This window comes from Trichocoleus sp. AS-A1 (genome assembly GCF_039962015.1).
Taxonomy (GTDB): Bacteria; Cyanobacteriota; Cyanobacteriia; order Cyanobacteriales; family FACHB-T130; genus FACHB-T130.
In genome coordinates this window covers 1-57,671 of sequence record NZ_JAMPKG010000022.1, presented here as the reverse complement: position 1 = coordinate 57,671, position 57,671 = coordinate 1, and the positions used below count along the sequence as shown (strand labels likewise).

At 46.1% G+C, this 57,671-nt stretch carries 41 protein-coding genes, 1 tRNA gene and 2 pseudogenes; 25 read left to right on the top strand and 19 right to left on the bottom strand.

The genetic code is table 11. The annotated features are described in order from the left end of the window. Positions 1 to 129 precede the first annotated feature (129 nt). Both NC994_RS17435 and NC994_RS17430 read left to right on the top strand, forming a co-directional pair. Complete coding sequence (locus NC994_RS17435; RefSeq protein ID WP_242030295.1) at positions 130 to 2,613, top strand: ATP-binding protein; 2,484 nt, start codon at positions 130 to 132, stop codon at positions 2,611 to 2,613. 146 nt (positions 2,614 to 2,759) lie between these two features. Then, on the top strand, positions 2,760 to 3,203 hold the full coding sequence (locus tag NC994_RS17430) for a response regulator (RefSeq protein WP_190430075.1): 444 nt from the start codon (positions 2,760 to 2,762) through the stop codon (positions 3,201 to 3,203). A 96-nt stretch (positions 3,204 to 3,299) separates the two neighbouring features. On the opposite strand, the gene NC994_RS17425 is transcribed toward NC994_RS17430, so the two are convergent. Beyond that, positions 3,300 to 6,653, bottom strand: coding sequence for an EAL domain-containing protein (locus NC994_RS17425; protein WP_190438799.1), 3,354 nt, complete (start codon positions 6,651 to 6,653; stop codon positions 3,300 to 3,302). Between the two features lie 452 nt (positions 6,654 to 7,105). On the opposite strand from NC994_RS17425, the gene NC994_RS17420 reads away from it, so the two are divergent. Next, positions 7,106 to 7,738: a DedA family protein gene (locus tag NC994_RS17420; protein WP_190412055.1), complete on the top strand. Its 633-nt coding sequence runs from the start codon at positions 7,106 to 7,108 to the stop codon at positions 7,736 to 7,738. Between the two features lie 92 nt (positions 7,739 to 7,830). Here the strand turns inward: NC994_RS17420 and NC994_RS17415 are convergent, their stop codons facing one another. Beyond that, on the bottom strand, positions 7,831 to 9,033 hold the full coding sequence (locus NC994_RS17415; RefSeq protein WP_190412056.1) for an argininosuccinate synthase: 1,203 nt from the start codon (positions 9,031 to 9,033) through the stop codon (positions 7,831 to 7,833). Between the two features lie 191 nt (positions 9,034 to 9,224). Between NC994_RS17415 and NC994_RS17410 the strand changes: the two genes are divergently transcribed. The 6 genes from NC994_RS17410 (at position 9,225) to NC994_RS17385 (ending at position 16,396) form a co-directional block, all read left to right on the top strand. Beyond that, positions 9,225 to 10,166 (top strand): glycosyltransferase, encoded by a 942-nt coding sequence (locus tag NC994_RS17410; protein WP_190438796.1) that lies wholly within the window; start codon positions 9,225 to 9,227, stop codon positions 10,164 to 10,166. 277 nt (positions 10,167 to 10,443) lie between these two features. Continuing rightward, positions 10,444 to 11,241, top strand: coding sequence for a 30S ribosomal protein S2 (gene rpsB / locus NC994_RS17405; protein ID WP_190412058.1), 798 nt, complete (start codon positions 10,444 to 10,446; stop codon positions 11,239 to 11,241). A gap of 42 nt (positions 11,242 to 11,283) precedes the next feature. Then, positions 11,284 to 11,943 (top strand): translation elongation factor Ts, encoded by a 660-nt coding sequence (tsf, locus tag NC994_RS17400; RefSeq protein WP_190412059.1) that lies wholly within the window; start codon positions 11,284 to 11,286, stop codon positions 11,941 to 11,943. A 501-nt stretch (positions 11,944 to 12,444) separates the two neighbouring features. Beyond that, a complete protein-coding gene (locus NC994_RS17395; protein WP_190430438.1) occupies positions 12,445 to 14,751 on the top strand; it encodes an ATP-binding protein in 2,307 nt (768 codons plus the stop codon). Then, entirely contained in the window at positions 14,696 to 15,142 is a 447-nt protein-coding gene (locus NC994_RS17390) for a response regulator (protein WP_190412061.1), read from the top strand. Before NC994_RS17395 ends, NC994_RS17390 begins: the two co-directional genes overlap by 56 nt. A gap of 81 nt (positions 15,143 to 15,223) precedes the next feature. Further along, complete coding sequence (locus NC994_RS17385) at positions 15,224 to 16,396, top strand: hybrid sensor histidine kinase/response regulator (protein WP_190438794.1); 1,173 nt, start codon at positions 15,224 to 15,226, stop codon at positions 16,394 to 16,396. Positions 16,397 to 16,684: 288 nt separating this feature from the next. Here the strand turns inward: NC994_RS17385 and NC994_RS17380 are convergent, their stop codons facing one another. Further along, positions 16,685 to 16,819, bottom strand: a complete 135-nt coding sequence (locus tag NC994_RS17380; protein WP_277878866.1) for a hypothetical protein — start codon at positions 16,817 to 16,819, stop codon at positions 16,685 to 16,687. Here NC994_RS17380 and NC994_RS17375 point away from each other — a divergent pair. The 5 genes from NC994_RS17375 (at position 16,819) to NC994_RS17355 (ending at position 22,809) form a co-directional block, all read left to right on the top strand. Further along, complete coding sequence (locus tag NC994_RS17375; RefSeq protein WP_190438791.1) at positions 16,819 to 17,748, top strand: hypothetical protein; 930 nt, start codon at positions 16,819 to 16,821, stop codon at positions 17,746 to 17,748. The genes NC994_RS17380 and NC994_RS17375 overlap by 1 nt on opposite strands. Positions 17,749 to 17,847: 99 nt before the next feature. Next, positions 17,848 to 20,358 (top strand): ATP-dependent DNA helicase RecG, encoded by a 2,511-nt coding sequence (gene recG / locus NC994_RS17370; protein WP_190438788.1) that lies wholly within the window; start codon positions 17,848 to 17,850, stop codon positions 20,356 to 20,358. Between the two features lie 88 nt (positions 20,359 to 20,446). Beyond that, a tRNA-Val gene (locus NC994_RS17365) sits at positions 20,447 to 20,518 on the top strand. A 462-nt stretch (positions 20,519 to 20,980) separates the two neighbouring features. Then, on the top strand, positions 20,981 to 21,754 hold the full coding sequence (locus tag NC994_RS17360) for an ABC transporter permease (protein WP_190438785.1): 774 nt from the start codon (positions 20,981 to 20,983) through the stop codon (positions 21,752 to 21,754). 164 nt (positions 21,755 to 21,918) lie between these two features. Next, entirely contained in the window at positions 21,919 to 22,809 is an 891-nt protein-coding gene (locus NC994_RS17355; RefSeq protein ID WP_190438871.1) for an ATP-binding cassette domain-containing protein, read from the top strand. Here the strand turns inward: NC994_RS17355 and NC994_RS17350 are convergent. Continuing rightward, entirely contained in the window at positions 22,806 to 23,411 is a 606-nt protein-coding gene (locus tag NC994_RS17350) for a hypothetical protein (protein ID WP_190438781.1), read from the bottom strand. The two genes, NC994_RS17355 and NC994_RS17350, sit on opposite strands and share 4 nt — an antisense overlap. Positions 23,412 to 23,652: 241 nt before the next feature. After that, positions 23,653 to 24,612 carry an aldo/keto reductase gene (locus tag NC994_RS17345; RefSeq protein ID WP_190438778.1) on the bottom strand — a complete coding sequence of 320 codons (960 nt, stop codon included), beginning with the start codon at positions 24,610 to 24,612 and terminating at the stop codon, positions 23,653 to 23,655. A 166-nt stretch (positions 24,613 to 24,778) separates the two neighbouring features. Between NC994_RS17345 and NC994_RS17340 the strand changes: the two genes are divergently transcribed. Next, the gene (locus NC994_RS17340) at positions 24,779 to 25,363 is read left to right on the top strand and encodes a DUF1802 family protein (RefSeq protein WP_190438775.1); all 585 of its coding nucleotides are present in this window, start codon (positions 24,779 to 24,781) and stop codon (positions 25,361 to 25,363) included. Positions 25,364 to 25,501: 138 nt separating this feature from the next. On the opposite strand, the gene NC994_RS17335 is transcribed toward NC994_RS17340, so the two are convergent. Next, on the bottom strand, positions 25,502 to 29,101 hold the full coding sequence (locus NC994_RS17335) for a PAS domain S-box protein (RefSeq protein ID WP_199299735.1): 3,600 nt from the start codon (positions 29,099 to 29,101) through the stop codon (positions 25,502 to 25,504). 1,216 nt (positions 29,102 to 30,317) lie between these two features. Between NC994_RS17335 and NC994_RS17330 the strand changes: the two genes are divergently transcribed. Continuing rightward, a complete protein-coding gene (locus NC994_RS17330) occupies positions 30,318 to 30,566 on the top strand; it encodes a hypothetical protein (RefSeq protein ID WP_190438769.1) in 249 nt (82 codons plus the stop codon). A gap of 170 nt (positions 30,567 to 30,736) precedes the next feature. Here NC994_RS17330 and NC994_RS17325 read toward each other — a convergent pair whose 3' ends face one another. Further along, a complete protein-coding gene (locus NC994_RS17325; protein WP_190438768.1) occupies positions 30,737 to 31,699 on the bottom strand; it encodes a PrsW family intramembrane metalloprotease in 963 nt (320 codons plus the stop codon). 41 nt (positions 31,700 to 31,740) lie between these two features. Next, positions 31,741 to 32,625: a ChaN family lipoprotein gene (locus tag NC994_RS17320; RefSeq protein WP_190438766.1), complete on the bottom strand. Its 885-nt coding sequence runs from the start codon at positions 32,623 to 32,625 to the stop codon at positions 31,741 to 31,743. Between the two features lie 150 nt (positions 32,626 to 32,775). Between NC994_RS17320 and NC994_RS17315 the strand changes: the two genes are divergently transcribed. Then, positions 32,776 to 33,156 (top strand): hypothetical protein, encoded by a 381-nt coding sequence (locus NC994_RS17315; RefSeq protein WP_190438764.1) that lies wholly within the window; start codon positions 32,776 to 32,778, stop codon positions 33,154 to 33,156. Here the strand turns inward: NC994_RS17315 and NC994_RS17310 are convergent. The 5 genes from NC994_RS17310 to NC994_RS17290 form a co-directional block, all read right to left on the bottom strand. Then, positions 33,153 to 37,166 (bottom strand): CHAT domain-containing tetratricopeptide repeat protein, encoded by a 4,014-nt coding sequence (locus tag NC994_RS17310; RefSeq protein WP_190438763.1) that lies wholly within the window; start codon positions 37,164 to 37,166, stop codon positions 33,153 to 33,155. The two genes, NC994_RS17315 and NC994_RS17310, sit on opposite strands and share 4 nt — an antisense overlap. A gap of 96 nt (positions 37,167 to 37,262) precedes the next feature. Beyond that, positions 37,263 to 39,707 carry a phosphoenolpyruvate synthase gene (gene ppsA / locus NC994_RS17305; protein WP_190438761.1) on the bottom strand — a complete coding sequence of 815 codons (2,445 nt, stop codon included), beginning with the start codon at positions 39,705 to 39,707 and terminating at the stop codon, positions 37,263 to 37,265. Positions 39,708 to 40,478: 771 nt separating this feature from the next. After that, entirely contained in the window at positions 40,479 to 41,462 is a 984-nt protein-coding gene (locus tag NC994_RS17300) for a DUF2382 domain-containing protein (RefSeq protein ID WP_190438759.1), read from the bottom strand. 341 nt (positions 41,463 to 41,803) lie between these two features. Beyond that, positions 41,804 to 42,013, bottom strand: coding sequence for an acetyltransferase (locus NC994_RS17295; RefSeq protein ID WP_190412075.1), 210 nt, complete (start codon positions 42,011 to 42,013; stop codon positions 41,804 to 41,806). A gap of 148 nt (positions 42,014 to 42,161) precedes the next feature. Then, the gene (locus tag NC994_RS17290; RefSeq protein ID WP_190430210.1) at positions 42,162 to 43,085 is read right to left on the bottom strand and encodes a DUF2382 domain-containing protein; all 924 of its coding nucleotides are present in this window, start codon (positions 43,083 to 43,085) and stop codon (positions 42,162 to 42,164) included. A gap of 350 nt (positions 43,086 to 43,435) precedes the next feature. On the opposite strand from NC994_RS17290, the gene NC994_RS17285 reads away from it, so the two are divergent. The 3 genes and pseudogenes from NC994_RS17285 to NC994_RS17275 all read left to right on the top strand — a co-directional run. Continuing rightward, a complete protein-coding gene (locus NC994_RS17285; protein ID WP_190438757.1) occupies positions 43,436 to 44,089 on the top strand; it encodes a bifunctional 4-hydroxy-2-oxoglutarate aldolase/2-dehydro-3-deoxy-phosphogluconate aldolase in 654 nt (217 codons plus the stop codon). A 104-nt stretch (positions 44,090 to 44,193) separates the two neighbouring features. Continuing rightward, a complete protein-coding gene (locus NC994_RS17280; protein WP_190430208.1) occupies positions 44,194 to 44,706 on the top strand; it encodes a L,D-transpeptidase in 513 nt (170 codons plus the stop codon). 498 nt (positions 44,707 to 45,204) lie between these two features. Next, positions 45,205 to 45,567, top strand: a pseudogene (locus NC994_RS17275) (L,D-transpeptidase); the annotation flags it as partial. 192 nt (positions 45,568 to 45,759) lie between these two features. On the opposite strand, the gene NC994_RS17270 reads toward NC994_RS17275, so the two are convergent. Then, entirely contained in the window at positions 45,760 to 47,355 is a 1,596-nt protein-coding gene (locus tag NC994_RS17270; protein ID WP_190438755.1) for an Hsp70 family protein, read from the bottom strand. 343 nt (positions 47,356 to 47,698) lie between these two features. On the opposite strand from NC994_RS17270, the gene NC994_RS17265 reads away from it, so the two are divergent. Together NC994_RS17265 and NC994_RS17260 are read left to right on the top strand one after the other, a co-directional pair. Then, positions 47,699 to 47,926, top strand: coding sequence for a hypothetical protein (locus tag NC994_RS17265; protein ID WP_190412080.1), 228 nt, complete (start codon positions 47,699 to 47,701; stop codon positions 47,924 to 47,926). A gap of 166 nt (positions 47,927 to 48,092) precedes the next feature. Continuing rightward, on the top strand, positions 48,093 to 49,088 hold the full coding sequence (locus tag NC994_RS17260; RefSeq protein WP_190438753.1) for a hypothetical protein: 996 nt from the start codon (positions 48,093 to 48,095) through the stop codon (positions 49,086 to 49,088). Positions 49,089 to 49,337: 249 nt separating this feature from the next. On the opposite strand, the gene glsA is transcribed toward NC994_RS17260, so the two are convergent. The 3 genes from glsA to NC994_RS17245 all read right to left on the bottom strand — a co-directional run bounded on the left by glsA (position 49,338) and on the right by NC994_RS17245 (position 52,058). Then, on the bottom strand, positions 49,338 to 50,327 hold the full coding sequence (gene glsA, locus NC994_RS17255) for a glutaminase A (RefSeq protein ID WP_190412082.1): 990 nt from the start codon (positions 50,325 to 50,327) through the stop codon (positions 49,338 to 49,340). Between the two features lie 63 nt (positions 50,328 to 50,390). Continuing rightward, the gene (locus NC994_RS17250; protein ID WP_190438750.1) at positions 50,391 to 51,218 is read right to left on the bottom strand and encodes a PHP domain-containing protein; all 828 of its coding nucleotides are present in this window, start codon (positions 51,216 to 51,218) and stop codon (positions 50,391 to 50,393) included. A gap of 3 nt (positions 51,219 to 51,221) precedes the next feature. Then, the gene (locus tag NC994_RS17245; RefSeq protein ID WP_190438747.1) at positions 51,222 to 52,058 is read right to left on the bottom strand and encodes a cobalt-precorrin-6A reductase; all 837 of its coding nucleotides are present in this window, start codon (positions 52,056 to 52,058) and stop codon (positions 51,222 to 51,224) included. A 708-nt stretch (positions 52,059 to 52,766) separates the two neighbouring features. Between NC994_RS17245 and NC994_RS17240 the strand changes: the two genes are divergently transcribed. Beyond that, on the top strand, positions 52,767 to 55,304 hold the full coding sequence (locus tag NC994_RS17240) for a mannose-1-phosphate guanyltransferase (protein ID WP_190412085.1): 2,538 nt from the start codon (positions 52,767 to 52,769) through the stop codon (positions 55,302 to 55,304). Between the two features lie 183 nt (positions 55,305 to 55,487). After that, positions 55,488 to 56,009 carry a single-stranded DNA-binding protein gene (locus tag NC994_RS17235; RefSeq protein WP_190438744.1) on the top strand — a complete coding sequence of 174 codons (522 nt, stop codon included), beginning with the start codon at positions 55,488 to 55,490 and terminating at the stop codon, positions 56,007 to 56,009. Positions 56,010 to 56,082: 73 nt separating this feature from the next. Here the strand turns inward: NC994_RS17235 and NC994_RS17230 are convergent, their stop codons facing one another. Further along, the gene (locus tag NC994_RS17230) at positions 56,083 to 56,502 is read right to left on the bottom strand and encodes a hypothetical protein (protein ID WP_190438889.1); all 420 of its coding nucleotides are present in this window, start codon (positions 56,500 to 56,502) and stop codon (positions 56,083 to 56,085) included. A gap of 545 nt (positions 56,503 to 57,047) precedes the next feature. On the opposite strand from NC994_RS17230, the gene NC994_RS17225 reads away from it, so the two are divergent. Beyond that, a complete protein-coding gene (locus NC994_RS17225; protein ID WP_339380631.1) occupies positions 57,048 to 57,206 on the top strand; it encodes a hypothetical protein in 159 nt (52 codons plus the stop codon). Positions 57,207 to 57,239: 33 nt separating this feature from the next. Here NC994_RS17225 and NC994_RS17220 read toward each other — a convergent pair. Then, positions 57,240 to 57,482: pseudogene (locus NC994_RS17220) on the bottom strand (zinc ribbon domain-containing protein); the annotation flags it as partial. Between the last annotated feature and the right edge of the window lie 189 nt (positions 57,483 to 57,671).

Here is a 57,671-nt window from a genome sequence, read left to right as displayed (position 1 = left end):
CTCCCCGCCCTCACTCACCACTACACTCAAAAAAGGGGAGGTAATAAGAAGTCCAGTTTGTGAGTAAAGCGACTGGCTCTAACAGAATTTATCTGGCTCAACATCAATCAAGAAAAACAAGCCGTAGTTATGAATTTAAGTCCTTATCTCCCAAAAATAACACCGTTTTACGCCCGAAACAAAGCCGCTTTTGGACTAAGTATTTTAATCGTCGCCGGATATTTAGGTAATTATTTCCGTTGGTCATTATTTTTCGATATAGATTTCCTATTTGGCAGTATTGCCGTTTGGATTATAGTATTTTTGTACGGTACAGGTTGGGGTACTTTTGCAGGCTTCATTTCTGGCCTTTGTACCTATTTTATTTGGCATCATCCCTACACGGTAATGACCTTTACCGCTGAAGCATTCTTTGTTAGTTTATTGTTTCATCGTCTACGTCAGAATATCGTGCTGCTAGACGGAATTTTCTGGCTGTTCATCGGGATGCCTCTCATTTGGCTATTTTATGCCATTATCTTGCACGTAGATACTACACAAGCGTTGATTATCTTGTTAAAGCAGCCTGTAAACGGGATTTTCAATGCTTTAATTGCTAGCTTGATGCTGACTCATTTACCGATTCATAAATGGCTAGGTCGTCCTCAAGCAGTTAGCACGCTTTCTTTGCAACAAACTGTTTTTAATTTGTTAGTAGCTTTTGTCTTCTTTCCTACTCTAATTCTTATGGTTTTAGACAGCCGCCGCGTAATTGATAACATCAAGACAACAGCTAATGTAGAACTCAAGGCGGCTTCTATAGATTTAGTTGTTGAAATGCGTTCTTGGCATCAGCAACATCTAAAGGCAGTTCAAGAATTTGCTCAGATTGCTGCTGATGAGCCTACCAAATTGGATGCATTGCAGTCAAGTATAGAATTTGCTAGACGGACATTTCCAGATTTCCATGAGATTTATGTAGTCAATGCCGAAGGTAAAGCAATTACATCTTCACCACGACAGAATGAAGCGGGAGAGTCCACTATTGGATTGAATCTTGCTGTTAAACCCTACTTTAAGGAAATAAATAATACTCTGCAACCTACTCTATCGGATGTAGTGAACGGACAAAAGGTAATTCTCAGCGTACCCGTGCTAAGAGATAATCGCTTCCGTGGTTTAGTCATTGCAGAACTCGATTTGAACGGTATTGACGAACTCCTAAAATCAAATCTTGACGAGCGGGGACTGCAAATTACTCTCGTCGATCGCAGAAAATCTGTAATTGCTAGTACTCTGTCTGAGCGAGTAGCAATGCAAACATTTGATCGTCGTAAGGATGGCGAAATTCGTCCAATTGCACCGATGACTTATCAGTGGCTACCGATAAGTGGCAGTCGGCTTGTCATGGTGCGTTGGAACAATTCGTTCTTTGTGCAAGAGACTCCGATTGATAGCCAACTTCCTTGGACTCTCATTGCAGAATTGTCTGCGACACCAGATGTCCGCCATATAGAGCGCGTTCATACCAATAGTTTAGCGATTTTGATGCTAATTTCAGCGATCGCGCTTATTTTTGCAACCCTTCTAAGCCGCAGCTTAGTTAGCCCCCTCTCAAAACTAGCGCAAGTAACGACAAATCTGCCTCATAAACTTTCAGAGCAAGAATTAATCGATTGGCCTAATAGTCCGGTGACAGAACTGGACGCTCTAGTTCGCAACTTCAAGTCGATGGCGGCGACACTTAATCAAAAATTTTCAGAAATCAAAAGCGTCAACGAAATGCTCGAAGAACGGGTGCAAGAACGTACCCAAAAATTATTAATTATTAATACAGAACTCGAAGCTGAAATTGCCGAACGACAGCGAACAGAGGAAAAATTAAAAGCTTATACCTTCAAATTGGAACAAAGCAACCGGGAATTGCAAGACTTTGCCTTCGTCGCTTCCCACGACTTGCAGGAACCATTGCGGAAAATTCAAGCCTTTGGCGATCGCCTCAAACTCAAATACGGAGAATCCCTAACTAATGAGGGGAAGGACTACCTGGAGCGGATGCAAAAAGCGGCGCAACGGATGCAAACTCTTATTAATGACCTCCTAGCCTTCTCGCGGGTGACAAGCAAAGCTCAGCCTTTTACTCGTGTCAATATCACCAACGTGCTACAAGAGGTCTTGTCTGATTTGGAGGTGCATATCCAGAAGGTAGGTGCACAAGTAGAAATTGGCGAGCTGCTAACGATTGATGCTGATCCGTCGCAGATGCGGCAATTATTACAGAATTTGATTAGCAATGCGCTGAAGTTTCGGCGTCAGGAAGAAGCACCCGTCGTCAAGATTTGGAGTCAATTACTAGAGAGGGACGAGCAGCTTTGGACACAAGACTTATCAGCTCGTCCCATGTGTCAAATTATGGTCGAAGATAATGGCATTGGTTTTGACGAAAAGTATCTGGATCGGATCTTCACAGTTTTCCAACGCCTACACGGTCGTAACGAGTATGAAGGAACGGGAGTTGGTTTAGCGATCTGCCGTAAAATAGTCGAGCGTCATGGTGGTACTATCACAGCAAAAAGCATATTAGGGGACGGGGCGACATTCATTGTCACGCTACCTGTTAAGCAATCTAGGTGATAGATTTTGGAATTTTAAATTTTAGATTTTTGCTGATCAATCTCAGAAAGCAAGCCTTTTTTCGCGACGGCAAGTTATGCGAAAGTACTGCAATTTGGTGTGAGTAAAACGCTGTGAATAAAGCTGGAAAATTAATTACCATCTTGATGGCTGACGATGATGAAGACGATCGGCTGCTAGCAAAGGATGCATTAGAAGAATGCCGACTCGCTAACGATCTACACTTTGTTGTAGATGGTGAGGATCTGATGGATTATCTTTACCATCGGGGTAAGTATACTCAGTTAAGAAAATCGCCCCGTCCAGGTTTAATTCTGCTGGATCTGAATATGCCTAAAAAGGATGGGCGGGAGGCTCTCCAGGAGATTAAAGCCGATCCCGAACTGCGACCTATTCCAGTCGTCGTGCTGACTACATCAAAGGCTGAGGAAGACATCTATCGTTCTTACGGTTTAGGCGCAAACTCGTACATTGCTAAGCCAGTCACATTTGAATCTCTAGTTTCTGTGATGAAAGCTTTGGGAAAATACTGGTTTGAGATTGTTGAATTGCCACTAAAGGAAAATGAAGCGGAAAACTCAACACTATAAAATATAGTTTTGCAGAATTTCTAGTTAGGTTTCGCCTTGGCGAAACCTAACATTAAGCAATACTAAATTTCAGTCATCTACTCAGCGCACATAAGATTATTGAGGTTTTGCAAAGATTGAGGCAAAATAATTAAAATCGGTGGTAAGCTGCTGTGTTGTAACAATTAATTCTTTTGCTGACTCTTGAGTTAAGGGTTTAGCGAAAAAATATCCTTGCCCATATTCGCATTCCATTTCTCTCAGTTGGGAGAGTTGCTCGGCTGTTTCCACCCCTTCTGCTGTCACATTTAACTCTAAAGTATGAGCCAGGGTCACGATAGCACGGACAATTTCTAAACTGTCGTCTTTCGCCCCAATTCTACTAATAAAAGAACGATCAATCTTTAACTGATCGATGGGAAACCGATGCAGATAGCTTAAGGATGAATAGCCAGTGCCGAAGTCATCAATATGCAGATGCACGCCTAAAGCTTTTAGTTGGAAAAGCATTTTGATTGCCGATTCTGCGTTTTCCATAACTGCACTTTCAGTAATTTCTAACTTCAAACTTCGCGCATCCAGGCGAGTCTCCCGCAAAATTTGAGCGATTTGCTTGACTAAATCTGGTTGTAAAAACTGTTTGCTCGAAAGATTAACACTGATTGTTAATAGTAATTCTGGATAAAATTGCTGCCAATCATACATTTGGTAACATGCATTGTAGAGTACCCACAGCCCAATGGGAACAATTAAACCTGTTTCTTCGGCAATGGGAATAAATTCCGCTGGAGAGATTAAACCGCGCTCCGGATGCTGCCAGCGTACAAGCGCCTCGAACCCGTCAAGCCTGCCAGTTGTCAATGACACAATGGGTTGATAGTGAAGCTGAAATTCATCCCGCTCGATCGCACGCCGCAAGTCGTTTTCCAGTTGCAAGAGTGCCACCGCGCGGGTATGCATGGTGGTATCAAAGACTTCGTGACGCGCTCTCCCCATCGATTTGGCACGATACATTGCGGTGTCAGCATCGCGCAGGAGATTTTCCGGACAGTCATATCCGATTGCTGGGGCGCTTTGCGAACCACCCCCGATGGCAATGCCGATGCTTGCTGTCGTGAATACCTCTTGCTCGTTAAGGCTGAAAGGATGCATAAGTTCTAAGTGGATGCGCTCGGCAATGTCAGTGGCGTTATTGATATTTTTGACATCGTCGAGCAGGATGGTGAACTCATCTCCACCTAACCGTGCAACTGTATCTCCACCCCGCAGGCAAGCTTTCAACCGCTGCGCGATCGCTACCAGCAATTGATCGCCAATCATGTGTCCCAAGCTGTCATTAATCACCTTGAAGCGATCAATATCTAGAAAAAGGACGGCGAAGAAATAGTCACTGGTTCGTTTTGACCGTTCAATTGCCTGTCCCAACCGATCCCTAAACAAGGCTCGGTTTGGCAAGCCTGTCAACACGTCATGAAAAGCATCATGGAGGAGTTGTTTCTCAACTTGCTTGCGCTCGGTGATGTCAGTTTGAGAGCCAGCCATGCGAGAGGCTTTACCATTTGTGTCTCGTACAGCCATCCCCCGGATTAGCATCCAACGGTATGTTCCGTCTTTGTGTAGTATGCGATGTTCGTTCTCAAAATGGGGGGTCAGCCCTTCCAGATGTAAAGAAATCTGCCCTTTCAACTGCTCGATATCCTCAGGATGCACTCGCTCAAACCAGGCATCAGGCGTATTGCTAATTTCGCTCTCCTCGCAGCCCAGCATGGATTTCCAGCGGGGAGAAAAATAAATTTCGTTTGTTTTTAAATTCCAGTCCCAAAGTCCGTCGTTAGCACCAGAAACGGCGAGTTCATAACGTTCTTGACTCTCACGCAAAGCCTCCTGGGTTTGGGCAGCCTTGGTAGCTGCCCCTACGCGCTCGGTAATATCTTGGAAGGTAACGACTGCACCCACCAACTGACCATTTTCTCGAATGGGGGTGCTGATGTACTCAACGGGAAAGCTCGTACCGTCTTTTCGCCAAAAGACTTCTTCTTCTATTTGTTGAACTGTGCCATCCTTAAAGGCTGCATAAATTGGACACGCTTCTCGCGGATAAGGAGCGCCATCGGCTTTTGAATGGTGGCAAATAAAATGCAAGGGTCTGCCAATGAGTTCTTCAACTTCCCATCCCAGCATTCTCGCAGCAGCTGGATTAACAAAGGTGGCGTTTCCATGAATATCCAAACCATAAATTCCTTCACCCGCTGAGTTGAGAATTAGTTCGTTTTGGTGGCGCAGTCGTTCAATTGCCTCTTCGGTTTGCTTGCGAACCGTGATGTCGTTCTGCAACCCGATGAAGTTGATGAGTTTCCCATCGTTATCAAAAACTGGGTTGATGGTGAGTTCATTCCAGAACGGTGTCCCATCTTTGCAGTAGTTCAGGACTACACACATAATCGGTTGCTTTGATGCGATCGCTTCTCGCATCACTTTCACAACAGTGAAATCAGTATCTTTCCCTTGTAGAAAGCGGCAATTAGAACCCATCACTTCCGTCGCCGAGTAGCCGGTGATGGCAGTAAAAGCAGGATTGACAAAGATAATTGGATTGTCAGGTAAAGTTGGATCGGTGATTGTAACTCCAGTTGTCAGGTTAGCGATCGCCGCCGCTAGCTGGCTGTTTTCGCGCATAGCTGACCGCAAGGCTTCTTCTGCCTGCTTGCGTTTGGTAATATCGGCAGCCAAACCATCGATTCGGATGACATTCCCATTCGCGTCACGCCCTAGATGAGCGCGATTGCGAATCCAACGCTCTTCCCCGTCCGGTCGGAAAATACGATACTCTTCGTCTGCTGCACCGACTTGGAGTAACGCTTGCGTCATAGCTTCTATTCGTTCTCGATCGTCTGGGTGAATCACCTCCAGCCAGAGGTTCGGGCGCTCGAAAAACTGGGAGACTGGACGACCATAAATTTCCGCCGCCGCCGGACTGATGTAAATCGGCTCCCTAGTGATGGCTGAAACCGACCATACACTGTCATCGAGCGAGCCAAGAATATTCTCTAGCCGCGATTCACTCTCCCGCAGTGCCTCTAACGTTTTGACTCGCTCGATCGAGTAGCGGATCGCCCGCTCTAATAGCGGCGCGTCCATCTTCCCCTTAACTAAGTAATCGGCAGCTCCCGCTTTCATTGCTGCAAAGTCTACTTCCCGATCTCCTTGCCCGGTCAGCAAGATGATCGGCGCTTTACAATTAGTTGAAATGGCTTCTTGTAACAATTCCAAGCCGTTGTGTGCGCCAAGACGATAGTCCACTAAATAGACATCATGTTGATGCATCTGAATCTTTTCTAAAGCAGCATCATAACTATCTACCCATTCGAGATCAAACTTTTCTCGCTCAATTTCTGAGAGGAGATCGCGCGTCAGAATATAGTCATCCTCGTCATCCTCAATTAAAAGCACTTTTATTGAGTCTTTAGACATAAAATAATATTAGAAACAAAATACCTCTATCTTAGAGTTCCTCTCCTCAAGGGTAAAGCTAGAGAAGTCCTCACTCAGCCACAGTTGCAAATTCACTCACAACTGGTTTTTGGTTTGAGTCCTGACGAGCATTACTTTTTAACAGTCTTAATAAGAATAAAATTAAAATTTGGCATCTGTCCGTCGGTATACCTGCTGAAAATGTTTTTTTAAGGCGAAGCAGCAAATCGAAAAAGACGTAAACTCGCCTGTTTAATCCTTATTTCCTCAAGAAAGATATTGGGCTGCCTATTTGCCGATGAAGAGGAGTGCGATCGCCCTTGAGTGCTAGGGGCAAAATCCTCGCCCGTAGCCGTCTCGATAACAATCTCAAGATTTCCCGCCCTGATTGACACCCTGAGCGGATCGAGCCACTATGATAGAAGTATGAATCTATGTAAAGACCCAGATAAATGTCTTTAGAGTTTGTATCTGTAGAAAATATCAAAGAAATTGCCCACCACTACGGTTACTGGGCAGTTTTTTTGGGGATTTTGCTGGAAAATCTTGGCATTCCCATCCCTGGTGAAACGATTACTCTTGCCGGGGGTTTCTTGGCGGGAAGTAAGGAACTGAGTTACTGGTTCGTGCTAGGGAGTGCGATCGCTGGTGCAGTTGTCGGTGGTACTTGCGGTTACTGGATTGGCAGAAAAGGCGGCTGGCCCCTGCTGGTGAAAGTTGGGGGATTTTTCCGCATCCGCGAAGAAAAACTCTTACAACTCAAGCAACAAGTGAGCGAGAACGCCGGAAAAACAGTGTTTCTCGGTCGTTTCCTGGCTGTGCTGCGAATTGTCGCCAGTCCTCTCGCTGGAATTGCCCAAATGCCCTTCCTCAAGTTTATGGCTTATAACATAGCTGGGGCGACTGCTTGGGCATCGGTAATGGTCACGTTGTCCTTTTTCGCAGGGCGACTGGTACCCCTGGAACAATTAGTTGTGTGGGTCGCTCAATTTGGTTTAATCGCGTTATTCCTGTTGATTGCCTGGATTGCCGTTCCTCTGTGGCTAGAGTCCCGCGAAGCCAAGCGTTCAATCGAGGGAGATTAGAAAAAGTTTTGAGTGATGAGCGATTAAGTTTTGAATGAAAAGAATGTGTTTTCTCACTCAAAACTCAAAACTCAAAACTCAAAACTTTCAAACTAGCCTCTCGCTTTTTGCGACCAAACGCGAGTCGGTAATCCCCAAACGTAGATAAATCCTTCAGCAGCTTTATGGTCAAACTGGTCTTCAGCCCCATAAGTTGCTAACGTTGGGCTGTAAAGGGACTTCTCAGATTTACGCCCCACAGTCATCGAGTTGCCCTTAAAAAGTTTAACTCGCACCGTTCCCGATACCCGCTCCTGTGTTTGTTGAATGAAGGCATCCAGGGCGGCTTTGAGCGGACTATACCAAAGACCGTTATAAACTAGCTGAGTATAAGTTTCTTCGATACCGCGCTTGTAGTGGGTCACATCTGCGGTTAAGGTGAGACTTTCTAAGTCGCGGTGGGCATGAATTAAAACCATTAAAGCCGGGGCTTCATAGATTTCCCGCGATTTGATACCCACTAGGCGGTTTTCGATCATATCGATCCGCCCGACACCGTGATTTCCGGCAATTTCGTTGAGTTTCGTAATTAGCGCCACAGGCGGCAAAGCTTCACCGTTGAGGGAGATCGGGATGCCTTTTTCAAAGCCAATTTCAACGTATTCTGGCTCATTGGGCGTGTCAGCGATCGCTTTGGTCATCGCATAAATTTCTTCTAGCGGTTCCGTCCAAGGATCTTCTAGGGGTCCCGCTTCAATGCTGCGACCAAATAAATTGCGATCGATACTGTAGGGAGATTTCTTTTTCACGGGCGAAGGAATCCCATAACGCTCACCATAAGCGATGGTTTCCTCTCGGCTCATCCCCCATTCCCGCGCTGGTGCCAACACCTTCAAATCTGGGTTCAGCGCCGCAATCGATACATCAAACCGAACTTGGTCATTGCCCTTCCCCGTGCATCCGTGCGCCACCGCATCCGCACCGTATTTTTCAGCCGCTTCGACTAAAAGTTTGGCAATCAGCGGACGTGCCAAAGCAGTCTGGAGGGGATAGCGATTTTCATAGAGAGCGTTCGCTTGAATCGCTGGAAACGCATAATCTTTGACAAAACTTTCTGTAGCATCGGCAACCAGCGATTCGCTAGCACCGGATTTTAGCGCTTTTTCCCGGACTGGCTCTAGTTCGTCTCCCTGTCCCAAATCCGCCGCCAGGGTAATTACCTCTTCAACTCCCCATTCCTCCTTCAGGTATGGGATGCAGACGGAGGTATCGACTCCCCCTGAATATGCCAGCACAACTTTGGTAGCACGACCCATTGATCTCTCACTTCCGCAAAACAACGAGTTCTTATTATGCAACTAATCTATGCCAAGTCTTGTCAGGAATAGCACAGATTAATCTACAGCCATAGTCATCTGGGGCACCAAGGGATAGATGAAAATGCTTTCTGTTCATTGGCTTACAGTTCTTTGAGAGATACTAAAAGTGTTGTCATCCGGGGGAAATCGTGTTTTTTAGCGTTGTCATTCCAACTTATAACCGCAAGCCGATTCTAGAAAAATGCCTCAGAGCAATGGAACACCAGCTATTGAGTGCTGGTAGCGTCGTCAGCGGCTATGAAGTGGTGCTGGTGGATGATGGTTCGACGGATGGCACGTTGGAGTGGTTATCCCAACACGCCGCTGAATTTCCTCACGTGCGATCGCTCTTGCAAGATCATCAAGGGCCAGCCGCCGCCCGTAATCTAGGAGTAGAACAGGCTCAGGGTGACACGATTATCTTTATTGATAGCGACTTAGTAGTTACCGAGCATTTTCTCCAAGCACACGCCGACGCCTTAGTTGAGGGAGAAAAGAATCTCGGAAGCGATCGCCTCTTTACTTACGGTTGGGTGATCAATACCAATAACTTCGAGAATCCCACCTCCGAACCCTACAAAATCACGGATTTTTCCGCTGCTTACTTTGCTACGGGGAATGTAGCGATCGCTCGTAAATGGCTCGAAAAAGTTGGATTATTTGATACCCGCTTTCAACTTTACGGCTGGGAAGATTTAGAACTCGGCATCAGGCTCAAACAATTGGGTTTAAAACTGATTAAATGTCCAGCCGCAGTCGGCTATCACTGGCATCCCCCCTTTGCTTTAGAACAAATTCCCCCCATGATCGATCGAGAAATCCAACGGGGACGGATGGGCGTTTTATTCTATCAAAAGCACCCTACCTGGGATGTCAAAATGATGATTCAAATGACCCTCCTTCACCGCATCCTCTGGGGTCTTCTTTCCTTCGGTGGCAGACTCAACGAGCGCACAATGGCACCCTTTTTGCAATGGCTGATTAATCAAGGTAAACCCCAATTAGCCTTAGAAATTGCTCGAATTTTCCTTAATTGGTACAACGTTCAAGGTGTTTATGCAGCCTACGCTGAAGCGAGGCAAAAAGCCTAATTTACAGGATTGCACTGCTAAGGATGCAAGTGGGCGATTTGTTTTGCGCGATCGCTAATCTTTTAATATTTTCCTTGCCAAATGTCTAGAAATCGGCTACCGCAACTGTGCTAGCCTATTTTTCAATGTTTTTCCTGCAAATTTTCCCATCAAAGCCCTTATAACTCTGATAAACTGGAAGAGTTGTCTAAATTCGTACATTCCGCACATTCAGGGTTTCGGGTGTTTCCGCTGGAAATACGCCTGGATGGAGGATTAACCCGAAAGGAAAATAAATATGTCAGTTGTTTCTTTGGCTCAGATGATGGAGTCGGGTGTTCACTTTGGGCACCAGACCCGCCGGTGGAACCCAAAAATGGCTCCATACATCTATACGTCCCGCAATGGCGTCCACATCATCGACTTGGTTCAGACTGCCCAGCTGATGGAAGATGCCTACACCTATATGCGAACCGCCGCAGAACAGGGCAAGAAGGTTCTCTTCATCGGTACCAAGCGTCAAGCCGCAGGAATTGTGGCTCAAGAAGCCGCTCGTTGTGGTTCTTACTACATCAACCAACGTTGGTTGGGGGGAATGCTCACCAATTGGACGACCATTAAAACACGGGTAGAGCGCCTAAAAGATTTGGAACGCCGGGAAGAAACCGGAGTCCTCGACTTACTGCCCAAGAAAGAAGCTTCGATGCTGCGCCGGGAAATGACCAAATTGCAGAAATACCTCGGCGGTATTAAGCAGATGCGGAAAGTTCCCGACATCGTGGTGATCGTGGATCAGCGTCGGGAATATAATGCAGTTCAAGAATGCCAAAAACTGGGGATTCCTATCGTCGCGCTGCTGGATACAAACTGCGACCCGGATGTAGTGGATATTCCCGTTCCAGCCAATGACGATGCTATCCGCTCCATTAAGCTAATAGTGGGTAAGTTGGCAGACGCTATCTATGAAGGTCGTCACGGTCAGCTAGACGCAGAAGCAGAAGAGGATTACGAAGATTACGAAGGCGCTGAAGACGATATCGAATACGAGGAAATCGACTCGGTTCCTGATGAAGAGGAAGAAGAAACCGAGGGATAATTCAGCGTTAGAAACATCAATTCTTAGTTAGGAACTGAGGAAATGGCGGAAATATCTGCAAAACTCGTGAACGAGCTGCGCCAAAAAACTGGTGTCGGCATGATGGACTGCAAAAAAGCGCTAAAAGAAACCGATGGCGATATGGACAAAGCCATTGAATGGCTGCGTCAAAAGGGAATGGTTAGCGCTGGGAAAAAAGGCGATCGCCAAGCCTCAGAAGGACTGGTTGGCAGCTACATCCATACCGGAGGTCGAGTCGGCGTCCTGGTGGAAGTGAACTGCGAGACAGACTTTGTCGCCCGCAACGAAGCCTTCCAAACTCTGGTGCGGAACATAGCTATGCAGATTGCAGCTTGCCCCAACGTTGAATACGTGAAGGTTGGCGACATTCCCGCTCAAATCGTTGAGAAGGAAAAAGAAATCGAAATGGGCCGGGATGACCTAGGCAACAAGCCGCAGAACATCAAAGAAAAGATTGTTCAGGGTCGAATTGACAAACGCCTGCAAGAGTTGAGCTTGGTCGATCAGCCCTACATTCGTGACCAAAGTATCACGGTGGAAGAGTTGATCAAGCAAAATATTGCGACGCTAGGTGAAAACATCCAAGTCCGTCGCTTCGTCCGATTTATTCTCGGTGAAGGACTGGAAAAGAAAGAAAGCAATTTTGCTGAGGAAGTTGCAGCTCAAATGGGCGGCAATTAATCAGCAAATTTTCGGGCTGAATCCCTAGGAAGGACAGGTTTCCATGATGGAAACCTGTCTTTTTTTATCTTTATTTTCAAGAGATTTTCAGCGCTTGTAGGCACGATATCCCCATTCTATATATCTCAACAAATTAACACCTTGGAAACCCTTTATAAAGACAGAAACACTAAAAGCAGAAAAACTTTTTGTTTGGGTGGAATTCTTAACATCCTCCTTAGGAGTGTTGCCTCGATCCTTGTGCTAGACTTTTGAGCGCGAGCAGATTAAGGGGACACTGCGAAACACCGTTGAGGAGTGCAAACTCACTAGAAAAGTAACGAAATTTTTCAGCCCCTAAATAGACAAGCATTGTATCTTGGAGTTCAGGATCGAGCTGACTATTTGCCAGTAATACAGCGCTACGAAAGGGACATTTAGCTGGTGCGGGAAATCCTTTTAGGGTATTCAATCCTATAGATAATCTACTTCTGATAGTTCCAGAAAAAAGGAAGGATCATAATGGAAATCAATTTACAAGTGCCAGGGATTAATATAACTAGCTTGAAAGAAGCACCCATTCATAATGCTAGTAAAGTTCAGCCTCACGGAATAATTTTCGTTCTCGCAGAACCTGAGTTAACAATATTACAAGTTAGCAGCAATATATCCACAGTTTTCGGAATCTCCCCCGAAAATATGCTGCAAAAGAAATTAGAAGAAGTTCTCGACCCGTTCCAAGTAGACAGAATTAAAGCAGGACTATTAGAAGAAAATCTTGATTTTATCAACCCTATCAAGATTTGGGCTAGAAGAAAAGGCGATGAGTATTTAGTCTTTGATGGCATTTTCCACCGGAATGCAGATGGATTTTTAATTTTGGAATTAGAACCTGCGATTTCCCAAGAAAACATCCCCTTCTTAAGCTTTTATCATCTAGCCAGAGCCTCTATCAACCAGTTAGAAAAAACATCAACTCTGGGTGACTTTTGTCAAATCATTGTGAAAGAGGTGCGAAAAGTCACCGGATTTGACAGGGTGATGCTATATAAGTTTGATGACGATGGGCATGGATCTGTCCTCGCTGAAGAAAAACTAGAAAGTATGGAGCCTTACTTAGGTCTCCACTTCCCAGAATCAGATATTCCTAAACCAGCTAGAAAGTTATTTACCTCGAATTGGATCAGGTTAATCCCGGATGCCACTTCTCAATCTGCTGAACTTTTTCCGATTCTTAATCCAGTTAATCAGCGTCCGCTTGATTTAACGAACTCTATTCTCAGAAGCGCGTCTCCTTGTCATATCCAGTACTTGCACAATATGGGTGTGGGTGCTTCTCTGACAATTTCTTTGATGAAAGAGCAAAAACTTTGGGGACTGATTGCTTGCCATCATCAGTCCCCCAAGTATGTTTCTTATGAGCTGCGAAAAGCTTGCGAATTCTTGGGGCGCGTCATCTTTTCAGAAATCTCAACCAGAGAAGAAACTGAAGATTACGGCTATCGCATGAAGCTGGCATATATCCAATCAGCCTTGGTTGAATATATGTCTCAAGAAGAAAACTTTATTGATGGTTTAGTTAAACACCAACCGAATCTGCTGGAGCTTGCTAACGCTAAAGGTGCTGCCGTGTGCTTTGGCGGGGATTGCACGATGGTTGGTGAGACTCCCACAGAAGAAGAACTCAACTTTTTAGTCCAATGGCTAAAGAATAACGTCGAGGAAGAAGTCTTCTATAGCGATTCCTTACCTCAGATTTATCCAGATGCAGAAAGTTTCAAAAACGTTGCCAGTGGCTTATTAGCGATTCCGATTTCTAAGAATAACTATGTTTTGTGGTTTCGACCGGAAGTAATTCAAACCGTGAATTGGGGTGGCGACCCAAATAAGGCGTTTGAAGTAAACCAGTCAGAGGGAAATATTCGTCTGTGTCCTCGCAAATCATTTGATCTGTGGAAAGAAACGGTTCGCTTAACGTCTTTACCCTGGAAACAGGTAGAAATTAAAGCTGCACTTGAACTCAGAAAGGCAATTATTAACATTGTGCTGCGCCAAGCTGATGAACTTGCCCAATTAGCTCAAGATTTAGAACGTTCCAATGCTGAGCTGAAAAAGTTTGCTTACGTCGCCTCCCATGACTTGCAAGAGCCACTCAATCAGGTAGCGAACTACGTACAACTTTTGGAGATGCGCTATCTAGAGCAACTCGACGAAGACGCGAAGGAATTCATTGGCTTCACTGTTGAGGGAGTCAGCTTAATGCAGACGCTAATTGATGACGTGCTGGCATACTCTAAGGTGGATATGCAGGCTATCGAGTTTGAAATGACAGGGGTGGACACGGCTTTAGACCGCGCCTTGGCTAATTTGCGAGGACGCATCTCGGAAACGGGAGCTGCGATCGCTCACGATCCCTTGCCGACGGTTATGGCAGATAGCACCCAGTTGATGCAACTGTTCCAGAACCTGATTGGCAATGCTATCAAGTTCCGCAGCGAGCAACCGCCAGAAATCCATGTAGGAGCTTCTCGACTAGAGGATGCGTGGCTATTCTCAGTACGGGATAACGGGATTGGCATCGATCCGCAGTTTAGCGATCGCATTTTTGTTATCTTTCAGCGTTTGCATACGCGGGATGAGTATCAAGGTACAGGAATGGGTTTAGCAATTTGCAAAAAGATTGTTGAGTGTCACCGAGGGCGCATCTGGGTCGAGTCCCAATTAGGTCAGGGTGCAACATTCTACTTTACGATTCCAGTAGGGGGACGCGATCGTGAGCGTAGAAACGGAAGAAAACCACAAAACAATCTTTTTAGTCGAGGACAATAAAGCCGATATCCGCTTAATCCAAGAAGCCTTAAAAAATAGCTCGCTTCCACACCAAGTCGTGACAGTCAGGGATGGTGTGGATGCAATGGCTTTCTTGCGCCAAGAGGGCGAGTATGCTGATGCACCTCGCCCTGACCTGATTCTGCTGGATTTGAACTTGCCGAAGAAGGATGGTCGAGAAGTCTTGGCGGAAATTAAAGCCGACCCCAAGCTGAAACGCATCCCAGTAGTAGTGCTGACAACTTCTAAAAATGAAGATGATATTTTCCACAGCTATGACTTGCACGTAAATTGCTACATCACCAAATCCCGCAACCTCAGCCAGCTCTTTAAAATTGTTAAAGGAATTGAAGAGTTTTGGCTGGAAACTGTTACCCTGCCATCGGAATGATGACAAGAAATTTTCGTATCTTGTTAAAATGCAAGCAGTTGCCGAGCGGGAACAGGAGGGGAGGGGAGATCCCAGAAAATTATGCCTGGAAGCTCAATAAAAATCTTGTTGATTGAGGATAACTTGGCAGAAGCCAGATTCCTGCAAGAGCTTCTGAAACAAGCCAAGTTCAAACAGTTTAGTCTGGTGCATGTCAAACGATTGAGGGAAGCGCTCAATCGACTCAATGAAGATTGCTTTGATGTAATTTTGTTGGATCTGACCCTACCTGACAGTGAAGGTTTGTGTTCTCTAGCTCCCCTAAACAGCCACGCTTCTGGCTTACCGATTGTTGTGCTGACAAATACGAATGACGATGAATTAGCGATAGAAGCAGTCCGACAGGGGGCACAAGATTATCTGGTTAAGCGCCAAGTTAATGTAGAGGTGCTAGTGCGCTCTTTGTGCTATGCAATTGAGCGAAAGCAGGTTTCGGAAACATTACGAACAGTTAATGAGGCGTTAGAAATCCGAGTTCAGGAACGAACGGCTGAGCTAGTGAAAGCCAAAGAAATCAATCAGTCTAAATCTGAATTTGTTTCTATGCTTTCTCACGATTTCCGCAATCCCCTGAATAGGATTCTCCTTTCTGCTGGATTGCTCCAAGACTACGATCAAAAACTGAGCGATGAGAAAAAAAATACTCATCTCAAACTGATTCGTTCAGCAATTAAAAATCTGGCTCAGCTATTAGATGAAATTACGTTTATCGGGAAAGCTGATTCAGGGCAACTTCAGTGCCAACTGATTCCCCTTGATTTGAAATCATTCTGTCACAAATTGGTCGAAGAGTTGCAACTCTTTACACTTGACAAATATCAACTTATTTTCACTTGTCAAGAGGACTTGGGAGAGGCGTTATGGGATGAAACCCTACTGCGGCATATTTTAGATAATTTACTCGCTAACGCGATTAAGTATTCACCGGAAGGCGGCACAGTGCGTTTTGAACTAAGAAGCCACGAGAAAACAGTCATCTTTCAGATTCAAGATCAAGGAATTGGCATTCCCAAAGAAGATCAACCTCGGCTGTTTCATCCTTTCAATCGTGCTAGAAACGTCGGCACAATTCCTGGCACTGGGTTGGGATTAGCGATGGTCAAAAAGTGTGTGGAGGCACATGGGGGCGAGATTTCAATGATGAGTGAAGTCGGAGTCGGCACGAGTTTTACGGTGACGCTGCCGTTGATTGGAGAAGCAGCGTTATCAGAATAGAGGCGGCTAAATCGGTGAATTTCAGCGAACCGACAGGGAGGGAAATGGAGAATCGGTAGCTTTTTTGCCACGCCCTGACACTACTGCCTATCTATCGGATACCGTTTCACGAATAAATTATCACAAAGGCGATCGCTTTAAAGCTCTTTAGGTAGGCATTTCAAAGGTTATAGGGGAGTAGGGTATCGGCGGCAAGGAGAGGGGCGATTAGAGGCTCTTTGATACCAGGGAAGTGGTTTAGGGCCGATCTCAAAGTTAGTTCTACATCGCGTTATTATGAGTCGTTAGTCAATAGGGATTCGTCTGTTGCTTCTGACCGATAGACGAATAACCGAATGACCGAATGACGAGGAATCGGTATTCTAAAGTAGGGAAGTACATCTGTACGCCCGTACCGTCCCGATTGACAGATGTAAGCAGCAATGGCGAGAAGAGTAGAGGAAATTGAGCGGGATATGGCAGCGCTGGAAGAAGCAATCAAAGCGATCGCTATAGAATTCCACGATACCTACAACGATTATCTGACTGCCTTAGGACAAGCCATGCGGCAGCAGTTGATCGTGGCGAGTTATTATCTTTGCACCCAAGTCTATCCGGAAGCGTTTCTGAGTCTGTCTCTTAGAGAACGACAACAATTGCAACAGAACCTTCAGCAACAGGCAAGGCTTGCTCAACCCCAACTGCGAAACCTTGAAAGAAGCCGTCCCGCTGAAACATCGCGCGGGGAACTATCCCAAGAACCCTCTCAAGAAGAGGATTTCCCTACCCCGACTGATGACTTAGCCATCGAGATGCTAGCACCACAAGAAACTCTCGACACCCCAAGTCTCAATAGCGATCGCGATCGCTCAACCAGTCGCTTTACCTTTTCTAACGTCCCGACAAACAACCCAGAGGATTTGGCTCGATGGCAGGAAGCGGTGGAAAACGCCATGAGCGAAACCTTGCTCGCTCTTTCTTGCCAAAGCAATCGTCTACTACAGGAAGTGGGGATATTACCGAAAAACTTTCCGGAAGCTGTTCTGGAAGCTGCTGTTAGAGCGGAGCCATCTGGTGAGCCTGTGGTGGGACGCCCCAATCTTTTAAAATTTGTGGTTCAAATAGAAAATGAGCCGGTAGAAACGTCAAATCTCCCGACTTTACAAAACTCTCCTTTAATACCGATTATCGCCATCCATCTGCGGTTATCTGAGATTGAATTTGCTGATTCAACGGTAATGGCAGGACGCAACCAGATTCGGACCCTCAGCGGACGGCTTAGCACCCTGCGCCGAGAATTTCAGAAAAAGCAACGAGAGCGCACTGTGGCTGCGGCAGAAGCGGCTTGGCGTGCCTGTTGGTTTGAAGAATAATGGGAATCGTCGTGAGGATTGACAATATCCGGGTGAGGACGGCTATTGGCGGGTAATCAGCCATTCGCTACTAGCAATTAACAAAAAAGGGGAGAGAAGATGCAAATAGAATCACCGGATTGGCTGCGATTGCAGAAAGCCCTTTCAGTCGAGGCAGAACGGGGCTTTACGGACTTAATGGGGAAACAATATCGCTTCAGTGAATTCTTAAGCCTAGAGTTCGGAAAAACCCCATCTTTTTTGCCGCTGATAGAGCGACATCGGTGGCAAGAGATGGCGTCTCAGTTTGCCCGTTACCCGAACCTCACCCTCTCCCAGCGACAACACTTGGTCTTGGAAACGCGCCGATTTCTCCATCAGATGCAACAAGTCATGGAGAGGCAAGCGCGATCGCGATCGCATCAGCGAAATGAAGACAATCAGCAGCAAGTAGAGACAATTAAATCGCCCCCATCCCCCGATACTCAAGCCCCGCGCACCACGCCCCTCGTCCAGTCCAACGCAGCGATTTCTCTTGACCAACCGCTGACCAGTTTGCCAGATGTGGGAGTTAGAAAAGGCGGGTATTTAGCCAAGCTGGATCTCCATACGGTGCGGGATATCCTCTTTTATTACCCCCGCGACCACATTGACTATGCGCGTCAGGTGAATATCTCTGAGCTGGAATCGGGTGAAACGGTGACATTGATAGGAACGGTGAAGCGCTGTACCTGCTTTAGTAGCCCAAAAAACAAGAAATTAACCATAATGCAGGTGGTGCTGAAAGATCGCACGGGTCAAATCAGCCTCAGCCGCTTTTTTGCCGGTTCTCGCTACAGCAATCGCGGCTGGCAAGAAGGGATAAAAAATCGATATCCCCAAGGCGCAGTCGTGGCGGCTTCTGGCTTGGTGAAAAAAAGTCAATATGGTCTGACTTTGGACGATCCACAACTGGAAGTTTTGGCAAACCCTGGAGACCCGATTGACTCCCACACCATTGGTCGAGTCGTGCCGGTGTATCCCCTAACAGAGGGCGTAGCGGCAGATATGGTAAGACAGGCGGTCATTGCTGCTCTCCCCGCCGCCACCCATCTGAAAGATCCTTTACCCGCGGTTTTACGCGATGGGTATGGATTGATGAAGTTGTCGGATGCGATCGCAAACATCCATTTTCCTGCCGACAGTGCCGCCAAGGAAGCCGCCCGTCGCCGTTTAGTCTTCGATGAGTTTTTCTACCTTCAGCTGGGTTTCCTCCTCCGTCGCCAAGCCCAACGCCAAAAGCAGTCCAGCGCTATCTTGGCTCCCAGAGGGAAGCTGATTGAACAATTCCACCAAGTTTTACCCTTTCGATTAACGGGTGCCCAACAGCGGGTACTGAACGACATCCTCAACGATTTGCAATCATCCACTCCGATGAATCGGTTGGTGCAAGGCGATGTCGGTTCTGGTAAAACTGTCGTAGCAGTCATTGCTATCCTCGCCGCGATTCAATCCGGCTACCAAGCGGCGCTGATGGCTCCCACTGAAGTTTTGGCAGAACAGCACTATCGCAAGTTAGTCAGTTGGTTCAATCTTCTGTACTTGCCCGTAGAACTGCTGACAGGTTCCACCAAAACTGCCAAACGCCGCCAAATTCATGCCCATCTAGAAACCGGCGAACTGCCTCTATTAGTAGGGACTCATGCTCTGATTCAAGAGAAAGTGAATTTTCATAAGCTGGGGTTAGTAGTGATTGACGAACAGCACCGCTTTGGAGTGGAACAGCGGGCGCTGTTGCAGCAAAAAGGCGAACAACCCCATGTATTAACCATGACCGCCACGCCAATTCCTCGCACCTTGGCGCTGACGGTTCATGGGGATTTGGATGTGAGCCAGATTGATGAGATGCCACCGGGTCGGCAAGCAATTCATACGACCGTACTCACGGGCAAAGAACGCACCAATGCCTACGATCTCATCTGCCGCGAAGTTGCTCAAGGGCGTCAAGCATATATCGTCTTGCCCCTGATTGAAGAATCGGAAAAGTTAGATGTGCGTTCGGCAGTGGAGGAGCATCAGCGCCTCTCAGAAAGTGTTTTCCCTCAGTTCCAAGTCGGATTGCTGCACGGTCGCATGACTTCAGCGGAAAAAGATGAGGCAATTACCCGATTCCGCGATAATCAAACGCAAATCATTGTTTCCACCACGGTGATTGAAGTGGGCGTGGATGTGCCGAATGCAACGGTGATGATGATTGAGAATGCCGAACGCTTTGGCTTATCGCAGTTACACCAGTTGCGGGGGCGCGTTGGTCGCGGTGCCGCTCAATCTTTCTGTCTTCTGATGAGCAGCACCAAAACCGCAGATGCTCGTTACCGCCTCAATGTATTAGAACAATCCCAAGACGGCTTTTTTATTGCGGAGATGGATATGCGGCTGCGCGGTCCCGGTCAAGTGCTGGGAACTCGCCAGTCTGGGGTGCCAGATTTTGCCTTGGCGAGTTTGGTAGAAGATCAGGAAGTATTGAATATCGCGCGGGATGCCGCCGAGAGAGTGATGGCACAAGATGCCAACTTAGAGCGATCGCCCTTATTAAAAGCTGAATTAGACTATCGTTACCAGCGCTTAATGGGCGGGGCAATCTTAACATGATTGACCGCGATCGCTGATTCAAATAACTGCTTCCTTTCTCTAGAAGGGTTGTTGGCTGTGAATGCCTGTGATAAACTTAAAAACCTAAGGGCGATTAGCACAGTGGTAGCGCACTTCCTTCACACGGAAGGGGTCACTGGTTCAAATCCAGTATCGCCCATTTAACAAATGTACAATGACTAATTATTTGTCATCAGTGACAGGTTGTTGTATCTGAGACGAATTATATGTCATCAAGACAAATGAATATCATTGTTGCAAGAACACTATCTATCTAGATAGTGTGATGTAGAATTCTGACTGCTATCCCATCCCAAATAGCGAAAGGGTTTTCAGGCTTGAGTCGATTTTTCTCTACCTAACGTTGTCAAAGCAGCATCGGCACAAGCTAAGCTAGCCAACCTAGCCACCTACCACTACAACACTCATCATCGATTTGAAGTCGCGGCAAGTCTAGCGTCTGTTGTTGAAAAACTGTGGGCAGAGGCTTGGGAAAGCGAGAGTGTTTTAATATCCTAGCAGCAGCGATCCGAACATATTAAGTAGTTGTGCGTCTACAGATACGTTGCGAAAAAGCGTACCTTAATAATTGACTTATCTGGTATTGGGGTAACTTCTCACCATGAAATACGGGCGTGAAACGCTGGCAGTTTGCCAGCGAATTTTGATTGAATTATTACGACGGCGACGCAGCCTGATTTTTTGGTGTATTTTTCCAGTCTCTGTTTTGCTGATTAATGGGGTTATTCTGGCAGAAAATGCCAAGTTGTCTATGGCTGAGGCTTTTGAAAAGGCTGCTCCCTCAACACTGGTGGGTGCCGCACTATTTTTTAGTTGCTTGGGTGGTAGTGTAGCAACTGTGGTTGCAGAGCGAGAACAGCAAACCCTCAAACGTCTTTTTATCTCACCGCTCAGCGGAACGTCTTATTTCTTAGGAATTTTCCTAGCTCACAGCTGCATTGGTGTCGGTCAAGCCATTTTAGTCTACACGATTGCTGCTTTTTGGAATGCTCAGTTTCAGGGTTCTATTCTGTTAGGAATCCTGATTATTTTTTTGAGTATTATTTCCTATGTTGGGGTTGGGTTTATTCTCGGTACGCAGTTTGCTCGTCGCACAGAGGATGTCAATGCTTTGGTGGCAGCATTTGGGGTGCCTTTATTAATTTTAGGAGGTGCCTTTTTACCGACCTCGCTGTTTTCAAAGACACTGTTAAAAATTGCTAAATTTAATCCAATTTATCACATGAATGAAGCCCTAATCGGCGTATCTGCTGATGGCAGTGGACTGGGAGAAATTGCATCTCACTTTTGGTTTTTATGCGTGTTTGCAATTTTAATGGTTGTAGGAGGATGGCTGTCCTACCAGCGGATGTTGAGTCTTGAAAGGAGGCTGTAATTTTTTAAAATAGGGATGTATATATACTTTTTAACGTGGAGTTACGCTAAGCTTTACGCAAAAGCCAGCAAAGTTTAATTTTATTCTTAGCGTATTTGACGAGTTTTTTGCTACATTCCGTGTTTAAAGAATATCGTTCAGCTTGTAATCAATTAGGGAATATTGTGCTACGAATTGAGAAGCTAAATAAATCTTACGGAACACGAGCTGTTTTACAGGAATTAACGCTGCATATCCCCCCTGGAGAAATTTACGGTTTACTGGGACCCAATGGAGCAGGAAAAACCACAACGATTAATATAATTTGTAATTTATTACGGGCGGATAGTGGAGAAATTAAGATTAACAACCAACCTGTCTCAAACGCAACAAAAAATCTGATAGGGGTTGCACCGCAAGAAAATTTACTTTACAAAACCCTAAGTTGTGAAGAAAATCTACATTTCTTTGCTCGGATTTATGGCTTAACAAATCAGCAGCGGCGTCAACAGGTAGAAGCAAGTTTAGTGGCTGTTAATTTATTAGATAGAGCAAAAAGTCCGGTGGAAACGTTGAGTGGTGGAATGCAGCGGCGGTTAAACATTGCGGTTGCTTTGGTACATCAGCCTAAGCTGATCGTTCTGGATGAACCTACGACTGGGTTGGATATTGAAGCGCGTTACGAAATTTGGGAGTTAATTCGGAATCTGAAAAATCAGGGGATTACAATTCTGCTCACAACTCATTTGTTAGATGAAGCCGAACGCCTTTGTCAAAAAATCGGGATTCTTAAAGGGGGTAGTATTTTGGCGGAGGGCAGTTTAACAGAACTGCGAAAATTAGTGCCAGCAGTGGAAGTTGTGGTGGTGGAGACGCCGGAGGAGGAGCAAGCGATCGCTCGCGCTAAAAAATATAATTTCACTCCTCGGCGTTATGGGAATGACCTAGCTTTTTGGCTACCAGAACATCTAGAACTGAAGGAAATTATCTCCTGTTTTGATGGAATTCCTCTCGATTCGATTGCGCGGCAACCTGTACGCTTAGAGCATATTTATGTTGAGGTGACGCAGGGTTAAGAATTGCGCGATCGCAATATCTCTCCGTAACAGACAAACCAAAAATAAAGTGCAATATTAATTTCGCTGAACAACTTTGGCACACCCTCTAGCAAGACGGGAACTGCATCGCCGCTTAACTTTAGCGAATCTACAGCGATCGCGCTAAACAATAACCCGATACCACTGAGTAGCAGAATGTAGGGCGTTGATTGTATTTTCTGTCTGAAGGCTAATCCGTATCCCAAGGTCGCTATCGCATATACGACGATGGTTATCAGCTTGGGAATCCCTGCTCTCAAAAGAATAATGTGAATCCGAAAAATTTCGTTGACGAGAAAACCTCCGGTTATAAGTGCCGAATACAGGATAAATGAATTTCGGGTTTGTTTTGGTTGAATCGTCCTCAGCAAGCCAAAACTAAAAGTGCAAACAATGGGCGGTACCGCACATAATAATTGGAATGTATGAGTTAACAAACCCGTATTTGGATCGGCTGGGGCAAGTGGCGGCTCGAATAGTATTCCTGCTGGAGAACCCAAGAATTGGGTATAGACAATCAAAGCAATAACTGCTAGCAAAGAGAAACTATTGACCCAAAAAGCAGAGCGGTAACTTGCCATAATTTAACTAGAAACGCTATCTCTTCAATAGAGATACACGCTTCGCGCCAGCAGTTACGAATTATTGCTGTAAGAATCAGCTAATGGTTCGCCACAAGCAATTTTATATGTTTCAATCTGCTAATTAAATAAGAGAAAATAGGAGAAAGCTGCCGCGATCGCTACTGTCGGCTCATCCCGATACAGCACTTTCACGGCTGACTCCCTAAAATTCTGATGCGAAAAATTCTCTGCGTTCCGATCACCAATTCCACATGACGGGGCTATCGTCTAGACGAGCGGTGACAATCCGCCCAATTGCATCAATTTCCTGCAATTCATCAGTCGATAGTTTAATATCACCCGCTTTAGCGTTGTCTATGACTTGTTGGGTATTTCTCGCACCCGCGATCGCATTCGTTTGCGGTTGGGCAATTAACCACGCCAATGCCAGTTGAGCAAGGCTACACTGATGGCGTTCGGCAATCGGGCGCAATTTGTCTAAAGATTGCTGAGCGCGTTGGTAGTTCTCCCCTTGAAAAAGCTTATTTTTGGCGCGATTATCCGCTGGATCGAATTGATGATCGGAACCGAATTTTCCAGTTAATAATCCTTGAGCGAGAGACGAATAAGCAAGAATTGAAATCTTGTTTTCAACGCAGTAAGGCATGGCATCCTTCTCCACCCAACGCCAAAATAGGGAATAAGGCGGTTGCAAACTATCAATGCGTCCATACTGGGCGGCTTCTTCCAATTGGGCGCGGGAGAAATTAGAAACGCCAATTGCCCGAATTTTACCTTGTTCCTTCAGATGGTTGAGGGCGCTCATGGTTTCTTCAATAGGGACTATTTCGCTTTTGAACACCCCAGAGGGCCAGTGAATTTGGTATAGGTCGATATAGTCGGTTTTTAGGTTTTTGAGAGAGCGATCGCACGCTTCAATCACTTGGTCATACTTGAGATGATTGGCAAACACCTTGGTTGCATAAACCGCTTGCTCGCGCACATCTGATAGCGCTTGGGCGACAATCTGCTCAGAATGCCCCTCGCCGTAGACTTCAGCGGTGTCAACTGTAGTGATACCGGCATCAAATGCCACCCGGATTGCTTTTATCGTGTCGGCGTCTTCAATTCCCACCCACATCCTTTTGCCAGCTTGCCATGTACCCATGACAATTGGAGAGATTTGAATGTCAGAAGTGCCTAAGTGTCGTTTTTCCATGCGTCAATCCTGGTTTATCGGCTTCTGTCTTCATATTAGGCAACACTTGGGGGAAGGGGATGCGATCGCTTGCTTCGTTTTCAACATCAAATCAGCATCAAAGTAACAATGTTAACTGACCTGTCGTGTGGTCGCTGTTAGCCTGGAATTAGAATATCCGAGACTTATGCAATCTACGACGACCACCAAAACCACGCCTCACGCCCTCAAAGAATGGGCGGTTGCTGTCGATGCCTTAGAACAAGGCAAAACGATTATGCTGCTACGCAAAGGCGGCATCCGCGAGGAAAACAACCGCTTCACCGTTGCCGAAACAGAAGTTTTGCTCTACCCAACTTATGAACATCAACAGCCCGATTTGCTAAAAGCGGAATATTCCAATCTGGTGCAACCCGTCGCCTCCGGTTGGCATCCAGAAACCATCCGAATCGGTGCTTGGGCTGAAATTACTGATATTTTGCCTGTGAGTGAAGAATCAGCGGTGAGAGGGCTGCTACCGTACCATATTTGGAACGAGCAATTTGTCAGCGATCGCCTCAAATGGAAGCCGCGTCAGCCGATTTATGTGCTGCTACTACGCACTTACAAACTGATTCAAGCGCAGATTATCGCTTACCGCCCGGAATATGGAGGTTGCAAGTCGTGGATCGATCTTGCAAGCGCGATCGCAATTGAGGATGCAAAACCTGTTTTAGATGATGCAGAATATGCCCAGCAAATCACAACAATTCGGCAAATAGCTAATTGGTGAGAGGTATTCCATTATCCGCTATGTCAAATCTGGCTAATTCGCCGTAATTCTCCGGAACCCCACCCCGCCATCTCCTGCGGCTCCGGCTCCCCTCCTCGCAAGCGGGGTGGGGTTCTTTTATTATGGAAACCGGACAGATTACCCATTACCAGACATCGGGTGTGTCAGCGGTAACTCTAAAGTAAACGTTATCTCTTCAGAAGCACTCCTGACTCGAAGAATGCCGCCTAAATGTTGGGTGAGTTTCTGCACCAGCGCTAATCCTAAACCAGTTCCGCCCTGCTTCCAGCGATCGGCACGGGGAATGCGGTAGAACTTGTCAAAAATGCGGGGTAGCTCATCAGGCGGAATCTCGACCCCAGAGTTGCTCACCTTGATTTGCATCATTGCCGAAGCGGCACGGACTGTTACTGTAATGCGTTCTCCTGGTGGGGTATACTTGCACGCATTATTGAGCAACTCTGTCAAAATTCGCTCCACACTGGCTAATTCCGAGACTAGGGTGGGCAAGTTTGAGGGAATATCAACCTGTAAGATTTGTTCGCGTTCCTGTATGCGGGAGCGAAAGGATTCAATAATATTCGGCAACCACTCTGGTAGATCGATTGCCGTGGCAAGAAAGCTGGGATAAGACGCAGCTGCTAGCCGTTGCAAGTCTAGAAGGTCATTGATTAGCTCAGTTTCTCGGTTGCACTCTGTTTGCAATATTTGTAGATAGCGCTGAGAGCGATCGCCTGTCGGAGAAACCTTGAGCATTTGGATCGCCATTTTCATATTGGCGATAGGAGTCCGCAATTCGTGGGAAACCGTACTGAGGAAGTCATCTTTGAGTTGATTGAGTTTCTCCAGTTCCTGCACTTGGGTAAGGGATGTTTGATAAAGTCGGGCTTGACGAATTGCGATCGCGCATTGATTGGCTACCTGTTTGACCAGCCGAATCTCCAGATTGTTAAAGGTATAATCTGGGTGATGGAATAACCACAAATCCCCCAGGACTCCTTGATCGTCGAACATCGGACAAGCTAACATCGATGCCTGACCGTGGATAGAGTTGCCAGAGAAGGAACACAATTGAAAATGCTTCCCTTGCCGGAGGGGTCGATAAATTTCCGGAAAAGAAGCCATTTGCAAGACGCGACCCTTCGAGGAAGGCATTGAGGCGGCGTATTCGTAGCAAATCGTGGCAGTTTCTTGTTCCAAGTTGTAGAGCGAAGCATGGCAGCTGCTCATGTTGAAAGAGAGTGCCAACTCCCTAACCGCTGCTTGCAAAATTTGGCTTTCGTCCAGACTATCGCGGACTTTGTCTGTGATGCGTTTCAGCACCGCATCAAAGCCGAGTGCTTTTTGCAACTGGGTGGTACGTTTTTGCACTTGGCGTTCCAGATTGGAGTTCATCTGTTGCACCTGCTTAAACAGTGCCGCTTGCTCAATGGCGATCGCTAACTGATTCGCCAATGAAGTGAGTAAGTCAATTTCTAATTGCTGCCACTGTCGGGGTTGCGAACACTCATGGACACAAAGCAACCCCCACAGTATAGGCGCGGGGGAAGTGGTGCAAAACACCGCATTCGCTCCCGTATTTTCCGCGACGGTGAAGATTTCGTCCCTGCCTCTTTGCAAAATCGGGACTATCAAAGTCGCTCTGACTTGAATCTCAGCCAGTAGGTCAAAATGATATTTATCTAAATCTGCGGTATGAATATCTTCTATCGCGGTGATTTCCCCTTGTTGGTGGCGCTGGACATAAATGTCTCCTAGTGGTTTTGAGATGGTGCTTCCCTGGAGAGACTTACACCCAGAACCGACCGATTCCATCATCACGACTCCACTCCAGTCTGGCTGGAAACGGTAAACGATTACCCGGTCGGTCTGGAGCAATTCTCGGACTTCAGTGACGGTCGTACTGAGAATCTCGTCTAAGTCTAAAGATTGGCGAATGCGTTGAGCGATCGCTGCTACCAATCGCTGTCGTTCAGTCTGCTGCGTTAAAGCGAATTGTGCGAGCTTCTGTTTGGTGATATCCAGAGTAGTGCCAATCATCCGCACCGCTGTGCCTGTTTCGTTGCACAGCAACTGGCTTTTTGTCATCATCCAACGAATGCTGCTATCAGGCCAGACAATGCGAAATTCCTGTTCGTAGCCCTGATTTTCTTCCAAGGCACGAATTGCTGCTTGCTGTACGGATTCGCGGTCTTCCAGATGAATGTATCCAAGGAAGGCGTCATAGGTTTTCTCAAAGCTACCTGGAGTCAAACCAAATAGCTTTTCATTGTTGTCAGTCCAGGTCACTTGATTCGTGAGGATGTTCCAGTCCCAAATGCCCATTTGTGCAGCTTCCAGAGCTAGTCTCAATCGCTCCTCACTTTGTTGCAGTGCCTCTTCTGCTTGCTTGCGTTTCGTGATATCGAATCGAATTGCTAAATATTGGAACGGTTTTGCTTGGTCATTTAGAAACGGCACAATCGTAGTATCGACCCAGTAACAAGTGCCATCCTTCGCTCTATTTTTAATTTCCCCTTGCCAAATTTTTCCGTCAGAAATCGTTGCCCAAAGATTTTGAAAGAATTCTTTTGAATGGAATCCAGAATTGATCAAACGATGACTTTGTCCAATCAATTCTTCTCTGGCATATTTAGAGATTTGACAAAACTTATCATTAACATAGTTAATCGTTCCCTTCTCGTCAGTTGCTACTGCGATCGCCGCTTTATCTAAAGCAAACTTGATGTCTGATAATTCCTTCAAAGATTTTTCTAATGCCTGTTCAGCTTGCTTACGTTCGTCAATATTTTCAATAACCGAAATGAAATACTTCGGCTCACCCGTTGGTTCCCGTACCAGCGATACAGTCAAATTAATCCAAACTTGAGAGCCATCTTTGCGGATGGAGCGCTTCTCGATGGAATAGGTCTGAATCTCTGATGCCAACATTTGGCGGACGTGTTCAAGATCCGCATTCAAATCGTCGGGGTGAGTAATATCCTGAAAAGTGCGCTCTCGCAGTTCCTCTGGCGTGTAACCCACAATATCGCAGAGTTTTTGATTAACCAGTAACCACTGCCCGTCGATGCTGACGTGAGCGATGCCAACAGCAGCTTGGTTAAATGTTGCCTGGAAGAACCTGTCGCTTTCTGTGCGTGCCTCTTGCACTTGCCTACGGTTGCTGATATCGGTGAATATGCCGATTGCACCCTGAAATTGACCATTTTCGCCAAAGAGGGGACTGGTTCTAGCGAATACCCACCACTCTCGATCGTTTTTGCAACGCCAACGCCACTCATGCTGTTCTTGGGTTCCTTGCTGCATCCGCTGGTAATACGAGTGTGCTTCAGCAAGGTCTTCCTCAAAGAGGAAATCAAATGCAGAACGACCCTGAATTTCCTCACTTGAATAGCCGAGCATTTTGGCGGTTTGCTGGTTAACGTATGTCGTTTTTCCCTCAGCATCGATTATCCAAATGCCTTCACCCGTCGCATCCAGAACTCGCCGATACATCTGTTCGTTTTGGCGCAGCAGTGCCTCAGTTTGTTGGCGCTGATTGATTTCATGTTGCAATTGTTCGTTAGCTTGCGCCAGTTCCGCAGTCCGGTTTCTTACCCGCTTTTCCAACTCTTCATCAGCTTCGTGCAACTTCGCCTCTGTTTGCTGACACCGGGTTAATGCAGCTTGCAACGCTTCTTTGGCTTTGAGAAGCTTTAGAGTTTGTGCTTTAAGCCGCATATCAAACTCTCTAGACATTCTGCGTTTTAATCTGCTCATCATAACTAGCCGCGTTGCAAAGTACAGTGCTACGATTAGCTTCTTCTATCTTCTTCAGTTACGAATGCGATCGCTCATAAGTTTTCTGGACTGTAGAAGACCTTTAAGAAGCTACGCTCACCATTTTCCCGCTTCTTCCATCTTCAAGGCAGGGGATGCCGCGTATACCGACATAGGTTGTGCGATCGCAATCTCCTTTTGCCTAAAAGACATTTGCCTACTTTGATATGCTATAACTTTCTCCTTGAACAAGGACTTACTACCGACAGACCAGCATCAGTCGGGCATTTTGTCCGATTCCCCAGGCATGGTTTTGTGCCTAGATTTATTAGAGCCTATATAGATCCTATAGAGTTTTAGAAGGATTACACGTTCCCGTTTTTGCGAATTTGGCAATCATCTACGCGGTTTTTTCATAACTTCCTATCAATTTTATGTTTCATATTTTACTGAATACATCTTGCTTGTTATATATTTACACCGATTAAGTGCATTGCCGCATTTGCTGATGCGAGAGCTAAGTCAAAGGGAATTCACCCGATTGGCTAAGACTCAACTGTGCTACCGAGACAATGTTCCCCAAAAAAAGCGACTGGCAACGACCTTTGAGCAAAAGTAATTATAGCCATAGGTCAAAGACCTTGGGGGAGTGGCGTGAAGAATTTGTCTCAATCGGTTGGCAACGACCTTTGAGCAAAAGTAATTATAGCCATAGGTCAAAGACCTTGGGGGAGTGGCGTGAAGAATTTGTCTCAATCGGTTCGGCGTCAAAGCGATCGCATTGATGTTGAGTTAAGAATGAATGCTACTAGACAACTTATTCCACAATTGGCGCTATATACAACTAGGCTAAGTTACCAGTTTCTATTAGCTATTTTGCATAAATTGTCAAGAAAAAAGTGATAAGTTTTATAACTACATTGCGCGAGCTTGATTGGAGCAAAAATTTTGTGAGTTCTTTAGAGGTATGTTATTGTAAACGATTAATAAATCCAACTTTACTTGGAGCAGCAGTTCATCCTAAGAGATTTTCCGGTCAAATCAAGTCGAGCGACTTTGAGCCGTCTTAGCAACTCTTAGTTGAGCTGTATAGACAGCTATTGTTAAAGGATGTTAAAGGAAGCTTCCTCCAAGCATTTACCCCAAGAAAATCTGCTCAAGGGTTCACCCCTTTTTTTGAGAAAGGAGTTTTCTGATGCCTAAAAAAATGTCCTGGTTGCCTAAGTCTGCGACGGATGATGAGAAGATTTTGTATTTGCAAAATCAACCCAATGAACCCTGGCGACCTTACACAGCCTTTCCGCAATACGCTGTACCCGACTACCGCGAACCAGGAATTTCTAGGGGTTGGGCAACTTACCAAAAGTTAATCCGGACAGGCTGGACTTTGGTTCCTAGTGAGAAGGCGCAGGAATTTTCTATTATAAATTCAGAGCAAAGCTGATAAAAAATACCAGCAAGCAAAGAAAATTAACAATATCAAGTGTAGAAATGCTTGCTACCCATAAGTCTCTGGAGACCGTTTTTGCTAATGCAGCGTTGATTGATATCTAAAACATTTCTTAGCTCCCAATCCTAGAAAAATTGAGAAACAAGAAAAAGTTGCACAGGGCGTTAATTTCTGAATTGTTTTAATTGTTTGCGGAGTAGGGCGATTTCGGTACTGTTACCGCTTTCTTCGCCCATTTTAAATAATTGAAATTTCTTTTGAGCCAACTCGGCTGCGGTTTGAATGAAAGCGCGTTGTTGTTTGGGTGCTACGCGCAACCGCGCGAGGGTGTTGGAACGCCTGTTACAGAGTGCTTCGTAGTCAGCAGATGAAATTACAGTTGGAACTTCGTCGCTAAGGTATGTTTTAAGCATTTTGCGATCGCGATCGGCAGCGACAAACCCTAAAACAATCATTAAAGCTGCCAGGAACCCGTAATTCCACAAAGCGATCGCTAGGGTCGCACCACCGCTGGCTTTTGCTAAAATCAGTGCGCCATTGTGGATTAAATGGGCACTCATCGCCGCAATCAACCCGCCAGAGATTAGCAGTATTTTCGTAAACAGGTTATGCCGATGGCGTGCCAAACCAAAGCCGATGCCGGTGAGGGCTGTCCAAAAGCCGTGCATGAAGCCCAAGACGATGACACGTAGCACCAGCAGCTGTCCCCATTCTTCCCACGTCTTTGTGCCCTGCAAGTAGAGGATATTTTCTACATAGGCAAATCCGAAACCCGCCATCGCCCCATAGACAATCCCATCTACCCAGCCATCAAATTCTCTGCGATACCACAGGTAAATAATTGCTACAGCAGCGCCTTTGAGGATTTCTTCGGTGACTGGCGCATTGACGGCAGTGGTGATGAATTGACCCCCAAGACTTTCTGCACCAAATATCAGTTGGATGGGTACGTTTAGAATTAATTGCACAATGATGCCACCCACCACTGCTGGCAGCGCCCCCCACAAAAATGCCGCAATCAGGTAGCGTGTCGGTTCTTTCTCAAACCGATCGATGCTAATCACGATGCGGATGTAAATAAATGTAGGAATCGCTATTAGAATGGCTGTGATTAAGAATCTATCCATAGAGAGAGCTTTAATTTATTCGTTTATAACTTATTGCTCAGTCACTTGTCTGGTACTGTTACCCAAAAGTAATCAGCGATCGCTTTATCAGTTTGTGCAGGCTCGTCTACCGTAGGATTGAGTAAAATCGAGCGTTGGACTATTTTATTGCCCAAGCGTCGAGCAACACGGCTGGGAATTCCATAGCCGTAGACTATATGAGCTTGTCCAGCCAGCACGACGACTTGATAATCTGGATGGGTTTTTAGAAACTGCGCGATCGCATCTGCCATTGTTTCATCCCACAGCACTTGGGCAGTGAAAAATCGCTCAAAGTTGGCACTGGAACCATGACCCGCGACTTGATGTTGTTGAAAAGCCTGTTGTACCATTTGGCGATATTCAGGATTATCGGTACGGATTTCAGCATCTGGTGGAATATAGCGCCGTTCCGCTGCTGTCAGGCTTTCTAATCCTTTTCGGGCAACTTTGCGGGTGACTTCGCTGGGAGTATTCAAGGCTAAGACAGGCAGTTTCTTTTCCTTAGCAAAACCCAAAATTGGGGCGTAATATTCCCAAGAAAAACCCCAGCGTTTTTTATATTCGCTTTGTTCGATTAGCTGAGTTTCTGTTATCTTCCCCGCCAGATAGCGATCGAGTACGCCTTGATAGGGACGCTGGAACATCTCCATTGCAATGGCAATTTTCCGATTTCGTCGATAGAGTTCCTGAATTATCTCCAGTTGAGCTTGGTGATCTTCAGGGCTATCGTGACTTTCCCCTAAATAAATGACGTTAACCTTTGCGAGTTGTTGCAAAACTTCTGGTGCAGTATAGCTTTGCTGCGTTTGAGGGCTGGAGATTGTTTGGGAATAAGCAGGCAAGGCACAGAGGAGGAAAATAAACAGCGACCAAGCGTAGAATTGGGTGAATGAGTATTTTTTCATTAAAGATATTGTGGTAGGAGAGCGCGGAGTGTCACCGTTTGGGCTAGAACGCGCTCGCATTCCCCACGCAAAGCCGTAGAGCTTCTGGCAGAATAGTTATAACTACTCACCTGAATCTTTCCCCATTGGGCTAGATGCAAGCATAACTTTATGACTATTGTTACACCAGAAGAAATTGCAAAGTTTCGGTTTGAATTGGCAAATAATCCAGAAGCCCTGACAGCCCTTGATGTGCTTGAGGAGTGTGAAGGCGATTTAGAATATGCAGCTGAAACTGTAGCAATTGAGTCAGGAGAATTACAGGACGATCTGGGTGACGAAGACCCGAATGCGCCTAGCTGGTTAGAAAAATCAGCCCAGAAATTGCGTCCTCATATTTGTACGCAAGCTTTTAGAGAAGTATTGACTCAGGGTTTTGCTGGTGCATTGGGTTCGTTAATAGCCGTCGCTGCGTACCCAGCCGTACCACTAACACTGGTAGTTATTTACATAACTAGGAAAAATCTGGACGAGTTTTGTAAGGATTGCTAAACGCCGATCGCGGTGAAGCCAGCCCAGTAACGAGGTTCAGCAAAAGGAAACGGCTTACGGTTACGTGCGCCATTCTGAGGAGCGTCAATATAAAGCCTGTGTTCCTTTTTGGGTAGTTGGTCAAAGATTTGAGTGATTTGGGGTTTGAGGCGTTTCAATTCGGTGTCAAGCTTCGCTGAGTCCAGTTTCCGGAGCCATTGTTGTGCCTCGTTGAGAGCAGTAACCGTTGATAAAGTTTCTAGGTTTTCAAAGAACCGGATTAGTAACAAGGTAGTGGCGAGTTGATCTACTTCCCAGAGGCTACTGACCATACTGGGACTACCTGCCAACAGAAAGCCAAAAGGTAAGCCGATATATTCATCGGTGGTGCTAGATTCTGTCAATCCAGTCTCGCAGGCGGAGAGGGTGACAAGGCGACATTGGCTGAGGTTAAGAGCTAAGATTTCCAGCAGTGTCAAACGTTCTTTATTTGCCAAGATGAGGGCTGATTCTAGGGGTGAATCGGGTTCAAACTTGCCGTGACAGCCGAAATGGACGCAGTTGGCAAGGCTGAGTTGTTGGTTTTGAATTGCTCTCTTGTTAGCATCATCTTTCGCCAAGAAATCATTAGATTTGAATCGGTAGCGGATATTGGCGGATTGAAGCTCAAGTAAGTAGCGGTCTTTGGTCGGATTGGCAATGGCGAACAGGTGAGAAAATTCAGGGCGATCGCGTTTTTGGGCAAGTTGCAAGAGTTGGCAACTGGGGGCGTATCGCACGCCATCGGGGAAGCAGTCGAGAAGACGATATCCATCAGGAGGACGATCGTCTAGTTCGCTGTTTTGGGCTAGCGACTGTCGTTTAAGCACTACAGCATCCCCAACAGGCAAAGCATGGAGAGGGAACAGGTGCAACCAACGATGAGGTATTAAAATTAATTGGGTGATGTGTCGGGGAATCCGAGCGACAATCTCATCGATATGCAGTATTGTTGATAATTCTGCTAGTTGGTTGTTCAATTCACTAAGCCATTGAGCTTTTTGCTTTGTGTAGCTATGCCGATAATTTTCTGCCCATTTTTCTAGTTCTTCTCTATCCGTAATGGGTGAATACCAAGGGATAGGCTGTGGGTTGTTGTGAGTGATAAGGAAGGTGTAGAATAATTGGTCGGTGATGTACCATTTTAAAATCGCAGTGCGGTCGTTTAAGAGAGCTTGGATATCGGAAAATTGGATAGCTTTAACCTCTTGGGTAAGGTTGAAGTTGCGATCGAAATTATTGATTTGCTCTAAAACTTCTGTTAACTCTTGCTGTAAATTATTGAGTTTGTTACGAGTTGAATTTGATGCTGTTGAATCACCGAGCGGGGGTTGGTTTCTTGCTAAGGTTTCCCCGTTTAACGTTCGCAAAGATGCAATATTTCTGGTTCCGTCAAAATCTTCGAGTTGTCGCTGTACTGCTGGAATTTCCCGACGCAAGCAATCGAGTTTGGCGATCGTTTCTGGGGGAACGTTGCCTTTAGGGTAGACATCGCGATTTGCTAAGAGTTCGACTAAGTTCCGGGCTTTACTCCGTTCAACGTATTCAACTGCTTGGTCTAAATAGCCCAGCATTATGCAAACTTCCACCATGCTTTGATATAGACTGTTCCATTCTTCTGCGAGTTTTTGCTTATCATCTTCTCTACCAGAGCCTTTGACGATCTCACCGCGTAGGGATTCTACGGTGTCAATAGCGGCAGCAAAAGCATTGTAAGCATCTGGAAACTCTAGGGCGGCTTGGTAGGCAAAACCAAGGTTTTTTTGAGTTTCTGCATAGTATTGAGGAAAAGCTTCGTGGGTATGTACATTCAAAGCAGCTAAGTAACACTTAATAGCTGCTTTCAAATTGTCTGTCCTCTCTCCTCGGATGCGGTTACCATAGGCACCACCTAGATTATTCTGGGTAGTAGCCCATTCGTTAGGGAAAGTTGATGGGGTATATACTTCTAAGGCATCTGAAAAACAGGAAATTGCCGCTTCCAAATTCTCTGCTCTGTTCCCCTCAGTTCGTTTAATATAAGTACCGCCCAGACAGTTTTGAGTCATAGCCCATCGTTCGGAAAAGGCTTCACAGGTGTATATTTGTAGAACAGCTTTAAAACAGCGAATAGCCTCCTCTAAATTTTCGGATGGTTTCCCCAGGATGCGATCGCGGTAGGCATTTCCCAGATTATGTTTGGTTTCTGCCCATTGTTCGGGAAAGGCTTCGGGGGTGCGTACTTCCAACGCAGCTAAGTAACACTTGATAGCTGCTTCTAAATTCTCTGCCTTTTCCCCTCGAATTCGGACACGATAGACAGCACCAAGACAGGTTTGGGTGTTAGCCCATTCTACAGGGGAGGCTTCGGGGGTGCGTACCTCCAAGGCAGCTAAGTGACACTTGATAGCCGCTTCTAAATTTTCTGCTCTTTCCCCATAAATGCGATCGCTATAGGTATTCCCCAGATTGTGTTGACTCCTAGCCCAGTCAAAGGGGAAGGCTTCACGAGTGTATATCTCCAATGCAGCTAAGTGATAGTTGATAGCTGCTTCCAAATTCTCTGCTAATTCTCCCAGGATACGTTGATCGTAGGTACTACCAAGACTACTTTGAGCCATAGCCCATTCTTCGGGAAAGGCTTCACGAGTGCAGACTTCCAAAATAGCTTGAAAACAATGGATCGCCTTTTCCAAATTCTCTGCCCTTTCCTCCCTCATGTGGCTGTACACAATGCCTAGATTATTTTGAAGTTTTGCCCATTCTTGAGGGAAGACTTCACGGGTGCGTACTTCCAAAGCAGCTTCAAAACAGCGGATAGCTGCTTCCAAGTTTTCTGCCTTTTTTCCGTGGATGCGATCGCTGTAAACAGCACCCAGGTTAAGTTGAGTATTAACCCAGTTTTCGGGATCGGCTTGGGTGATTACTTCCAATGCAGCTAAGTAACACTTGATAGCCGCTTCCAAGTTTTCTGCCTTTTCCCCTAGAGTTCGCTTAGTGTAGATAACGCCTAGATTGTTTTGAATCTCTGCCCATTTTTCAGGAAAAGCTTCGCGGGTGTATACTTCTAAGGCAGCTAAGTAACACTCGATAGTCGCTTCTAAATTTTCAGTCCGCTCCCCTAAAATACGATTTCTGTATCTATTACCCAGTTTATTTTGGGTCATAGCCCATTTTATAGGAAAGGTTTCGTGGGTAAATACATTCAATGCATTTGAGTAATACTTGATACACTCTTCTAAGTTTCCTGCCCGTTCTCCCAAAGAGCGTTTATTGTAAAGATTTCCTAGATTGTATAAAGTATTTCCCCACTCTTCAGGGAAGTCTTTGCTAGTGTCTATCTGCAACGCTGCTAAGAAACACTTGATAGCCGTTTCGCAATTCTCTGCTTGATCTCCCCGAATGGGATCGCTGTAAGCAAGACCCAGATTATATTGGATTATTGCCCAATCTTTAGGAAAAACTTCACGAGTAAGGAGTGTGGCAGCTACTTCGTAGCCAGCAATAAAAATTTCCAGTTTGCTAGCCGAGTCTCCCATTGGAAAGCGATCGATTAGGGCGCTGCAATCCATAATAACGTTTGCCATAATCTGTGCTTTTTCAGGCTCCACTTTTGGCAATCTAGCACCCAAGTTACGCAACGCTTGAGCAAAGTTATCATCCAGTTTGTCCAAGTTAGCTTGAAACAGTTGATATAAAAATTGGCGATTGCGGTTGCTTTGTACGAGCGCCTGCAATACTTCCAATAAGAAATTGAAATAGGCTTCTGGAGTTGTAGCCGATGACGAGTTGTTTATCATCTCAAGCAGATTTACTGCTAAATTACGCAACCAATTAGCGGAATTGCGATCGCCCTTCTGTTCCAGCACCTTTGCCACCTGTGCCATCGCCTGCACCAAGCCTTCATCAATCAACTCCGGATAGGCATTCAAAACCTCTGGTTCCTGACCGTTGGGACAGTTAAGTAAGGTTTCGATGAGTTGGAGATAAGCGTTGGTGCGTTGTTGGCTCACAGAGCTACGTCTTTATCACTGGATAGATGTATTATGACGCTCACCAATAAAGTAGGGTGGGCATTGCCCACCCTACTACATAAAGCCACTATTGTATTAGACTTTAATTCCCTCGGCTTCAGCCACCATTAGCAGCGTCTTCAGGACAGAATCAGGGTTAAGGCTAATTGAGTCAATACCTTGCTCAACTAAGAAACGGGCAAACTCAGGGTAATCACTCGGTGCTTGACCGCAGATGCCGATTTTGCGATTGTTTTTCTTAGCAGATGCGATCGCCATTTGGATCATCCGTTTTACAGCCTCATTACGCTCATCAAACAGATGGGCAACCAAAGCTGAATCCCGGTCTAACCCCAGAGTTAGCTGAGTCAGGTCATTTGACCCAATTGAGAAGCCATCAAACACTTCGCTAAACTCATCCGCCATAATTACATTGCTGGGCAACTCACACATTACATAAACCTGTAGCCCATTCTTACCTCGTTCTAGACCATGTTTAGCCATCTCAGCTAACACCTTGCGTCCCTCATCAGGAGTACGGCAGAAGGGAATCATCAGGATGACATTAGTCAATCCCATCTCATCCCGTACCTTCTTCATTGCCAAACATTCCAGAGCAAATGCCTCACGGTAGCGTTCATCGTAGTAACGAGATGCCCCCCGCCAGGCGATCATTGGATTTTCCTCTTTAGGTTCAAACTGTGGCCCACCTGGGAGATTAGCGTATTCTTTGCTCTTAAAGTCGCTCATCCGCTTGATTACCGGATTGGGATAAAATGCAGCGGCAATTTTTCCAATGCCTTGGGCTAACTTCTCGACAAAATATTGAGCTTTATCTTCATAAAGCGCTGTTAGCGTTGCCAACTGCATCTTGACTTCTTCATCCTGCAACTGGTCAAAGTGAATCAACGCCAAAGGATGCGCTTTGATATGGTTGGCAATGATAAATTCTGACCTGGCTAACCCAACTCCATCACAGGGAATCGCTGAGAGACTAAATGCTTCTTCAGGATTGCCTACATTCATCATAATTTTAGTGCGAGTGCGGGGTAGGTTCTCCAGCGGAATTTCTTGAACTTCGTAGGGTAATAATCCGGAATAAACCCGTCCTTCTTCTCCCTCAGAACAAGAAACCGTAATTTCTTGACCCGTTTTTAAAATATCTGTACCATTTCCGCAACCCACAATGGCTGGAATTCCCATTTCTCTGGCAATAATTGCCGCGTGACAGGTACGCCCCCCTTTATTCGTAATAATCGCGCTAGCTTTTTTCATGATTGGTTCCCAATCAGGGTCAGTTTTATCAGTGACTAAAACTTCCCCGGCTTGGAACAAATCAATTTTGTTCGCATCGAGAATTACCCTGGCTTTGCCCTGCCCGATTGCCTCTCCAACGCTACGCCCTGTTAGTAAAGGTACCGCCTGCTGCCCTCCTACCAGATGATAGCTACGCAGAACTGTTTTACTCTTTTGCGATTGCACTGTTTCTGGGCGAGCTTGGACGATGAAAAGCTCATTAGTAACGCCATCTTTTGCCCACTCAATATCCATCGGCATATCTTTGCCGTGGACATCGCTGTAATGATTTTCAATCAAGCAAGCCCACTCGGCGAGTTGCAAAATTTCGTCATCGTTAAGGGCGAATTTCCGTTGATCGCTTAAGGGCACTCGCTCATTCTTAGTGATTTTACAGCCCCCCTGATCGCACACTAATTTGAATTCTTTGCTGCCCAGTCGTTTGTCAATAATTGGGCGGAATCCATCTTTTAAGGTGGGCTTGAAAACCAGATATTCATCGGGGTTGACTGCCCCTTGAACTACATTTTCCCCTAACCCGTAAGCGGCTGTAATTAAGGCGGCATTTTTAAAGCCGGTTTCGGTATCAATCGAGAACATGACACCAGAGGAGGCTAAATCCGAACGCACCATTTTTTGCACGCCGACGGAAAGCGCAACATCAAAATGGTCGAAGTTCTTGATGTGGCGGTAAGAAATCGCACGGTCGGTAAATAGGGAGGCAAAGCATCGATGACAAGCTGCCAAAACTCCTGGAGCGGTTTGAACGTTTAGAAAGGTTTCTTGTTGACCGGCAAAACTAGCATCGGGCAAATCTTCAGCGGTGGCAGAGGAGCGAACAGCTACATCCATGTCAGAGCCATAAAGCTTGCACATCTGTTGGTAAGCTGCGGTAATTGCTGTCCGTAGTTCCTCAGGGAAAGGCGTATGCATTAACAATGCTCGTGCCTTTTTTCCGCGTTCCCGCAGGTTGTCGAGGTCTTCAACATCCAAGTCAGAAAAGAGCGATCGCAGCTTGTCTTCTAATCCCGCTGATTGAATGAAATAGCGGTAGGCATACGCCGTTGTGGCAAACCCGTTGGGAACATTGACTCCCTGGCGGGTTAACTGCTGAATCATTTCCCCTAAGGAAGCATTTTTTCCGCCTACCAAAGGGACATCGATAATTCCAACTTCATCGAACCAGAGAATTAGCGATCGCTCTTTGGATAAGTGCAATGACCTTTCTGCCGCTGCTGTAACCATAGCTTTTTCTCCTTTTGTAGCTTTAGTCTAGCGATGGCGAGGCTGAGAATGGGTAAATTAGATCACTTCTTCATTAATTTTGTAATTTCTTTGGGATCACTGCGAAATCAGCCGGTTTTGGTTATAATTTCCAGAGATTAAAGCTGCCAATTAGCAAAAATGTCCTCGATAATAGGTCGGAATAAAGCTTAAAGAATTCAGGATAAATACTGAGGGATCGAGGATAAAGGTAAACAGAGTTTATAACTTTCGCCTTTCCTGCTCAAACTTTTTTACCCTTTAATTAATTAATTCCGATTTCCAGCCAAGTCCTTGTAGGCTGAGAATTGTTCTCTTGATTCCTTAGCGAGGTACAAAGCAAAACGATAAAAGCCTCCCTATCTTCTTGCACGCACAACAAAATAGCAGACCAAATGGAAAAAATTCCCCCATCTCTGTGAAGTTCGGGGGCAAGGAAGGAGCTGTTGTAGAGCAATCAAAAAGGGTAGGCGCTCGCGTTTGCGATCGGAGATTGGGAATGTTACAAGCGAGCATGCCCTGTATTGCTGAGATACGCCCCCACGTTTCTAGCGTGGGGCTATATAAACGAAGTTTGCCGGGAGCAGACTAAGAATTTTAGCCTGCTCCCGGCAGATGTTGTCTTCGCAAGCCCCAACCTTTCAGGGTGTAGGCACATACATTGGGATGCTCCCAGTTACCAGTTCCCTATCACCCAAGTACCACGTTTCTAATCTTCAGAAACTGGTATCACACTTTAATATCCCAACCGGGTTACTTTCCATTTGACGATTGCTTGATTGAACAGCGATCGAACCATTCCTGGTAAGTTGCCTGATGTTCTGCATCTTCTAGAATGATTTCCACTCGGACTTTGGCACACCCATGTCCACGCTGATGCGCGATCGCATCTAAAATTCGACTTGCTGTTCTCGGTGAATCAAACTCACCTCTAACTGTTGGCTGAGTATCTAAACTTGTAGTTTTAGCGTCGATACTTGTAGATTTAGCGCCGATAGCTGCTTCAATCAGCTCAAGACCAGGAATTTCTCCTTGTCCTAAATCAATTTCTGCAAGCTGTTTGTGTTCGGGGCTGATTTGTTCAACAATTAGAATTTCGCGGCGGACTGGCACCTCTACCATGCGCGTTTCGATTTCTTTGCGAACGATAACTTCACCGACTTTATGTTTGTTGCTGTCAATGACTAATCGTTCTTCTAACAACCGGAAGATTTCTTCCTCGACAACTTCTGACTCTGTACTAAAAGTATTAGAAGCATCCTCTGGCATACTATTTCGCTCCAGTTCTTCTGGGTGATTATTTAAGTCATCTGGCGTTACCATGACAGAGGCAGTCGAGGCATCTGTTACTTCCCATTCAGCTTTTTTTGAGATTGGTGAAGTTTCTAAAGGCTCTACATCCGTTGTTTTTTCTAAGGGTACATATTCAGGCAAATACTGGGTTTCCGCTTTGCTAATGTCTACAAACAGAGTTTTTGTAGACGAGTCCACCTGCTGGATATGCTTGCTTCGGATGAGAAATAATGGGGCATTTTGATTTAGCCCTTCTTGAGATATCACTAAGTTTAGCTGACGGTCTGAATCGAGATTTACATCCTTCACCTTTCCTAACAGCAAATTTTCCCGATCTCTGACTGCAAAAGATTTAAGTTTACTTTGCAATTTATTTAGCAAGACATTAATTCTGACATCGTTTCGCCTTGCTCCTTGCCCTTGTGCTAGCATTTGATGGTTCATTTTAAAAACTTCCTAAACGATCTTGAAGCAAAATTCGATTTTTTATTCCATTTATGAACGGGTGTTTATATAGATAACAAGCAAGTCATCATCCCAGTTTGAAGTTTAGATTTTGGATTAGGCATGGGGAAAGGGGATCTTTACCAGGAGCATATTCGCTTTGTTAGTAACGAATTTTCGATTGCGTTGTGTGACTAATCGTTACCCAACCGACAAAAGACAATGGTAATACAATCCCATATCCGCCATTTCAAAATTTGCAGCCCTTTTCCTAAACTCAAAAGTTTCTAGCAAGACTTGACGAATAAACACCCGATAATGCTTAAGCGTTTTATTGAAAATTAGGTGGTTGTATAGTTGGCATCCATCCAACAGCGAGGTAGGCTTTCCCCAGAAGGAAAAATTAATTCTTTCTTCTCAAAAGAAGCTTTTTCCTGTTCCTCCTGCCCTGCTTGATCTCGCCCAGAAATTGCATCATTATTAGGGTTGAACAGCTCCTCAATATCGAGAACTTCTATCAAATCGCCGGTTTGTTTGTTTTTGAGAAACATGAAGACTTTCTAAATTAGGTTATCAAGTGCAAGTTAGTGGTAGGAAAACCTACCTCTAAAGGTGCAGGCAGAGCTAATAATTTGCCCTGCCTGCATGGTTTTTACTCGCTTAAATCATCGGTGACTTAATCGCTCGTTGGAGGGCTTCTTAAATCCGATCGGAAGGTAAGTTAGTAGGGCGGTTAATAGTAGCTTGCCCGTCCGTATTCACATCTAACTCTTCACGACGAATCGTTTCTTCTGCGTCCACTGTTTCGTGGTCTACAACTTTCTTAACTCTGACTTCCTCACGCACAAAAGCTTCTTTGTGAATATCAGGAGTTTCTTCGTAGATTTCCACACGGGCAACTTCACCTTCGCGGAAATCAGCTTCGCCAGGAGTTACGGCTGTTCCAGCATCTGCTGGAGTAACTCGCTCAATTACCACTCGCTCTTTTTCAACTGGCACTGACACTCGTGCAGTTTCGGTTTCAATGTGCTTACCAACCGTAACTTCCCCGGTTTTAACGCGAGTTTTGTTAGCAATCAACCGCTCTTGGTACAGTCTGAGAGTTTGATGATCCCGATCGTTCAGTCCGTACAAATTCGGCTCTTGCTGATAGTTATAGGTACTCCGATCGTAAGCGTCAATGTTAGGCGTAGCCGCTGCATAGGAGGTATCAACAACAGGTGCTGCATCAACGTTAGCAGAGGTAGCAGAGGCTCCAGTAGAGGGAGTGCGATAAACGCCTCTTACCCGTTCTTCATAGTCGTAATCAGTCCTGGTAGCTTCGTTGAACTCTGGTAAAGCTTCTGCTTGCTCTCTGGTCATGCCAATGGCATAAACCCGATCCGTGTTGTAATCGATTCGCGAACGACCAATTGGTAGTAAAACTTTTTTGCCAAAAATCCAAAAGCCTAGGTCAACAACTAAATAACGGAAATGACCTTCTTCATCAACTAGAACATCGCTAACGGTTCCAATTTTATCGTCGGTACTACTTTCTGAATAGACCCCCATTCCATGAAGGTCATCTCCTTCAAACGTCTCGCTGTAGTTTGGATCAAAGTCAGTGAGTTTTAAAAGAGGCATGATTTTGTTTCCTCAAAATTATTTCTATATTTGCGATTCTATTAATTTTATTAAGTGTTTCCATCTCCCTAGCGACTGAATTAACTCGCGTTAAGTAACTCCTGCAAAAATTAAATCAAAGGATTTCAATATTTAAACTTGAGTTATTGAAAATGTAACTTGGTGGTTGAGCTTGAGTTTTTTAGGCAGTAACTGATAGCTAGAAATATTAAGAAATATTAATTAAGAGCAAGTTAAGATAAACAAATGCGTATTCCTAAGGGCTGAAAAACAAGTAAGAATTAAATCAGAAATAGCTAATACTATCCAAGAAGTTCAAAAATTAATCTGCCTAACGGTAGAAAATGAGGATGTATAATCAGTCGTGGTTCAAGCAGGTGCAAAAGCACCGTGCGATCGCAGTCATTCGCGCACCGCAGATGGAGCTGGGTCGCCAAATGGCTCATGCGGTTGCGTCTGGGGGAATGCAGTTGATTGAAATTACTTGGAATAGCGACAACCCAGCAGAATTGATTGGTGATTTGCGATCGCAATTACCCACGTGTACGATTGGCACGGGCACTGTATTAAATCGGGAACAGCTTAAAGACGCGATCGCTGCCGGTGCCCAGTTCGTCTTTACTCCCCACGTTGACCCAATCTTAATTCAGATAGCAATGGATAGCGGCGTGCCGATGGTGCCGGGGGCGCTGTCTCCAACGGAAATTGTCACCGCGTGGCAAGCCGGTGCCAGTTGTGTCAAAGTCTTCCCCGTCCAAGCGGTAGGCGGTGCCAGCTACATCAAAAGTCTGCAAGGGCCATTAGGACATATTCCCTTAATTCCGACTGGGGGGGTCACGGTAGAAAATGCTAAAGCCTTTCTCGCGGCTGGAGCGATCGCGGTCGGACTTTCCGGCAGTTTATTTCCCCAAAACTGGGAAGCCAATGCCTCGTCCTCTGGATGGGAGGCGATCGCCAAACGCGCTCAAACTCTGATGCAATTAGTGAATGAATCCACCAGCTGAGTTACGATTGAGCTAATAAAAGACCGACATTAGTTGCTCCTAGCAGCTAATCAGAGCTTTTCGCTGAATTTTTCTAACCGATCCACCGAGTGAGATGATTTGCCATGAAAAGCATCATTTCTGCTAATTTGCTGCATCGCCCAGTTGCATTTTTTGCTGGGGCGGTGGTGGCGCTTACGGCTTTGGATGCTGCTTTCGCACCCGCGATCGCTCAAACAAAGCAGCCGATTGTGGCTGCAAAAATGCAGGAGTTGCAACAATCCGATCAACGCTGGATTCAGATTGACCTATCTAAGCAACGATTGGTTGCTTGGGAAGGTGGAAAACCCGTCTATGCAGTGGTTGTTTCTACCGGCAAACGTTCAACCCCCACTCGCACCGGCACGTTTGCGATTAAATCTAAGCATCGGTCTGCCAGGATGCGCGGGGCTGATTATGATGTTCCGAATGTTCCTTACACGATGTATTACCACGGTGGTTATGCCATCCACGGTGCTTATTGGCATCGCCGGTTTGGAACTCCCGTTAGCCACGGTTGCATCAATGTAGCCGTTAATCATTCTAAATGGCTATTTAACTGGGCTGCGGTGGGGACGCCCGTCGTTGTCCATAAGTAAGAAGGAAAGTAAATAAAAATAAATAGTTTTTTTGGCTCTAGAACCCTCTTTTATGGAAAAATCTGGAATAGATTCCCAAAATCTATCTAAAGATGGTTTTAGCTAACTATCAGATAGGGAAACCTAACCTTAGCTACTTTCCTAGACCCGAAAGTGAGGTGTGTCATTAAAAGCCAAATTTGCTTTGCTTGGTTACGTCGTTCTGGAACCTTCTGGGCAAGTATTGCCCTGATCTTTGCGACTTTGTTTTCTTGGTCAACGCCCGCTCTGTCAGCATCAAAGTCAGTCAGGGCAAGGGAGACAGCCGAACAGCCATCGACGAGAAGATCAGTGCGATCGCGCAGAGCCATGCGGAAGCGCATCCGAGTTCGGAGAACAGCCGCCAGCAACAGGGTTCGCCGAGGCAGAAGAATTGCCAGCAACAAGGCTCGCGTTCGTAGAAGAGTCGCCAGCAACAGGGTTCGTCGTACAAGAGTCGCCAGTAACAGTCTTCGCGCTCGGCGATCGCAGCGACGCTGGATTGAGGTAAACCTTTCAAAGCAACGGTTAATCGCCTGGGAAGGGGGAAGACGGGTTTATTCTGTCCGCATCTCCAGTGGTAAGCGCTCCACTCCCACTCGCGTCGGGACTTTCAGGATTCAATCAAAGCATCGCACGGCTCGGATGCGAGGAAGAGACTACAACGTTCCTAATGTACCCTACACGATGTACTACTCTGGCGGCTATGCCATTCATGGAGCTTACTGGCATAACCGCTTTGGCACGCCAGTTAGCCACGGCTGCGTCAATGTGCCAGTCGCTCAAGCTCGCAAGTTGTACAGCTTCGCCTCACATGGCACAAAGGTGGTTGTCCGTCGGTAAGGGGTAACGGGTAATATCAAATGCGTCATCAAAGAACCCCCGCCCCCTATCCCCAGAGGGGACCCCGAGTCCCCCAACCCCTCCCCGCAAGCAGGGAGGGGAGCCGGAGCCGGAGTGGGAGCGGGAGCAAAAGGCGATCGCTCTCTAGGTGGTGGGTTTCTTCTTAATTGCGGGTAATTAACCGGATCAAACCTAGCTCAGCTCAACGACCGGCTGATTGTCCAATAAAGTTTGATTGGTCAGCAGGTCTTCAACGGTGATTCGCAGGAAGCGATCGCGATCGACGCGAAACAGAAGTTTAATGCGATCGCTTCCTGGATACCCTGGTGGTGTCAAATTGGCAATGGTACGGGCACCCTGACGGTCGTTGAGGGGTTGTACCGATGTCTGGTCGCTGCCTAGCCGACGAGTGATTAAGCGATCGCCATCGAAATACACTTCGGTTCCACCTGTTTCAGCACCTAACTCTCCGACAATTAATTCGATGCTGGGTTGGTTTTCCACCGAAGCACCTAGAACTAATTCCACAGGTTGGCTCATCGGGTAAGCTTGGCCTGAATTAATCAGTTGATGCCAGTTATGGCGGTTATTCCGGCGATCCCAGTAGCGGATGCCATAGCTGTGGTAGAGAAAATCTTGCAGTTCGACGCCTTGACTCAGTTGCAGGGCACCTTGCGCGATCGCTTCAAACGGGCGATCGCAACGAATTTTGCTGGAGTCAAAGTATTGCTGCACCCACGTCTGTACGGCGGGGATTTGTACAGTCCCGCCTACTAATAAGACAGCATCAATATCTGACACTTCGATGCCTTGCCGACGCGCTTGCTGCAATACTTGAGTCATCGACTCGTCTAAGCGAGCAAAAAATTGATGTTCTGTGAGGATGGCTTCAAAGCGATCGCGATTGAGTTCTAGTTCGTAACTCTCAAAAGTTTCATCATTAAAATAAACCTCGTTCGCCTCGGTTTGCACAGATAACTGAATCTTTAACCGTTCTGCCAGTCGTGTCGTCAAAGGCGTCGGCTTCAATCCCTGAGTTTTGGCAAAATAATCAACAACCCAGTTGTCCAGATCCGAACCGCCTAAATTTTGTCCAGCTTTCGCTAATACCCTTGCAGTTTTTGCCTTCTGTCCGGACTTTTCAGCTAACTGTTTTTTTCCCCATTTGAGAATAAAACCCAGTGGCTTCTGAGTTTCTGTCATATCCAGCCGCACCAGGGAAAGATCCAGCGTCCCGCCGCCAAAATCTACCACCAGCACCACGCCCCCATCTTTCATTCCATAGCCCAAAGCGGCGGCTGTCGGTTCATCCAACATCCGCACTTGTTCCACCGGAAGAGTTTGGCATACCTGCCCCAGCCACTTGCGGTAAGCTTCAAAGCTGTCTACTGGCACCGTTAATACCAGAGACTGTCCTACATCTGGGGTAACGGTATGGAGTTTCTCAATCAGCTCGTTGAGGAACCATTGTCCGACTTGCTCAAAAGTAACGAACTGCCCATCTAATTCTGGGAGGAATCCTTGAATATCAGCCCCAATTCCTCGTTTAAAGCTACGGAAAAAGCGGGCATCGCTAGTGAGGTCGAGACCGCGATCGCGTACAGCTTGCCCCACCACCACCGTCGAGAGTGCCGCATCCTCAACATAGAGCAAACTGGGAATCAGGGGGGGATTGTGCCCAGCGATGACCGATAACCCAGGTAGGCTCATGGTTTCTGGTTGCTGGAGGGCTGGGTTCCAGCGAGCGATAACCGTATTGCTAGTTCCAAAATCAATTGCGATCGCCATTCAGCTTCACACCGACAAACCGGCATCACGTCCTCAAGGATTTTATCAACGAATCTCCCTGTTTCCCTTCAAACTCAGTTTTCCTGCTTTTTTTGTCTGACTTAAAGGCTACTAAACCTCTATGCTGTCGAGGTTATAGCTTTTTTAGTAGTTTAACATACATTTTCTTGCCTTTTGTCGATTTCTCTGGTATTTTAACAACTCCCTCTTTGGACGCATGGCAAGTAAAAGAAACATTTTTTAACATAGAAGTGTCAAGGGGAATGTCAGGAGTTATCAAAAGTCCTCAAGCCCTTTAATCGCTAGATGACCATTCAGTATTTTTAGAAAAAGGGCTGAAAAGATGAATAACCAGCAACCAACAGAAGCTGCTAATTTCTTAGCAAACTTCAAAATTGGTCTATGGTTCTTCGGTATTTCCTTCTGGCTATTTGGGATTACCGATAGAAGTATTGCTTCATTATCAGATGGATATCTTTCTGTCATTGACATCGCGCAACTAGGCACGGCGACGTTTTTCTTTGTAAGTTGGTTGCTTTTAAAGCCAACCTCAAGGCAAAAGCAGGTTTAAGACAGGTGGCATTCGGAGGGTTTTTCCAGAGGGTATCGAGTGCCATTGGCACTTGATGAAGTAGACGATCCCAAATGCGATCGCTTCTATACAAGCTTCCAAGCACCCTTAGGAGTGCTAAAGCCAAGCATAAATCAATAGAAAAATCTCAATCTTTTGAATTATTATGTCTAGCAATATTCTTCAAAACACTGATTTTAAACTCATAAACAATAATCAATACCTAGAGATTTCTCTATTTATCACCAACTTCAAGAATGGAATTTGGGTATTTGGAATTCCCTCTTGGCTATTCGGACTCACCGATAGAACGGTTGCTTCCTTTGCTGATGGCTATTTATCAGTAATAGAAGTTATCCACTTATTTACAGCTTCTTTTTTCTTCCTAAGTTGGCTGTACTTAAGACCCGATCAAAACTTAACGGGCGATAGTTTAGGCACAATCCAAAACTACCAAGGCGATGCAAATCCTTACCAAGATGAAGGATATTTATCTACAGTTCAAGCTAGAATGCTTGAATTGCAAGAGCAGCATCAGCATATGATAGGGCAGGAATATATTCTACCTTTTCCCTACGTATGCCAAATCTATCATTTATTAAATTTAAAACATCTGGAAAGTATTCACAACTTTAGCCTGAATAACTTAAGGGTTATTAATGTGAGTCATTTCCAGCCTACAGCCATCGGTGGAATGGTGAAATTCCAAACTGTTTTAGATTCTCCAATTAATCCTTTAAGAATTTGGAGACAACCAATCGTTGAAGTGGACTTAACATTGCATAGTCCCTATACGGTTGAACTCAGCATTCCCGTTTACAATGGCAAAAGGATCGTTGTAATTTTCAATGCCATTCCGCTCAGCGACACCGAACATAAGTTCCTCGTAGACATTTACAGTGACTTAGAGTGGCCCAGACCTTTATTGCAATTTATCTTGCATTTTGCCTCTTGTTTGACACTCTTTGAAGATTTGCCCTACCTACAGAAACTAGCTGAAAGAAATATACAGCGTTTGGTTAGCTTAAATAGGGTTTCAAATCATGAAACAATGTGGCTCTTTCAAAGATTTGTAGACCTCTACGGTTCGAGTATAGAATCCTCGGAAACCAAAGCAATTAAAGCGATTAATGCGTCGCAAGAAGCTACCCTTTTAAGCTAAGACAGCGGAATCTAAGGGGTGCTGGGTTTCGTTTCAAGGGTTCAGGCTACGGAATTTCGGCTAAAGATAGGTGCTATTCAGGTTCAGTTGAATGGCACTGATTTCAGTCTTAAACTAAGGCTCTAAACTAAAGTTTGGGCTGAAAGCTCGTAACCCGTCAAAACGGGTTCAACGCTCACTCAGTCAGTTTAATTTAGCTTGACATTGCTTCTGGCTGTGGAATTTATCTCCAGGCTCATGGCGGCGGTTCTATTCAGATTCAGTTTCTTGCTTGTTGCACAAAGTATCCAGCAAACGGGATCTATCTGTCTGCAAGTCAAATAAATGTAACCCAAACTTCTCTGATAGTTCCTCAGACACCTTTATTCCCCTGACGCTGCTGCCGTGCGAGTCTAGCGGGGGTGAAAAAATTGCAATGCCCATTTGCTGTGGCACAACCACAATCAGTCCGCCCGATACTCCACTTTTAGCGGGAAGACCCACTTTATACGCCCACTCTCCGGCAAAGTCATACATCCCGCAAGTGTACATGACTGTCAAAATATCTCTGATATAACGGGAATCAACCGCACGCTCCTGGGTGATCGGGTTCATGCCGTTGTTCGCAAGAGTCGCTGCCATCACTGCCAAATCGCGGCAATTCACCATCAAAGAACACTGCTGAAAGTACAAATCCAGTGCCTCGTCAATTTTCGCGTCGATCATGCCAAAATTGAGCATCAGATGCGCCATTGCTCGGTTGCGATGCCCGGTCGTTCGCTCTGACATGAACACGGACATATCAATAAATAGGTTGTGTCCAACGTAACGCTGAAACATATCCAGCATCCGGTTTAAGCGCTCAGTTGGTCCCACTCCTTTAATTAAACTAGTGGTAGCGATCGCTCCCGCATTTACCATTGGGTTATAGGGTCGCTTTGAGGATTCATCCAGCTTAATAATGGAGTTAAAAGCATCGCCAGTGGGTTCCACTCCCACCCTTTTTACAACGTAATCGCGCCCATGATCTTCCAGCGCCATTCCGTATACAAATGCCTTGGAAATCGACTGAAGGGTGAACAACTGTTCCCAATCGCCGATTTCATAAACTTGACCATCCACGGTGACAATGCATATCCCAAACCAATCCGGGTTTGCCTTGGCGAGTTCCGGGATATAGTTTGCCAATACACCTTCATGAATTGACTTGTACTTGGTGTGCAAGTCGTTGAGAAAGTCTTGCAGGATGGCACTTGCCATTGGTAATTGGTAATAAGGAATGAGTAATTGCTAATTGTTTCGGGTGACACTAGCGATTAGAAATTAACGTAAACTTGCCGCCGCCTGTTTGATGGGTTCAAGCAAATCTAAAGGTACCTGAAGCATATTCAGCATACTGCGATCTGGAGTTTTGGGATCGGGACTGGGGCCATGATAATCGCTGCCGCCTGTCATCAGTAAGCCATATTCAGCACACAACTTTTTGAGAGTTTGGATTTCTTTGGCGCTGTGGTTGGGATGATAAACCTCAACGCCCATTAACCCAGCAGCAACCAATTCTTTCAGCACTTCCTTCACATCACCGCCTCGGAACAGGTAGGGATGCGCCCAGACAGGGACGGCACCACAAGAACGTAACATGGCAATCCCTTCAACAATCGAGAATTTCTCGTAATGCACATAAGCTGGTTTATCATCCCCCAGCAGGCGATCGAAAGCTTCCCGCGATGACTGAAAATAACCTGCTTTTACGAGGGCAGTCGCAATATGAGGACGCCCTGGTGCCATGCCTTCGCCTAATTCAGGTAACTGAATCGGGTAGCCTAATTCTGCCAATTTAGCGACCATTTGTTGCGATCGCCGTTTCCGTCCTTCTAGGCGATCGCCCAAAGGTTCCCGCAGCTTCTGTTCATCCGGGTAAAAGCCCAAAATATGTAAGGAACAATTGTTGTGAACGGTGCTGAGTTCCAATCCGGGGACAATTTCCAGGTTATGCAGTTTGGCAGCAGCAAACGCCTCATCCCAGCCATTCATCGTATCGTGATCGGTGATAGCAAGGGCGCGAACTCCGGCACTCATCGCCGCGTTAACGAGTTCGCTGGGTGTGAGGGTGCCGTCTGAGTAAGTGGTGTGGCAGTGTAGTTCTAGCATTCTTTAATTGTCGCTTGATTCACGCTCGCTAAGATTGTGGCGGACTAAACTCAATCGAAAGATGTCTTGGCAAAACTCTAGCGCTGTTTTCAAGTCGCTGGTTTGCTGAGGATACGCAACTTCTGGACGAGCGATCGCAACTAAAGGAATGCCTAACTCTGCGGAAACTCTGCGCTTGATCTCCTCTCCCCCAGCAGTTCCCGATGCTTTCGTAACCACCAGGGAAATGTCCCACAGACGCCAAAGTGCCGTTTCCAATTCAGTAGAGATAGGAGGGCGAATCGCAATCAGTTTATCGGGTGCAAACCCTGATTGTAAAGCTGCTTCCAGCGCTGTTACGGAAGGAAGAATTCGGGCAAATAAAGTAGACTTTTCTTGCCAAGGACGGAACCGGGACAAGCTGCGATAACCAATTGTCAGTAGCACCCGTTGCCCTTGTAGGTAGTCTCCAGATAAAAGCGTGTCGAAACTATCTAGCTCTATTACCCACTGCTTCTGTAAGCTTGCATCAATAACCGGACGCTCGTAGCGGAGATAGGGAATTTGTTGCTTTTGTGCAGTTGCGATCGCTATCTTGGAAATCTCCGCCGCATAGGGATGAGACGCATCCAAAATCGCCACAATTCCCTGCTCTTTTAAAAACCAATCCAACTGCGCTGCATCCAGATAGCCCACCCAAATTTGCAAGGAGGGTATTGATGGATACAGCGTTCTAGCGGCTTCTGTAGTGACAGTAACAATGCAGGGTAGATGAAAACGAGCGATCGCTTTTGCTAACTCAGCACTCTCCTGAGTGCCCCCAATTAGCCACAGGCGTTGCTCAAAGGATGAAGAATTCATTGTTTCTGATTCATTCCTCACCCTTTATCCTTCTTCTATCCCTTGAGTGCTTTTCTAAAGTTCTGACGATAGGATTTATTGCCAATTATCAAAGCAGGCCATAAGAGAGCCAGAACAAGCCGACCTTGGCTGAAATTCGTTCGGCGGAACCCTTTCCAGAATCTCCATCCGCCGTATCCATAAGCCCCAAGAAATAATAAGCCTAATAACGTACCCATTCAAACAATCCTCATTAACCCATTAAAACTGACTGCATTTTTGTCGCCACCAGCAACTGTTAATCTTTCCAACACTGTTTGAGACATCCACCTTGGGCAGTTCCAGAAGATTAGAACATTCTGCTTCATCTCTCAAGTGTAAGCTAGACTACGCAATTGATTCCGGCTACACGGCAAAGTAGCATTGATTCAGTTCTAACCTATCCGAGGTTGAGTTGTAGCTGCACCCTCAAGATGTAACAAAAGCAATTTTCTGGAGCGAGGAGCCAGCAGATACCAGCAATCAACGAGATAATTAGGGAGTCGCCGCTAAATTTAACATCTGCTTTAAAATGAAAGCCTCAAAGGATTTGCCCAGAGTCAAGGCTGCACTCTAATCTTATGAGGGATACCTTAAATTTCAAGGGTATAGGAGACTAAAAGACAAGACTTAGGTCAACTTAAATCATCAAGGTCACGCCCGTACCATAACAAAGAATCAGGAGGACTTATGCGAGCAGTGCTGATGGCTGGCGGTTCGGGAACGCGGCTGAGACCGCTGACGTGCGATCTTCCCAAACCGATGGTGCCGATTCTGAATCGACCGATTGCAGAACACATTATCAATCTGCTCAAGCGGCATCAGATTACAGAGGTTATTGCCACTCTGCACTATCTCCCTGATGTCATGCGAGACTACTTCCAGGACGGCAGCGACTTTGGAGTGCAGATCACCTATGCGATTGAAGAAGACCAGCCTTTAGGTACGGCTGGTTGCGTCAAGAACATTGCTGAGTTACTAGATGAAACCTTTTTAGTCATTAGCGGCGACAGCATTACTGATTTTGATTTAACCCAAGCAATTGAATTTCACAAAAAACAGAAGTCAAAAGCAACCCTGATTTTAACCCAAGTTCCTAACCCGATTGAATTTGGCGTAGTAATTACAGATGAAAAACAGAGAATTCGTCGGTTTTTAGAAAAGCCTTCTTCTAGCGAAATTTTCTCCGATACTGTCAACACCGGCACCTACATTCTGGAACCAGAAGTCCTGCAATACCTCCCCAGCAATCAAGAATCTGACTTCTCGAAAGACTTATTCCCATTGCTATTGGAACAAGACGAGCCGATGTACGGCTACGTTGCCCAAGGATATTGGTGCGATGTAGGTCATTTAGATGCTTACCGAGAGTCTCAATATGATGGCTTACATCAAAAAGTTAAATTAGACTTTGCTTACGAGCAAGTGTCTCCCGGACTTTGGATAGGTCAGAACACTCATATCGACCCATCAGCCAAAATTGAAGCGCCTGCACTGATCGGGAATAACTGCCGGATTGGGGCACGAGTGCATATCGAACCAGGAACCTCAATTGGTGACAATGTGACGATTGGAGCTGACGCAAACTTGAAGCGTCCAATTGTCTGGAATGGAGCGATTATTGGCGAGGAAGCGCATCTGCGGGCTTGCGTAATTGGTCGTGGTACTAGAGTCGATAGGCGATCGCACGTTTTGGAAGGAGCCGTCGTGGGTTCGCTCTCTACCGTTGGGGAAGAAGCGCAAGTTTCGCCCCAGGTGCGTGTTTGGCCTAGCAAACAAATTGAATCGGGCGCGACATTAAACATTAACTTGATTTGGGGTCACACGGCTCATCGCAATTTGTTTGGGCAACGCGGTGTGAGTGGGTTAGCGAATATCGACATCACTCCAGAATTTGCTGTCAAACTGGGTGCAGCTTACGGTTCCACATTAAAGCCCGGTTCCCAGATCACCATCTCCCGCGACCAACGGAATATTTCCCGCATGGTCAGTCGCGCTTTGATTGCGGGTTTGATGTCGGTGGGTATCCACGTCCAAAACCTGGAAGCAACTGCAATCCCAATTTCCCGCACGGTTATTCCCACATACTCGGTGGCGGGGGGTATCCATGTGCGGGTGCATCCAGATCGACCCGACCACATTTTGATCGAATTTTTCGATCGTAAGGGCATCAATATCTCGAAATCCCAAGAGAAAAAAATTGAGGGAGCTTATTTTAAGGAAGACTTGCGGCGAGTCCAGATTCAAGAAACTGGAAATGTCGCCTACCCCAGCCAGGTGCTAGATGTTTACAGCACGGCGTTTGAGAACCATCTAAATACGGGGGCAATTCGTAATTCAGGCTCGAAGGTAGTCATTGACTACGTTTATGCAGTTTCAGGAGCCATCCTGCCGCAACTGTTGGCAAAATTTGGCTGCGATGCTGTGGTACTGAATGCTAGCTTGAATCAAACCGGACTGGCTGCGGCAGAACGAGAAGCGTTGCTCAATCAGCTGGGTCATGTGGTAGAAGCGCTAAAAGCAAATTTTGGCGTCCAGGTATCAGCCAACGGAGAACAGTTAATTTTGGTGGATGAATCGGGTACGCCGATTCGCGGTGAAATGTTGACGGCGCTGATGGTTAACATGATTCTGACCGCTCATCCCAGAGGAACGGTGGTGGTGCCGGTGCATAGCAGCAGTGCGGTAGAACAGATTGCCCGTCGCCACGATGCTAAGGTGATTCGCACGAAGGCAAATCCCACGGCGTTGATGGAAGCGTCTCAAGCGAATCCGAATGTAGTACTGGGTGGCAGTGGGGAAATGGGCTTTATTTTTCCACAGCTGCATCCAGGGTTTGATGCCATGTTCTGCATTGCCAAGATGATGGAGATGCTGACGATGCAAGAGCGAAATCTGGCGGCGATCCGCGCCGATCTCCCCCGGGTTTACCACAAGAGTTACACGGTGCGCTGCCCCTGGACGGCAAAAGGAGCCTTGATGCGCCATTTAGTAGAAACCCACCCAGCCGAACATCTGGAATTAGTGGATGGAGTGAAGATTTGCAACTACCAGGATGATAGCTGGGTGCTAGTGTTGCCGGATGCGGGTGAGCCGCTGGTACATATCTTCGCCAATAGTAATGACCGGGATTGGGTTGATGAAACCTTACGGGAGTATCGCGGTCGGGTTCAATCGTTTGTTGACCAAGAGGAAGGTGTGGAGGAAGTTAAATTGCAATTGGTGTAGGGTGTTAGGTAATCGGTAATCGGTGAAGAGCGATCGCTCCTTCATCCTTGGTTATTCGCTGATGACGAATGACGAATTGCGAATAACCAATTACCCGTTACCATACCCACTTTTGGGTCTTCTTTGGTACATTTGTTCTATTATGAATGAGGCCGCTCGGTTCAGCGCGAGGATCTTGGAGTTATGAACAGCTGCATTTTAATGGCGGAGATTATCAGGGAACCGCAACTTCGTTACACGCCGGATACCCAAACGGCGGTTACGGAGATGATGGTACAGTTTCCTGGACTGCGGGCGGAAGACCCCCCGGCAACGGTGAAGGTCGTCGGCTGGGGCAATTTAGCGCAAGAAATTCAGGGAAGTTTCAAGAAGGGCGATCGCGTCATCCTTGAAGGTCGCCTGACGATGAACACCATTGACCGGCAAGAAGGTTTTAAAGAAAAACGCGCCGAGTTGACGGTTTCCCGGATTCACAAAGTGGCAATCGATACAGATTTTGACACTTCGGTAGCCGAATCGGCTCCTCCCAGCAATGTCGTTCCAATGGGGTCGCGTCGTCCTAGCTCCGCACCCGCTGATGACAGCGATGGGGGAATGTCTGGAGACTTCCCAACAGAGGAAACACCGCCCAGTCGCGTTCCCACACGAACGGGCAGCCGTTCTACCCCACCGCCTCAAGGAGATATCGACGACATCCCCTTTTAGCCGTCATGGGTCATGAGTCATTAGTCTTTGGCAACATATTCATGGCTAAGGGCTAATCACTCGTAACTAATCGCTATTTGTGAAGATAATCGCCCAAAAAATCGAAGGGATCTTCGTCATCCCAACAAGGTTCAGGCCACAACCAGATGAGGTTGTGGTTAATATCTGCTTCGATTTCCTCACTGTCATCTCGTTCAAATAGCACTGCCAGTGCTGTCACGTCTCGCTCTCGCAAAGGCATGAGCGATGCGCCTTGAGTGCCTAAGTCATAGCTTTTCTTGGTTGAAAGGCCGTAGGATATCAGAGCGTTTTCCCCAGCCACATAGCGCGCGGAAGGCTCGCTCTCAAGCTTTGACCTACAGAGGGCGAGTTCTAGGGGGAAGGTGGTGCTGTCGTTGCTAGATGAAGGGATAAGCATGGGTGCATACCGTAACAGCGTGGCAGCAGCTATATAAGCGAAGCGATCGCGCAAAAACCTAGAGCAGTTTTTCAATTCTGCGTAGATTCTGCGTAGAAGTGCTTCGCCTTCGCCTTTCCCGGCGGCAGAACGTTTTGCTTTCCAGCCTTGTTTCGCTTGCCGTTCCGGTTGCCAGCGATCTTTCTGGTCCGTCGCAGTAAATGCACAACCCCTTACACCACAAAAGAGCGTAAGACCCCTTAATCAAGATAATTACTTTCTGGGTAGGAAGTTGTATTCTAACTTTCTGCTCTGCAACTGTCTATCTATCAATTTATGTAGGCACAAATTATCTAGGCACAAAGTAGTGCCACTTCTACAAGGCAAACTAAGCTTTACAAAAATTTACAACTAAGCCCTAATTATGAGGCGAACTCTGAGGAAGTGAAGTAATTTTGTTTAAGTAGCTCTGTTCACTCCTCCTCAAAAAATAGCCTGTGTTTCAACTTTTATACGTTCTGGTCCATGCAATCCAGCCAGTTTTAGTACCTCTATGCTTTTTGTGTGCGTGGATGTTGCTCCTTTTGATTGGCTGGAGTTTATTTAGTACGATCTCCGCGAGTTTTACCAAAGCGAAGCAAATGCACAGCGTACCCTGTACCAATTGCCGATATTTTACCGGCGATTACCGGCTCAAGTGTACCGTGCAACCCAGTATTGCCCAGACTGAAGAGGCGATTAACTGCTCTGACTATCGTCCAATTCCGGGTTTTTCGTTCCATTCTCAAGACACAATTTGACACTGCTCGGCGTAAACGCGCGAGATTCTTTCTTCAACCAGTCGATTTGCTCGTTGATGTCACCACCCGCGAGTAGAGATCGGTCTGTCCGAAAGCGTTAATTCCGGCGGGGCACGCCGTATTTAAATCAATACCTGTTTGCCTTAAAGCTTTAGCCAAAATGTTTAGTGCGGCGTTGTGGTTGCGGTCTAATACAGTTCCACAGCCACATACATGAGTCCTGACTGATAGCGACTTCTTAACTTTCTCACCGCAGTTAGAACAATCTTGGGATGTAAGTAGCTGGGACTAATTAAATATAAGATGGCATAAAGCCCCTAAACGAAGTTTTCCATTATTTATGCCTGCTCCTATTCGGATTATCTTAAGCGAAGCAGAGGACTCAATGTTAAGCGAGTTGCGAGTTGCTCAAACCGTGCCGCAACGGACGCGCGACCGCGCCCACATGATCCGCTTAAATGCACA

Excerpts from the sequence above, each read along its gene's own strand:
- NC994_RS17435 (WP_242030295.1), top strand. The coding sequence starts at position 130 with ATGAATTTAAGTCCTTATCTCCCAAAAATAACACCGTTTTACGCCCGA.
- NC994_RS17430 (WP_190430075.1), top strand. The coding sequence starts at position 2,760 with ATGGCTGACGATGATGAAGACGATCGGCTGCTAGCAAAGGATGCATTA.
- NC994_RS17425 (WP_190438799.1), bottom strand. The coding sequence starts at position 6,653 with ATGTCTAAAGACTCAATAAAAGTGCTTTTAATTGAGGATGACGAGGAT.
- NC994_RS17420 (WP_190412055.1), top strand. The coding sequence starts at position 7,106 with ATGTCTTTAGAGTTTGTATCTGTAGAAAATATCAAAGAAATTGCCCAC.
- NC994_RS17415 (WP_190412056.1), bottom strand. The coding sequence starts at position 9,033 with ATGGGTCGTGCTACCAAAGTTGTGCTGGCATATTCAGGGGGAGTCGAT.
- rpsB (WP_190412058.1), top strand. The coding sequence starts at position 10,444 with ATGTCAGTTGTTTCTTTGGCTCAGATGATGGAGTCGGGTGTTCACTTT.
- tsf (WP_190412059.1), top strand. The coding sequence starts at position 11,284 with ATGGCGGAAATATCTGCAAAACTCGTGAACGAGCTGCGCCAAAAAACT.
- NC994_RS17395 (WP_190430438.1), top strand. The coding sequence starts at position 12,445 with ATGGAAATCAATTTACAAGTGCCAGGGATTAATATAACTAGCTTGAAA.
- NC994_RS17385 (WP_190438794.1), top strand. The coding sequence starts at position 15,224 with ATGCCTGGAAGCTCAATAAAAATCTTGTTGATTGAGGATAACTTGGCA.
- NC994_RS17375 (WP_190438791.1), top strand. The coding sequence starts at position 16,819 with ATGGCGAGAAGAGTAGAGGAAATTGAGCGGGATATGGCAGCGCTGGAA.
- recG (WP_190438788.1), top strand. The coding sequence starts at position 17,848 with ATGCAAATAGAATCACCGGATTGGCTGCGATTGCAGAAAGCCCTTTCA.
- NC994_RS17360 (WP_190438785.1), top strand. The coding sequence starts at position 20,981 with ATGAAATACGGGCGTGAAACGCTGGCAGTTTGCCAGCGAATTTTGATT.
- NC994_RS17350 (WP_190438781.1), bottom strand. The coding sequence starts at position 23,411 with ATGGCAAGTTACCGCTCTGCTTTTTGGGTCAATAGTTTCTCTTTGCTA.
- NC994_RS17345 (WP_190438778.1), bottom strand. The coding sequence starts at position 24,612 with ATGGAAAAACGACACTTAGGCACTTCTGACATTCAAATCTCTCCAATT.
- NC994_RS17340 (WP_190438775.1), top strand. The coding sequence starts at position 24,779 with ATGCAATCTACGACGACCACCAAAACCACGCCTCACGCCCTCAAAGAA.
- NC994_RS17335 (WP_199299735.1), bottom strand. The coding sequence starts at position 29,101 with ATGTCTAGAGAGTTTGATATGCGGCTTAAAGCACAAACTCTAAAGCTT.
- NC994_RS17330 (WP_190438769.1), top strand. The coding sequence starts at position 30,318 with ATGCCTAAAAAAATGTCCTGGTTGCCTAAGTCTGCGACGGATGATGAG.
- NC994_RS17325 (WP_190438768.1), bottom strand. The coding sequence starts at position 31,699 with ATGGATAGATTCTTAATCACAGCCATTCTAATAGCGATTCCTACATTT.
- NC994_RS17320 (WP_190438766.1), bottom strand. The coding sequence starts at position 32,625 with ATGAAAAAATACTCATTCACCCAATTCTACGCTTGGTCGCTGTTTATT.
- NC994_RS17315 (WP_190438764.1), top strand. The coding sequence starts at position 32,776 with ATGACTATTGTTACACCAGAAGAAATTGCAAAGTTTCGGTTTGAATTG.
- ppsA (WP_190438761.1), bottom strand. The coding sequence starts at position 39,707 with ATGGTTACAGCAGCGGCAGAAAGGTCATTGCACTTATCCAAAGAGCGA.
- NC994_RS17300 (WP_190438759.1), bottom strand. The coding sequence starts at position 41,462 with ATGAACCATCAAATGCTAGCACAAGGGCAAGGAGCAAGGCGAAACGAT.
- NC994_RS17295 (WP_190412075.1), bottom strand. The coding sequence starts at position 42,013 with ATGTTTCTCAAAAACAAACAAACCGGCGATTTGATAGAAGTTCTCGAT.
- NC994_RS17290 (WP_190430210.1), bottom strand. The coding sequence starts at position 43,085 with ATGCCTCTTTTAAAACTCACTGACTTTGATCCAAACTACAGCGAGACG.
- NC994_RS17285 (WP_190438757.1), top strand. The coding sequence starts at position 43,436 with ATGTATAATCAGTCGTGGTTCAAGCAGGTGCAAAAGCACCGTGCGATC.
- NC994_RS17280 (WP_190430208.1), top strand. The coding sequence starts at position 44,194 with ATGAAAAGCATCATTTCTGCTAATTTGCTGCATCGCCCAGTTGCATTT.
- NC994_RS17270 (WP_190438755.1), bottom strand. The coding sequence starts at position 47,355 with ATGGCGATCGCAATTGATTTTGGAACTAGCAATACGGTTATCGCTCGC.
- NC994_RS17265 (WP_190412080.1), top strand. The coding sequence starts at position 47,699 with ATGAATAACCAGCAACCAACAGAAGCTGCTAATTTCTTAGCAAACTTC.
- NC994_RS17260 (WP_190438753.1), top strand. The coding sequence starts at position 48,093 with ATGTCTAGCAATATTCTTCAAAACACTGATTTTAAACTCATAAACAAT.
- glsA (WP_190412082.1), bottom strand. The coding sequence starts at position 50,327 with ATGGCAAGTGCCATCCTGCAAGACTTTCTCAACGACTTGCACACCAAG.
- NC994_RS17250 (WP_190438750.1), bottom strand. The coding sequence starts at position 51,218 with ATGCTAGAACTACACTGCCACACCACTTACTCAGACGGCACCCTCACA.
- NC994_RS17245 (WP_190438747.1), bottom strand. The coding sequence starts at position 52,058 with ATGAATTCTTCATCCTTTGAGCAACGCCTGTGGCTAATTGGGGGCACT.
- NC994_RS17240 (WP_190412085.1), top strand. The coding sequence starts at position 52,767 with ATGCGAGCAGTGCTGATGGCTGGCGGTTCGGGAACGCGGCTGAGACCG.
- NC994_RS17235 (WP_190438744.1), top strand. The coding sequence starts at position 55,488 with ATGAACAGCTGCATTTTAATGGCGGAGATTATCAGGGAACCGCAACTT.
- NC994_RS17225 (WP_339380631.1), top strand. The coding sequence starts at position 57,048 with ATGCACAGCGTACCCTGTACCAATTGCCGATATTTTACCGGCGATTAC.